Genomic DNA, 57,671 nt, shown 5'->3' with positions numbered 1-57,671 from the left:
TGGACCTCTACTCTTATCCTCAGATGACGGTCACATTGTCGGCGCAGCTCATGCTGGTTGGCGGGGCGCTGTCGGTGGCGTGATCGAAGCGGTAGTCACCGCTATGAAAGCCATTGGTGCTCACAACATTCATGCGGCTGTCGGCCCCTGTATCGGCAAAGATGTCTATGAAACCGGCCCAGATATGTATGACGCCGTTTGCACACAAGACCCAGAGCGTGGCCCTCGTTTCTTTCGCAACGCACCACGTGACGGGCATTTTTTCTTTGATCTATCGGGCTATTGCGTAGATCGACTACACGCAGCCGGCGCCACAACGGTCAACAGTCTTGATGTGGACACTCTCACAGACCAACGCTTCTTCAGTCACCGCCGCAGAACCCTTGCCGGCGGTGGTCATATCGGCCACCAAGTCTCCGCCATTCGCCCGTTGAAGTAGTATCAGACCAGAAGGCCCCACACATCCTACCCCTACAATAACGCTCTTTACCGACACAGACGGAATTGGGACAAATGTCTCAAATAGCCTGCTTATCAATTGCTCACCTTAAATCTTTGCTCATGGTACACCTACACAGGCTCTACATGATACAATCTCCACAGAAATATGAAAAACCGATCAATCTTACCTTTTAAACGGTTTACCCTATTTTGCATCTCCATCACGTTGCCGTTAGGTTTTGATATAGGTCGTTCTTTATCGCGGCCTTAACGCTTAAAGTGTTCATGAGCGCGAAACGCGGTCTTTATTGAAGGAGCACAACAGGGCGATGCTGGTTTACAGCCCCATTACGGAACAATCCCCAATGCTCTTGGACCGTTCTATTCGCGCCCTTCATTTTCAATCCCGCGCAGATGGCGCCGCCAATCCTGACGGCTTGTCGCGCTTCCCCGCCGTGTCGCACACCGAATCATGCACTCCATGCTTTCCGGTCACGCCCGCGCGGTCAATGAGGCACTGAAGATTATGACGTTCACCGTCGGACATTACCTCGCAGAACGCCTGACACAGATCGGGCTCAAGCATCACTTCGCCGTGGCCGGGGACTATAACCTAGTCCTGCTCGACCAACTGATCGAGCACGGCGGTACGGAACAAATCTATAGCTGTAACGAGCTAAACTGCAGCTTCTCTGCTGAAGGCTATGCACGCTCCAACGGTGCAGCCTGCGCCATCGTGACCTTCAGCGTAGGCGCGATTTCCGCCATGAACGGCATCGGTGGCGCTTACGCTGAGAACCTGCCCGTTATCCTTGTTTCCGGCGCGCCAAACACCAATGATCACGGTTCCGGCCACGTTCTTCACCACACAATCGGGCTGACGGATTACTCCTATCAGCGCGAAATGGTGCGGCACGTTACCGTTGCAGCTGAAATCATCGTTTCTCCCGAAAATGCACCGGCACAGATCGACCACGTCATCCGCACGGCCCTGCGCGAGAAGAAACCTGCCTACCTTGAAATTGCCTGCAACATCGCAGCATCCCCTTGCGTACGCCCCGGCCCGATTTCAGCACTCTTCTCTAGCCAACCCGTTGATGACACCAGCCTGAGCGCCGCTCTGGATGCCAGCTTAGCGTTCCTCGAAAAACGCGAGAAAGTGGTCATTCTGGTCGGCAACAAACTCAAATCAGCCGAAGCACTCGAAGAAACCGTCACACTGGCAGAACGCCTCGGCTGTGCCGTCACCGTAATGAGCGCAGCCAAGGGCCTCTTCTCAGAAGCACACCCTCTATACCGAGGCGTTTATTGGGGTGAAGTCAGCAGCAAAGGCACCGAGAAGATTGTTGAAGGCGCTGACGGCGTCATCACACTCGGCCCCGTCTGGAATGACTACGCATCAGTCGGCTGGCGCAAACTGATCCGTGGCGAAAACGTCATCGAAGTGAACCCAGAGAGTGTCACAGTCGATAACCAACAATTCGCCAGCATCCCACTCAAAGCCTTTGTCAGCGCTTTGGCCGCAAAAGCACCGTCCAAGCCCTCTTCAGCCAAAGATTCTTATACACCTCTGACAATTGCCCCTGCCGCACCAGACGCCAAGCTGACCAACGATGAACTGACACGTCAGATCAACGCCTTGGTCGATAGTGACACCACGCTCTTTGCTGAAACAGGCGATTCTTGGTTCAACGCAACACGCATGACCCTGCCAGAAGGCGCACGCGTCGAATCTGAAATGCAATGGGGCCATATCGGCTGGAGTGTTCCATCCGTCTTCGGTAGTGCTGTTGCTGCACCGGAGCGCAAACATGTGCTGATGGTGGGCGATGGTTCTTTCCAACTGACGGCTCAGGAAGTCGCTCAGATGATCCGCTACGAAGTGCCGGTCATCATCTTCCTGATCAATAACTTCGGCTATGTCATTGAAATCAAAATCCATGACGGGCCATATAACTACATCCAAAACTGGAACTACGCGAAGCTGATGGATGCCTTCAATGGCGGCACCGGCGCAGAAGACGGCTCACTACGCGGTGGAAAGGCCCTCGGCCTGACAGCCACAACAGGCGCCGAGCTTAAAGCCGCTATCGCAGAAGCTCAAAAACATACACGCGGCCCAACCCTCATTGAGTGCCGTCTGGACCGTGCCGATTGTTCAAAAGAGCTCGTAGAATGGGGCAAGCAAGTCGCCAAGGCCAACTCCCGGAAACCACAAGCCTAACGCCGTATAAACCGTCTTATTGCGGCTGGTAGGACAACGCCGTTGGTCTTTATGAGACCAGCGGCGTTTTGTCGTCATGACAAAGGGTGGCATCACGCTGAAGGCCATCCAACCGCACATCATCCAGTGTGCTCATATGCACCTGAATTTGATCATAAGTCAGCACCACATTCCCTTGGGCATCATGAACACCGATCGGTACACGCCGCGCCCATCCGCTGACACGAATACGCCGGCCTAAATAACGCTCTTGCACTTGCTCCGGCGTCAAACCCGTACGCTGCACGACCGTATCAGGAATCTCAATAATCAGCGTTTTCTGATCCCGGTAATTCTTGCGGGAATCCAAGAAGACGGCCCCATGTACATGGCCCGTCCTACAAACTGCCATCGTAAACTCCCCCACCACACCATGAGGTTCAATACGCGCCGCAACAGCAGCTTCTTCTGCGGTTAATGACGCGGAGTCCGCCAACACGACAGAAGGTAAAAAGAAAACACTCAGAAAGAATGCACCAGCACGAAGCGCCATCACATCATTCCTCTCCAACACAAAAAAAGCGGGCCCTTTCGGAACCCGCTTTTCGCACAAACACTCCAAGAAAAAGAGTGCTTATTGTGGCCAATGCGCCAATACGCTCTGCTTCACAGATGCTGGCAAACCAACATATTCAAGGCGAACATTATCAGCATCGCCATGTTCAAAACCAAAAGTGAAGAACTTACGAACAGCCGCTGCATTCTCAGCATTCGTCGGGTTCGTAGGAACCAGTACGAATGTTGCCGTCACGATTGGCCATGCACCTGCACCTGCTGTATCCAGAAGGTTCACAGCGTAATTAGAGGCGCCAGTCCAGTCAGCAGATTGCGCTGCTTCAACAAAGCCCTTCAAAGAAGGGGAAACGAACTTGCCCGCATGGTTACGAATTTGCGCAATGTTCAGATGGTTCTGAGCAGCATAAGAGTACTCAACATACCCGATGCCACCTTCTGTCTGCTTCACCATAGCCGCAATGCCATCATTGCCACGTGCGCCTGAACCACCCGGCCATGCGATGGACGTACCAGCCCCCAGCTTTTCTTTCCACGTTGGAGAGACTTGTGACAGGTAGGACGTGAACACAAAGCTCGTACCGGAACCATCAGCACGGTGTACCGGAGCAACATCCGTATCTGGCAGATCCACACCTGGGTTCAGGGCCTTGATACGATCATCATTCCAAGTGCTGATCTCACCATCGAACAATGCCGCAATCGTCGGACCATCGAGGTGCAGTGAACCCGGCTTCACGCCCGGCACATTAGCAACAACAACGATACCACTCATCACCGTTGGGAATTGGAACAGATGTTCCTTCGTCAAGCGTTCCGCATTCATCGGCTTGTCAGATGCACCGAAATCAACGGTACGTGCGATGACCTGATCCTGACCAGCGCTAGAGCCAACGCTCTGGTAATTCACCGTAACACCAATTTGGGTTTTCGCAGCTTGGCCCCATGCACCATAAATCGGCGCAGCAAAGCTAGAACCTGCACCCGTAATATCTGCTGCTTGTGCAGAGAATGCACCAAGCGCCGTCATAGCGGCAAAGCCCAAAAGCGCAATTTTGCTCTTAATCATGGGAAACCCTCTGTCAAGATATTTGAAAACGTGTACCCATCCTAGCCTGCGGGTGTTTCCCACAACAGCCGCAGTTCCATGATAGTTTCGTGACACCCACAAGAAAGAGTGGCAGTTTCGTCACAGTACACGCTAAAGAGAGCGATTTTTGTCATTAATAAAAATAATTTCACACGAAGAATAACGCAGTAATACGCGAAAAACGTAATTTTTGTCACAAAACTGTCATGTATCTGCCATGAAACCTTCGCGGTTCGTCGCCTCCTAAATCCGATAATTCGCCGAGAAGAACACGCACACACACTATTTGATGTGAAGGAAGCATACGCGGCAATGACCCACTCACTCCGCCGGACCAGCGCACTTCTCGCCACTTCTGCTTTGGCTATTTTGGGGAGCTTTGCTCCACCAGCCCATGCAGCAGACCAAATGGAAATCATGGAGCGTCAAATTCGCACCATGCAGGCCCAACTGAACTCAATGAAAAAAGAGCATGCTGAAGAAGTAAAGCGCGCACGCGCAGTGCTGGCACATCAGCGTGAAGATGCTGAAAACAACCCCTACGGCACACGCGCCTCCATGGTCGGACAAAACGGCCAAGGTAGCTGGGCTGTAGCACAGCCAACACTCGCACCGGCACGCACCGCCGGCACGCCTTATGGTGAAATCACCGGCACACCTGCGGCACATTCTAGCCTGTATGGCCCTCTGCGCCGTGGGCAAATCCAAGTTGGCGGCGTACGCATCACATTGGGTGGTTTTGCTGAAGCCGCAGGCATCTGGCGTTCACGCAACACCGGTTCGGATATCTCCACAGGCTACAACGCCATTCCATGGGGCAATAGCCCAACACATAACATGACGGAATTCCACCAAACCGAACGTCAAAGCCGTTTGGCCGCCTTGGTGGAAGGCATGATCACCCCAAAACTTGAAGCCGACGGGTATGTCGAGACCGATTTCCAAGGCGCAGGCTCTGCTTCCAACTCCCGCCAGTCTAACTCCTACGTTCTGCGTGCCCGCGTATTCTACGGTGAGCTGAAAGACAAAGCGGACGACCTGCAAATTCTTGGTGGTCAAAGCTGGTCTCTTATCACGCTGTACAACAAAGGTCTGTCGGCGCGTGATGAACAAATCCCGCTCACCATCGAAGCACAATATGTTCCGGGCTTTAACTGGACCCGTAACAGCCAGCTCCGCATCGTAAAGGGCTTCGATAACAGCCGCTATCACATCGCGCTATCTCTCGAAAATCCATCCTCCGTTCCTGCTGGCACACCTCTTCAAAGCAACGTCACGTACCGCGTAACAGGCACGAATGTGAACAACCCGGACACATGGTACGCCACAGACATCGCACCTGACGTCATTGCTAAGGTCGCGGCTGACCCAGGCTGGGGTCACTACGAACTCACCGGCCTGTTGCGCTTCTTCCATGACCGCGTCAGCACAACCGGCGCAGGCCAAAACCAAACAACCGTTGCTGGTGGTGGCGGTGGTGGCATGATCCTACCAATCATCGACAAGAAGTTGTACTTCCAAGCCTCTGGCTTAGCGGGCGTTGGCTTGGGCCGTTACGGCACATCCAATATCCCCGATTTCACCTTCAGCCCAACAGGTGCACCAAAAGCTCTGCCTGAAGCCAATATCCTGTTCGGCGTTTACGGCAACCCAACCAAAGCCCTTAAGCTTTACGGTTATGCCGGTGCAGAACGCGTGACATCACGTGAAGCCTTCACCTCTGGCGGTAAGGCTTACGGTTATGGCAGCCCACTCGCAAACATGACGGGTTGCAACACCGAGATGTCCACCCTCTGCGCAGCAAGCAGCAACGTTCGCACCGTTGTACAAGCAACCGCAGGCTTCTGGTATGACTACATGAAGGGTGACTACGGTACCGTGCGTATCGGTGGTCAGTACTCTTATACCTATGTCGACTCATTCTCTGGTGTTGGCGGCCGCCCACATACAGACGACAACATGGTTATGATGTCCCTGCGTTACATGCCGTTCAACTAATAACACTCTACGCAGTTCAACCTCTTCTCAAAGGGGTTGGGCTGCTCTCTATCACCACGAAGAGCCGAAACTTCTTATAATTTGAGCTTCTGCGGGTTCTGTGGACAGACCTCCACACTCAAAGACCCATATACAATAAAAAACCATCAGCCAGTCATTCCATTTCACATTTTCAAAAAGCCTTTTCGCTGCTTTTTTTCGAAAAAAGAAGCAGCCCAAAAAAACCTTCACATTACCAATGACTTCCCCCCCATCCCTCCGTCAGCTATGGACTACAGTCAGACTGACGGAGAGATTTCTTTATGCGTATCGCTATGATCGGCGGCGGTTATGTCGGGCTCGTTTCAGGCGCATGCTTCGCCGAATTCGGTACAGATGTCACAATCGTTGAACGAGATGAAAAGAAACTCACGGCCCTGCGTGAAGGCCGTATCCCTATTTTTGAACCCGGCCTAGACACGATCGTCTCCAACAATACCCAAGCAGGGCGCCTTACTTTTGGTCATGACCTCGCTGAGGCTATAGCCGATGCAGATGCCGTCTTCATTGCTGTAGGCACCCCCACCCGCCGGGGCGACGGCCATGCAGACTTAACCTATGTCTATGCTGCCACACGCGAAATCGCATTAGCAGCTCACAAAGATCTGCTCGTCGTCACGAAATCAACCGTCCCTGTTGGGACTGGCCGCGAAGTCGCACGCATCCTCAAAGAAACACGGCCCGACCTTGCTTTTGACGTCGCGTCGAACCCAGAATTCCTACGAGAAGGCAACGCGATTGGCGACTTTATGCGCCCCGACCGTGTGATTATCGGCATCAACCAAGACACACACGACAATGGCGCACGCGCAACCGAACTGATGCGCCGCCTGTATCGTCCCCTCTCCCTTATTGAAGCCCCCATCGTCTTTACGGACCTCGAAACGGCCGAACTCACCAAATATGCGGCCAATGCTTTCTTGGCGATGAAGGTCACATTCATCAATGAGATGGCTGATCTTTGCGAAAAAGTGGGAGGCAATATCCATGATGTGGCACGCGGTATGGGGCTTGATCAACGCATCGGAAAACGCTTCTTGAACCCCGGCCCCGGCTATGGTGGTTCATGCTTCCCAAAAGATACCCGCGCCCTCAGCGCCATTGCTCAAGATGCAGGAGCCCCCGCACAGCTCGTTGATACCACCGTACGTATCAATGAACGCCGCAAAGAGGAAATGGCCGAACGAATCATCACCCGCTCTGGTGGCTCCGTCCAAGGAAAAACCATTGCCGTTCTCGGGCTCACCTTCAAACCCGATACCGATGATATGCGCGAAGCCGCATCTTTACCCATCCTCCAAACCTTACATGAGCAAGGCGCCACCCTGCGCGTCTTTGATCCTGAAGGGATGAGCGCAGCACGCCCACTCCTCCCGGAAGGGCTGCAATACTGCCATAATGCGCTCGACGCAGCTCAAGGTGCCGATACACTGGTCGTTTTAACGGAGTGGAATATGTTCCGTGCATTAGACCCGGAACGCCTAAAAGAGATGATGCGGGGGCGCGTGATTGTTGACCTGCGCAACATCTGGAGCCCCCACATCATGCGCGAAGCTGGCTTCGATTACAGTTCCGTCGGGCGTCCATGATGCATGTGGTCTGTGCTCGTCTTTGGAAGGTGCTTCCGAAGACGGCTCGGATGGCGCGCCCGATCTACCGGAGCAAACGTCCCATTACGCAAACGAGCCTCTAATTCCTCAAGGGAATAACCCTTCGTTTCCGGCACATAACGCAGAACAAACCACACCGCAAACGCATTCACCGCCGCATACAACCAAAATGTCATATCCGCCCCCAATTCACGCACGAGGGTCAGGGTAGTTAACGAGATTAGTAAGTCAGCCCCCCAATGGCTACCTGCCACAAGGCTCATCCCTTTACTCCGGCACGACAATGGATAAACCTCAGCGCCCACAAGCCAAATTGCTACCGACAAACTGCCCGTATTAAACACCGTATAGGCCATCAGCGACAGCACCATGACCCAAGCTCCCCAGCCATGGGTCATATGCAGCGCAAACATCAGCCCCAATATCACTAAAGACAGTGCAGCCCCCGGAAGCATACGCAAAATCAGCGTACGACGTCCCCAACGATCCACAGCCCACCCACCGAAGAAGGTGGCCCCGACCATCGCCAAACCAACGGCCACCGACGTCAAAAGCGCTGTCGATTCACCAAACCCAGCCCCCGCAAAAATGGTCGGTGCATAATACATAATCGCATTAATGCCCGTAAGCTGACACAAAAGCGCAATCCCGACAGAAGCCACCAAAGCAGGACGTACCCAAGGTTTTTTCAACTCAGACCACGGTGCCTGTTTATCTTGATGAGAAACAATATCATGCAGTTCATCATGAGCGACTTCGGCCGAACTCCGCACACGCAGCAACACCTCTAACGCTTCATCATGACGCCCCTGCATGGCAAGCCAGCGCGGGCTATTCGGCAAAAAGGCCATCCCAACAAACAAAATAACCGCCGGAAGCATGCCAATACCGAACATCCAGCGCCAACTGGCATGCTGCAATGCATATCCCGTCAAAAATGAGAAAGTAACACCCATCACCACAGCGAGCTGGAACGCGACAACCAAACGCCCTCGCCGATGGGCCGGAGAAATTTCTGCAATATAAATCGGTACAATCTGAGAGGCTGCACCAATAGCAAGGCCTAGTACAAGACGTGAAGAGGACAAGACCTGAACACTACTGGCCGCCGCCGCGCCAATCGTTCCTACGATAAACAAAGCTGCTGCCAGCATAATTGTTTTACGCCGACCAAACCGGTCAGAAATCGGCCCCGCACCAAGGCACCCCACAAGCGCCCCGAAGATAATCGTCGATGTCACAACTTCAGCACCCAGCGTACTGAGATGAAATTGCGTCCGTATTTGCAACAGAGCAGACGAGATGATGCCGGTATCATACCCGAACAACAAACCGCCCGTTGCTGAAATGGTCGCAATAAACGTACTGAGCGAATCTCCTCTTAATGTCCTGGAGATATCGAGTGCTTTTGTCATGTTTGAACCCTCCGCCGAGTGGCGAATCACTATCTATACTGATATCTTTAACGCTACAGACATAGAAAGCACCTCACATTTTCGCGCGCAGCAGCATCAAAAGACCACCCAGCCTTTCCCTCCACCTCACACTATGATGAACTAGCCCCGCGCCCCCATCAGTGCTGATGTACCCGCCCAAGATCAAAGGACGCGCACACCATGCTCCGCATTTTGCAGCGTTCCCCCTGCAAACAACACGCCCCCCCACAGCAATTTCTGCTTTTCAAACAACGAGATTATGCCCTCTGGGCTGCTGGAACTTTTGTGTCCAATATCGGCACATGGGTACAACGCACAGGGCAAGATTGGTTAGCCCTCACAGAACTCCCCCACCACAGCGCATCCCTCTTGGGGACTGTGATCGCCCTACAATTTATTTCACCCATTCTCTTCCTGCCATGGACCGGCACTTTAGCAGACCGTTACGACAGACGGCGCCTCCTCATCATAACACAAAGCATGATGGCCATTTTGGCCTTACTCATTGGCACCCTTACCATCACCCACCACATTGATCGGTGGGGCTTATATATCCTCACTTTCCTCTTCGGTACGGCAGCCTCTTTTGATGCCCCCGTACGCCAAGTTTTTATCGGAGACCTCGTGGGAGATACCGCCTTGCCTGCGGCCGTTTCCTTTAACTCCATTTCTTTTAATGCTGCCCGTTTTATCGGCCCAGCCGTTGGCGGTGCCATCATCAGCGCCACCAGTACAGGCTGGACCTTTCTCATCAACGGCGCATCCTTTTTTGCCGTCCTCGGATCCTTATTCTTACTTCGTGTAAAACGTAACGCCGTACGACAGCACACTCAAAACCAACGTTTTTTGGACGGCCTGCATTATGCATGGCGCAAGAATGAACTGCGCTCTACGCTCATAATGCTCGCCCTCATCGGGACTTTTGCCCTGAACATGTCCCTCTTTGTCGCCACCATGGCCGTGCACGTATTCCATGCCAATGCAGGGCGTTATGGTTTGCTCTCATCCATCATGGCGGTTGGTTCCGTTATTGGCGCAACCTTAAGTGGCTTTCACCATAAAAACCGCTACCGTAGCCTCCTTTTCGCCGCAGGCTTACTCGGTATTAGTTGTACTGCCGCCGCCCTAGCCCCCACATACTGGCTTTTCGGCGCAACCATTATCAGCATTGGTATCGCTGCATTACTGTTCACCAACACCTCAAACACACTCATGCAACTCGCCACAGAACCCGCCTATCGTGGCCGCGTCATTGCACTTCGGATCGGGGTTGTCCTCGGTGGCACACCTATTGGCGCCCCAATAGCAGGCTGGGTGGCCGACACATTCGGGCCACGTTGGGCCATCGCCTTGGGTGCACTCTCTTGCTACATCGCCGTCACAATCGGCAGTATGACGGGACCTAAAAAGCCCTCTTAGACTTCCCTTTTTTCATACCCGAAAAGACCATTTTCTCTCTATAATTTGCATATACGGGAAGATTTCCCATAAACTCAGCATCCAAACGAGCAACTGGAAAGATTCAATGCATAACGTTGCCGCTCTAGTCGCTGATGCTGCACTATTTGTTCTATTTCCTTGGATTTTATGGCGCATAACAAACCGCGCATTACCGATTGCGGTCTTACCTATATTGGTCGGAATACTCATGGCCGTCTGGCACGTGCCGGTAAAAACGCTCGGTATTCCATCCATCTATGGCAATGATATCGGCTGGGTGGCCGTTCTCGTCCTTGCGTTCACAGCAGGATTAGAAATGTGGCAACAGCCCGCCGGTACGCTTGCCAGCGATGAACTCCCTGCCCCCACTCTTGGGCGCTTGATTGGCGGTGCTTTTGTCGCCTTAGGTGGCCCCTTCATCATTGGTTCCATTTTTGCACTGACCTACCTACTCCCCTTACCGGGCTGGCACCCACCACACGCAACGCCTCTCATTGCAGCCGCATCCATTGGCTTATGTATTGCTGTCAGTGCCTTACCGGTGTTGATCGGTGTAGTCCGTGAATTAAAACCGGCTCAAAAACCCCTCGGCCAATTAGCGCTCAAACTCGCTGTCATTGATGACGCGACGTTATGGGTTGGCCTGGCCGTTCTTCAGTTTGCTGCACGCGGGAGTGCTGCCCTCCATGGCTGGACCGGCCTTGAGGGGCTAGCCGTTCTTTTACTCATTGCGTTAGCAGCAGGTGGAAACTGGGCATCACGGCACCTGCGCAACCCACCCTCATGGCTCATTTGGGTAACCGTTCCCGTATATCTCGCTGCGGGGTCTTGGGCGAGCATGCAGCTCGGGCTGCATGAACTTATCGGGGCTTATTTTGCTGGCGCGATTATGCCGCCCTCATGGGCGCGCCGCCTCCCTATTGCACAGGTCGGCACATTCTCTTTGATCTGGCTTGCACCAATGTTCTTCGGTCATAGCGGCTTGAAGATTGATGGCGATGCCCTGACATGGCCATCCGTCATTGCATCTCTGGCGCTCGTGGCTGTTTCAATCGTGACAAAAATTGCCGCCGTCTGCATTTTCCCACCGACAAAAGGCCTGACCTTGCGTCAGTCCCTGAGCGTCGGCGCACTCCTGCAATGTAAGGGATTAATGGAAATCGTGGCCGCAACCATTCTGCACGCGCAAGGCATGCTGTCAGAATTTGCTTTTGCATCACTCATGATCTTGGCGGTGATTTCCACCACACTCACCGGCCCACTCTTCAAGCTAGTCGCGCCCCGTAAAAAAACAACATAACCCTAGGAGTGTGGCGCAGGCCCTTTTCCCCTGCGCCACACCCAGCCTTACCCACCACGCGCAATCAGTCATCCAAAGACTGATGGTAAATACCCGCTTTCATATTCCGTTCTTGTTCTGGAATACCCGGCACACCTGACATCCGCCGCATATCATCCGTCAACACCGACCGATCATAAGGCTCTTGGGACATTTCCATCTCCGCCGTCGGGTCTTTCGGCACCTTCCCCGATGATTGAGTGCCGTAAATTTGTGCATGCCCGGTAAAAACCAAATAACGATCCAACGTCGCAGCACTGATCCACCGTGCAGGTTTATATCCCAACATTAGCGCGGTTACGGCAAGACAATGCGCCCGCAAATAATCCTCGGGTTTATGCCCATGCTGTTCAATAAAGGCCGCATTATAATAATCACGTCCCGTTTTTAAATCACCAGCCTGCAAGAGCTCAGTCAGCCTAGCGCGGCGTTGCGCATCTTGAACGTTAAGTGCCTTCCAATTGATATCATCAGCATTGCGCGCAGCCTGATCATCATCAAACATTTTTTGTAAGATTTTATTATCGGCCGCATAAACGGCCTGATGAGACAATGCACACATTAATACGATAAGAAAACATCTCTTCAAACGCATCATCATATTCTCCAATAAAAGAGTATTTTTCTTATACGTCTAAATTATTTCGAAAGCGAATATATTGTCTTGCAAACACTCACCGCGTACACACACCCCTTATGAGCACAACGACACCCACCTGCCCACAATGCACCCTTGAAGACAACCACATTCAAGACGCCCAGCATGTCTGTAACATTTGCGGCTATGAATGGCCTGCTAATATCGCTGAAACATCTCCGGATGAAGACGTCATCCGAGATTCCAACGGTACTCCGCTAGCTGATGGAGATACCGTGATGATCATCAAAGACTTGAAGGTGAAAGGTGGATCAAACGCTCTCAAAGTCGGCACAAAGATCAAAAATATCCGCCTGCGTAGCGGTGATCATGATATTGAAGCTGGAAGCTATATGCTTAAATCCGAGTTTTTACGTAAAGTCTCATAAAAGACCAAAACCCAATACATAAATTCTTACGTGAACCTCTTAAGAAAACGTTTTTTGGTTCTTTTTCACAGAAAAAACATGTCAGGGGCGCAGCACATACTGCACCCCTAATGTGATTTTAAGGCTGAACAGCCCGCAATACATACCCCGTCAAACTACCACTGGCTTCTTCTTCATTTAAATCCGCCGCCAAGCGCAATTCCGGCTCCAAAGGTGCTTCATACGGAGCAGAAACCCCCGTGAACTCCGCAATTTTCCCCGAACGTGCGGCCGCATACAACCCCTTCGGATCCCGTGTTTCACACGTCTCCAATGGCGTATCCACAAAGACCTCGTGGAAACCTTCACCGATGATGTGTCGTGCCTGCTCCCGATCTTCCCGCAATGGGGAGACCAGCGCAACCACCACAACCTGACCACTTTCCGCTAAAATCTTCGCAACATGTGCAGCACGGCGGATATTCTCTCGACGATCTTCGGGTGAGAAGCCAAGATCACTGCACAAACCAGCACGCAGCGTATCACCATCCAGCACGGTGGCTTGTACGCCCTGCTCCGTCAAAGCCAACTCAGCAGAACGCGCCACCGTGCTTTTGCCGGAACCGGGCAGACCTGTCAGCCAGAACACAGCACTACGGTGCCCGCGCGCACGCTGTTGTGCCTCAGCAGACACACGGCTGGCCGTCGGATGAATAGCCAAAGCCCCCTCATCCAATTCCGCTTCACCGATCAACGGAGCGCCGCCTACAATACGCTGGAAGCGATCCACCAGAACGCCACGCCCATCACCCAGGCCCGGCGTAAACGCATCAAATAACAGCGCATGTGAGGCCGCGAGTGTGACCTCTGCAAACCCGTCAGGCTGAACCGTATCACCCGGCCCCATGCTCAGATCATCCAGATCCACCACCGCATCAATCGACGCCACAGTGACATCATGCTCTGCCGTAGCCAAACGCAAGGTAAAGCTTTCGCCCACACGCAAAGGCTCACCACGCAGCCAGAACAGACGCGTGCGCAGCCGTGCGGACTTAATCGGCGCATTCGCGCTCTGCCCGGCAGGGAATAATAAATCCCCACGATCAGGCACCAAGTCTGGCTCTAAACGCAGCGCAATGGACTCACCTGCTCCCGCCACAGGATGCTCCGGCGCATGCCAACGGCACACTTCCGCAACGGTTGCCACTTGCCCCTGCACGCCAATCGCCAGCTTATCGCCCTGACGCACCGTCCCGCGCTCAATCCGACCGGCAACATAACGCACACCATCAAAACGATACACATCTTGCACCGGCATACGGAACGGCAAGGCCAAACGTGGTGCGGGTGGCTGCACATTCGACAGCGCCTCCACCAGCGTCGGCCCCTTATACCAAGCAGAGCGCTCGGAGCGGCTGGCAATATTATCACCATCACGCGCGGAAGCAGGCACCACAGCTTCTACAGAAATGTCCAAACGACCTAAAAGCTGACGAACATCACGTTCCGCCTGCGCAATCTGCGCTTCATCAAAACCGAGCATATCCGCTTTGTTCAGCAGCACGATCACATGACGAATACCGATCAAACGCAGCAAAAGCGCATGGCGGCGCGTCTGCTCCTGCGCGCCTTCCTTGGCATCCACAACCAGCACAGCCGCTTCTGCATCTGCCGCACCCGTGATCATGTTGCGCAGAAATTGCCGATGGCCCGGCGCATCCACAATCACAAATTCACGGCTCCCCAAACGGAACGGAATCCGCGTAGAATCAACCGTCACCCCTTGGTCACGCTCAATCTGCAAGGAATCCAGCAGGAAACTCCATTCCACCGCAAGACCACGTTTACGGCTACTCTCCACAATCTGCGCCAGCTTGCCATCTTGCAGGCTATCAGTGTCATAGAGCAAACGGCCAATCAGCGTGGACTTACCATGGTCCACATGCCCCACGATCACAATCGGTGTTGCAGCCGCGCGATAGGCCTGTTCCAGCGTTTGATTCACGATTGTATCACCCATTTTTACAGATACCCCGCCACACGCAGGCGCTCAAACGCATCTTCTGATTCATGATCCATGGCCCGGCCAGCACGTTCGGATGTCTTGCTGTTTTCTAACTCAGCAATCACTTCCGCCACGGTGGACGCATTGCTCTCAACCGGACTGGTAATGTCTTGGTCACCCAATGAACGGTAACGCTTGCCACCCTTGGCGAAATACAAATCAACCAGTGGGATATTTTCGCGCTCAATATAGCGCCAAATGTCAATCTCACGCCATGACAGCAACGGGTGAACACGAATATGCATGCCGTCTTCATACGGCGTCGCGTACTGATCCCAGAACTCCGGCGGCTGATTACGCACATCCCAACGGTGGCCTGCACCACGCGGGCTAAACACACGCTCCTTTGCGCGCGTCGCCTGCTCATCACGACGAATACCCGCGATCACACCGCGCAGCTTGTGCTTATCGATCATTTTGGCCAGACCTGCCGTTTTACGCGCAGCCGAACGCGCAGCCGGTGGCAAAGAGGGATCAATCTCTTCAACAGGCGGGCAATCACCAAGGATCAAATCCAGATCCCACTTCTTGGCGTATTCTTCACGGAATGCATACATTTCCGGGAACTTCTTCCCCGTATCCACATGCATCACCGGAAAAGGCACACGCCCCATAAAGGCTTTCCGCGCCAACCACACCATCACATTGCTGTCTTTACCCAAAGACCACAGCAAGGAAAGCGGCTTTAATTTCCGATACGCCTCACGCAAAACAAAAATGCTTTGCGCTTCCAACTGGTCAAGATCATCCATAACACGAGGCGTTGCCTGAGATATGCCCGAGGTCATTCTGGTCTCCGTCTGCATGACACCTTCATCCCCTTAACTCGGGCGATGAATGCCACATTCCGTTTTTGCCAGACCAGCCCAACGACCGGCCCGCGCATCCTCACCTTCGCCAATCGCACGCGTACAAGGCGCACAACCGATTGACGTATATCCTTGAGCCACAAGTGGATGACGCGGCAAACCACGCGTACGCATCACCGCTTCCACTCGTTCCGGCCCCCAACCTGCCAACGGGTTAATCTTCACCCGCCCATCAGGCTGTACATCCACAACAGGCAAAGCCGCCCGTGTCTTTGCCTGACTGCGCTTACGCCCCGTCAGCCACAAATCAAACTCCGGAAGAACGCTATCCAGCGGTTCCACTTTCCGCAATGCACAACATGCATCAGGATCAAATGCCGCAAGCTGATCCTGCGGGTCCCTCGTCTGTAATTGCAGCGCGGACGGTCCAATCACGCGCACATCTTGCAAAGACAGCGCCTGCGTCAGCGTATGACGATACGCTAATGTCTCAGCAAAATGTCTTTGCGTGTCCAAGAAAAAAACCGGTATCGACGCATCTCTTTGCGCCACCAAGTCCAGCAACACTGCCGACTCAGCACCAAAAGACGAAATCACCGCCACGCGCCCCCGAAACTCAGCCAGAACACGCGCTAAGACATCCTCTTCTGGCGTAGCCAGAAGGGCTTTCAGTTCGGTTGGGGAAAGAGACATAAGCGCCACCCAATCCAACGTCATGCATGGCGAACACCGCAGAGCACGACAATGACTGAGGCAGACATAAGATGTCACACCATCAATTTCAACGATATAATATGGTATTACTTTTTATTTTAGTGATTTTATACAAAAACCTCCCGCCTGACAGCACGGAGCGCTCATGCTAAATTCATTGGACAAAATACTCGGCCACAACCATACCAACTGGCCTCACACGAGCGGTACGCAAGGAGCGTAGGATGACATCCCGCACGACACGCCACATAACAACACACCTGCGGCCTGTTATCCGTCCGCTTATACGCACTTTACTGGTTACAAGCCTCCTCGCCAGCGCTGCATCTTTCCCAGCTTATGCCGCACACATCACCATGTCTGGAGAGGACCTAGACCTTACCGTTCCATGCTCTGGCACCGTGCATATCATTGTGGACCCATCCATGAAGGATGGCGCAACGCTCGACAGCAGCAATGCCACGCAAGTGATGCTCCGAACCGGAAAAGACGAAGCCGAGAGCCGCATCACAGTCTCCACACGCAGTTGTGCTCCTGCTGGCCGCCTGACCATTAGCGTCTCCCCGATTACCGGCATTTCTATCCATGACAGCCACGATACACGCTTCACCATCACTGGAAAGCTTGCATCTTTGGACGCCAGCTTAGATTCCAACGCCTTAACAGCCGACAATATCCAATCACTCGACCTGAGCATGCGTGGCACATCCAGCGTGCATATCGGTACGCTGGACCGTGCTGCCCAAATCGTTGCATCCGGCAATACGAGCTTCACCGCAGACCATGCGAATCTCACGGCCTTTTCCGCACAACTCACAAACAGCGCGACACTCAACGTCGCTCAAGGCACGATTGAAGCCCTTACCCTCGTCACAGCAGATAATGCCTCCGCCGCGTTAGCCAGCAGTGCATCACTCGCCACAATTACCGCTAACGGCACAGGCACCGTCGATGTCGCACAGGTCAACGGCCCTGTCGTACGCTCCGGGACGGGCACCGTGCATGTCGGGGATAGCCCACCCTCACAAACAGCAACGCCACCAGCCGCCACACCTACGCCTACCCCCTCTAAACCACCGCAAACCGCCACCACAATCACAGCTCCGACTCCTTCAGCCCCCATACCACCAACCGCCACAGTTGCGCCGCCGCCAATAATCGTGCCCCCGGCACCACCACAATCAACACCAATCGCTCCGGTAACACCCACGCCAGCCACTCCCTCCGGTATGATCAATACATCACCACGCCTGCCTGTAGCGCCAACAGAGCCCACCATCACACCGCCTCCCTCCTTGCGCCCTCATGCAGATTTACCACTCCCCAACCCTCCCGTTGTCACACCCCCAGCCCCACAAACTGAGCAGCCCACACCCACTCCAAACACATCCGCCACACCGTCACATAATTGATACAGAATTCGTAGAACTTTGACGCAAGTCCAAAGGCAAGGTAGTGGCTGAAGAGTGAACGCCGTTATCGAACTCATCGCGGCCATTGGTCGCGCCGTCCTAGGGTTAATCCGCCATGCTGGCGCTTTGGCCCTTTTCGCCCTTGAAGGTCTGTCGCACCTCGTGCGCCCGCCATTCTATGGCCGCGTCTTTTTGACGAGCCTACTAGAAATCGGATTCTTCTCGCTACCGGTCGTGGCGCTGACAGCTCTGTTCTCTGGTGCTGTGATTGCTCTGCAATCCTATACAGGGTTCGGACAATACCATGTACAAAGCGCTATTGCAGGGATCGTCGTACTAGCCGTCACGCGTGAACTCGGCCCCGTTCTCGCTGGCCTAATGGTGGCAGGGCGCGTGGGCGCTGCCATGTCCGCTGAAATCGGCACGATGCGCGTCACCGATCAGATCGACGCCCTCAGTACACTCTCTACCAACCCCATGAAATATCTGGTCACGCCACGTCTTTTGGCCGGCACATTAGCACTCCCCTGCTTAGTGCTCATCGCCGATATTTTAGGCGTTCTCGGTGGCTTCACAGTTTCTGTCGCCAAGCTCGGATTTTCTCCGTCATCCTATATCCTCGCAACCCTTAGCGCACTGAAGACCATTGATGTGGTCGTCGGCCTCGCTAAAGCTGCGACCTTTGGTTTCCTGATTTCCTTATTGGGCTGCTATCACGGCTATAACAGCCGTGGCGGTGCTGAAGGCGTAGGGTCAGCCACAACGGCGGCCGTTGTCGGAGCCTCTATTCTGCTCTTCTTATTCGACTATCTCCTGACCGACCTCTTCTTTTCACAATGAGTGACCCTGTGAGCCAGAGCCCAAAAATTCGCATCCGGGGCCTCTCCAAAGCCTTTGGTTCTAAGACTGTGCTTGATGGCATTGACCTTGATGTCATGCCGCGCACCTCCATGGTCATTATTGGCGGGTCAGGTTCCGGGAAGTCTGTGCTTCTGCGCTGTATTTTGGGCCTCATTGAACCCGATAGCGGCAGCATCGAAATTGATGGTGAGAACATCCTCACAGCGTCACGTGCGCGACGTGAAGTCCTCCGCCGCCAGATTGGCATGCTCTTCCAAAATGCGGCTCTGTTCGACAGTATGAGCGTTGCCGACAATATCGGATTTGGCCTCCGCGCAAAGCACCATCCGGGCAGTGGGCCTAAGCCCTCCAAATCCCAAGCGCGTACCCTCGCAGAACCTTTGCTGGAACAAGTCGGACTCGCTCCGTCTATTGGTGCACTTACACCGTCTGAACTCTCCGGCGGCATGCAAAAGCGCGTAGGCCTTGCCCGTGCTATCGCAGGGCGCCCCGATATTTTGTTCTTTGATGAACCCACCACGGGACTTGACCCCATTATGGGGGCCGTCATTGACGGATTGATTGTTGATTGCGTCCAAAAACTTGGTTCAACCGCTATTGCCATCACTCATGACATGGCCTCCGCACAGCGCATCGGCACCGATGCCGCCATGCTGTACCAAGGCAAACTCGTCTGGAAAGGCAAAGCGACGGAACTGATGAACTCCGGCAACGCAATGGTTGATCAGTTCACACATGGCCGCCGTGAAGGCCCGATCAATATGGAGCCACGCAAGTGATCCCTCAACGGAACCGTCCCCCACTTTTCACGCGGCCGCTCATCTATCGTATGCTGCTCAGCTATGTGATCGCCATTCCCATGCTATTTTTGCTTTTGCGCTACATGCAAACCCACCCAGGCATTCTCGTACCCGCAGTCGGTATGGTCGTCATTATGATCGTATCGCGCACCTTAGCACGTGCGATTTTGCGTTCAAAAGCCTAACCCTTTACCCCAAAGACCCCCGCAATGGCACGCAAAGCTTCCTCTCGTTACGTTTGCCAATCCTGCGGCAGCGTCACGCCCAAATGGGCTGGTAAATGCGATGCCTGCGGTGAATGGAACTCACTGGTCGAGGAAACAGCCGAACCCACGGCACGCAAAACCGGCAACCTCCGCTCAGGGCGCCTCAATACCGTGCGGTTGGATGGTGAAGTAAAGCCTCCCCCACGCATCAGCACCTCCATTGCAGAACTTGACCGCGTTCTCGGCGGTGGCCTCGTCCCGGCCTCCGTCGTACTCGTAGGCGGTGATCCCGGCATCGGTAAATCCACCCTCATGCTGCAAACAACCTGCGCCCTCGCGCAAAGCGGCCACCGTGTTTTATACGTCTCCGGGGAAGAGGCGGTGGACCAAATCCGCATCCGTGCCCAACGTCTGGGCTTAGATCAAAACCCTAAAACATTGGATTCTCTAGACCTCGCAGCCTCTATAAATGTTGGCGAAATCGTTGGCTCCTTGGAGCACGAACGCAAACATACCGTCGTCGTCATTGATTCCATCCAAACCATGTGGCTGGAAAATATCGAAAGCGCACCCGGCTCCGTCGCCCAAGTCCGCGCCTGCGCTTTTGAACTCATTCGTCTTGCAAAAACACTCGGCTTTGCGCTGATCCTCATCGGCCACGTCACCAAAGAAGGCTCACTCGCAGGCCCTCGCGTGTTAGAGCACATGGTCGACGCCGTCATGTATTTTGAGGGTGATCGCGGGCACCAATTCCGCATCCTCCGCGCCGCCAAAAATCGCTTTGGCGCTACAGATGAGATTGGCGTTTTCGCCATGACGGATACAGGACTCAACGAAGTTCCCAATCCATCCGCCCTCTTCTTGGCCGAACGCCGTGGCAACATCGCCGGGTCAGCCGTTTTTGCTGGCCTCGAAGGCACACGCCCCGTTCTGCTGGAAATTCAGGCTCTTCTTTCTCCAAAAACGGGAGATGGTGCGCCGCGCCGTGCTGTCGTCGGTTGGGATACTGCGCGCTTGAACATGCTCCTCGCCGTCTTGGATGCACGTTGCGGGCTGAAGCTAGCGGCCATGGATGTGCACCTCAATATCGCCGGTGGCATGCGCGTCAATGAACCCGCCGCCGATATGGCCGTCGCCGCCGCACTCATCTCTGCCGCAACCGGCACCCCGACATCACCAACCGCCGCCTATTTTGGAGAAGTCGGCCTCTCCGGAGAAGTGCGGCAAGTCTCTCAAACCGACTTACGCCTCAAAGAGACTGCAAAACTCGGCTTTAATGCCGCAATACTCCCCCGCCGGGTTGCTGCTGGCTCAACCCGTACAAAGCCGCCTACTGGCTTATCTTCCCATGAAATCGGACATTTAACGGATTTAGTAGAATTATTTACCCCTTCTGATAAATAATTCTACCATTAACCATTATTTTATAAACATTTTTTGACGATTTATTAATTAAATAAAATTAGCTTATTAATAATATAGTATCAAAAAAATAATAATAAAAATCTCACGGTTATTTTTAGTAATTATTGGGATACACAAAACCATGACATCGTCTTCAAAATTCATCAGTCCAGAGACTGGCGCACTCTACGCTGTCTCCTCGGGCGGTGTCATAACCGGTACAATAACCGGCAATGCCGGATTACAAAGGGCAGCGCCCGGCTTACAAACTATTTCTTCTGGTAGCGCCACCTCTGGCTCAACCATTAGCGGAACCACTCAAACCGGGTACCCCGATACATCGTTCCAACCCAGCCTTCTGGCAATCAATGCAACACAAAACATTCTCTCCGGCGGCGCTGCGCTCAACACCACCCTCTCCGGAACACATGCAAGCGCACTCAACTCAACAGCCTCCGCCCTCCAAACACTCCAAAGCGGTGCCTATGCCAGTGGCACGACCCTAGACACAAACGCACAATCAATCGTGTTCAACGGCGCAATCAGCGATGCTGTCACCATCAATAACGGCAGCCAAGTCGTATCAAGCGGCGGCCTTGCGAACGCCATCAGCATTTCTGCTGGCACGCTCGACCTTGAACAAGGCTCTGCTTCAAACGTCATGCTCAATACAGGCACCATTATTGATAATGGTGGTTCATTGAACTCCGCCACCATCAACGCGGGCACAATGTTAAGCCTCAACGCCACAGCCAGCAATACAACCGTCACAAGCGGCGCAACGGTTATCCTTGGCTCCGGCGCCTCTCTGCTCGGCAGCACAACAATTGACCCAAGCGCAACACTCTCTCTCACCGGAGCCAGCACGGTTGCCACCCTCAGTGGAACCATCATCCCCGCAGGTGCCGCATTATCCTCCCCACAAGGTGCCTTGGCGCCTCAATCAACACCCGTTCTTGAAATTTTTTCGAACGGAACACTTATCAATGATATTGCCGTTCACTACACTTCAACGCCCTTCCAATTTCTACAAACACCAACTGGAAGTATCGAACTTCTCACGAACTCCATCCAACAAACCACACCAACCTTCACCAATCCAGAAACTGGTGCCGTCTATACACTCTCCTCTGGCGGGGTCATATCCGGTACCTATACTGAAGAACTCAGCCCGCAAGGAACCAACTATATCCCCATCCCGGGGGCACAGGTTATTTCTTCTGGCTCGGCAATTTCCGGCAGCACCATTAGCGGAACAGCATCCGATGCAAGCCCCGGTGAATATATAGCAGCAACCGCCATCCCTTCTTCTCAAACCGTTCTCTCTGGTGGCGCAGCTCTCAACACAACCGTCTCCGGCTCAGTGTTTCAAAACGGCGTCGGGATGAGCAGTGAGCAATACTATTCCAGCAGCACCGCCACCCAGATCCTCCAATCTGGTGCCTATGCCAGCAACACCACTCTCAGTATTTTTGCCAATTCTATCATCCAAAACGGCGCCATATCAGACAACGTCGCCATTACCGGCACCTGGGTATCCACTGGCCAAATAATGACCCCCTCATACGTCACTGAAGCGGGATCCCAAACCGTTCTCAGTGGCGGCACACTCAATACCGCCAGCATCACCTCAGGCGGTGTTTTGGATATCGAAGGCGGAACAGCCAACAACATTACTACCCTTAGTGGGTACGTCTTCGAATCATACCCGCAACCCCCCTATACTTATCAGAGCGTCCACTCTACCCCTCCCCTCGCGAGCATCATTGACAATGGCGGTACGCTCTCAAATGTATCTCTAGTATCAGGAACTCAACTCATCGTCGGTAGCAACACCACCGTCACAAACCTCACCGCAAGCGCCGCCTCTACTATCACCCTCATGCAGAATGCTGATCTCTTAGGCAATGTGACTATTGACCCTAACACCACCATTTTTCTTCAAGGAGCAGGCGCAGCACTCTCAAATATATCTGGTTTTATTAACAGTCAAAATGTAAATACTCTTAGTATACAGAGTGATGATCAAGAAAGTAATACTACTATACTAGATGTTCTATCAAATGGCACCATCATTAATGAAATTGCGCTCCACAATGCAGTAACCTCCTTCTCTTTCGTGAATGCTCCGTCTGGTAACGGTACTGACCTCGTCATCGGTACGCCCTGCTACTGCCCGGGTACATTGATCATGACCCCCACGGGCGAACGCCCGGTGGAGGATCTCGCCATTGGAGATCTGATTGTCACAGCAAACGGCCAACACCGCACGGTCCACTGGATTGGCCGCCGCGCTTATGACCCCATTTTCGCCTTCGGAAACCGTGACATCCTGCCCGTATGCTTCCGAGCAGGCTCCCTTGGGAACAACCTCCCAAAACGAGATCTAACCGTCTCCCCACTCCACGCCATGTTCCTTGATGGTTATCTTATTCCCGCCCTACACTTGGTGAATAACCACACGATCCACCAAATCACACAGCCCGAAACCACCATCGCCTATATTCATATCGAACTTGAGAGCCATGATCTCCTTCTCGCAGAAGGAGCCCCTTCAGAGAGCTTTGTTGATGATGGATCACGTGGCATGTTCCATAATGCTCATCACTATACCGAGCAGTACCCACACGCCGCCCCAAAACCGGCCGCATACTGCGCCCCACGCCTTGAGGGCGGCCCAGAGCTTGCACGCATTCATGCACGCCTTCTCACAGGCGCATACTCCCCAATGCCAAAAACAGCATAATCTCTCCCGACTAAGGTAATATTACTGCGTGGCTGATTTTCTTGCGGGTTCTCTTGACCTCTGCACCCGTGATGCACTGGCTGGTTGGGCTATAAATCCCACCAGACCAGAGCAAGATATTCGTCTCAACATTCTACAAAATGGCACAGTAATAGACGAAATTTCAGCAGATATATTTCGTGCAGACCTCACAACCCAAGGCCGTGAGGGATATTGTGCATTCCATTGGATCTGGTCCGAGCCTCCTCCGCATGAAGGCTGCCAAATCGATATTCAAAGCGCCGAAACACTGCGCCCACTGCCCAATACGCCCTTTATTATCCCCCCCCTACCCAGCGCCTTAGAAGGCTGCATCGATCTCACGAACCGCCATAAGATCGCAGGCTGGGTCCGAGATCGCCTCAATCCAAACCGTACCGTATGGCTCACCCTCTTTATCAATGGCAAAGCCATACAACGCATACCGGCAAACCGTTTCCGCCATGACCTCCGCGAAGCCGGTCTGGATCATGGGCGATACGGTTTTGAGCATAATTTCACACCAATTTTAGAGCCTCTACAGGATTACAGCCTCCAGCTTTGTCACGGCACAACAGCTTTTCTAGATCCTGTGCTCCTTCCGCACACCACCACCTTAACCACCGAGTTACGTCATTACATTGCCAATACGCTCCACAACATTCATGACGAGGCCGAACAACAAAGCGCCCTAACGTTTCTAACAGAGCAATCCAACACCCTGCGCAATCAAGCGGCAGAAAACGTCACAGCACGCGCTGCAAAAGATCTCTCACGCCACGCCAAGCGTCTGTTCCAAAACGCCACAACACACACAGCGCCCAGTATTCTCATCATTGATGACCAAGCCCCAAACCCCGCACGTGATGCCGGGTCAGTCGCGCTACTCTCTCACATTCGGGCCATACAAGCGCTTGGCTATGACTGCTGCTTTATAGCGTCCCGCCTTCCCATGACAGAAGAAGACAACCTACGTCTTGCAACCCTCGGCATTACATGCCTCATGCCACCCATTTTCACCGGCCCAGAAGAAGCCTTAAAGCGCTTGGGAGAAGGGCTCGAAGCCGTTTACCTCCACCGCCTCAATAACGCAGAAAGCTATTCAGCACTCACCCGCGCTTTTGCCCCAACCGCGACACTCATCTGGAGCATCGCAGACCTAGCATCCCGCCGCTTACACCGTCAGTCCACCACCGAAGCACGCCCGGAACTGCTCCGGGCCGCCCAACGTTTAGAAATACGTGAAAATATGTGTGCATGGCTCGCAGACGCCACCATAACACATTCCGATATAGAAACAAAAATCCTACAACACCACGTCCCTACAGCACACCCAACAACCATTCCGTGGGATGTTCCCCTTCACCGTCGCATCAAAACACCGCCTACAAACCGCCCGATCATCGCTTTTGTAGCTCATTTCGCACATGCACCAAATTTAGACGCTGCAAAATGGCTCATTCTCGACATCCTACCACGCTTATTGCAGCATATTCCGCACCTGAGATGCCGCTTGATCGGTAGCGCCATGCCCCATGCCCTGCATATGCTGGCACAGGACCATGTAGACATCGTCGGACACGTCCCCGATATCGGGATAGCCCTTCAAGAGGTCACACTCTGTGTAGCCCCACTCCGTTTTGGTGCCGGCATTAAAGGCAAGGTTTTAGAATCTTGGTCTTTCGGCGTTCCCATCATCATGACTCCCATCGCAGCAGAGGGCATTGTCCCTGAAAATCATGCCATTTTCTCACGCGCCATTGCACATACGGCTGAAGATTTTGCAGAGAGTATTCTAACACATCTCAAACCAAGCATCGCCAAAGCGCATATGACTGCATCACGTCACTTACTGCGCAACACGTTCCACAAAGACGCCATTCAAGAAAAATTCCGCGCCATTCTCCCACCTATAGAGAAAGACCTCAGCACACACGAACAGCCTATTCTACACTAAAATGTACCAGCCAGCCACCACCAACAACCTGTCGGCTCACCCTATCAAGGCACTATAAGCCCGCTCCGACCAATAAACACTACGGCGGACTATCAAGCACTGCATCAAATCCAATAAACGAGCACACGGCTCATGGTACAACCATAACCACACGCAACAATTCACTCATCACAACAAGACAAGACAAGACACTTGGCACTACAAAACGTAGCACGTCATACAAATCACCCTGTCCGCATGCCATTTATATCGATAAAAAACAAAATTTCATCAGCCTAACGCAAATTACAATGGCCGACGTAATACCGTTATCCCATGATTCACATCAGGCTCTTGCGCGTTACGCAACTGATCAACAGACTGATGATAAACACGAATGACCATCTCTTTACGCCCATTAGAACGGCGCCAACGCTCAAACGCCATAACCGTATCCGGCGCGGTACTATCCGGCTGATCAGAAAATGTCCATGACACCCCAAACAACGCCATCATGGCATCTTGATTTGTATCATGCCCAGCCAGCACCACAATACGTGTCTGAGGCGTAACATTCGGAATATCCGGCACCACATGATCAGACAAAAATGCACGAATAGCATCCGCCATACGGCCGTTCCGCGCACGTGCATAAGCTGCCGTACGGCGCAACAAGCTGCTTTCATATTCATGGACGGACACAACACGCTGAAGACCCCGCTCAACATCCTGGCCATTTAAGCCAAAATCTTCCGCAGGAAATCCCTCAGCCTGCATCAAAAGCAAGTCCTCAGCCAAAGTACCTGCTGTCGCCACCCCACCTTTTAAACGCGGCTTACCGCCCTTCCAGTCCAACATGACCGGCACACGAAAACACGCACCTGATTTATGCCCCAAAGTGCAACCACCAGGGGCTACCCACCCCTGCAAATACGCCACCCCCTCAATCACCCCCGCCGGCATTGGGCGCGAGGACACGGTTATAAAATCATGTAAAACCGCCATATGTTCCGCAGATGACAGACTGCTTACAGAACGATCATTAAAAATCGAATTCTGCGCATCATTCGCCCAATGCGCCACAACCCCACATGAGGGGGCAATACGGTCTGCCCAAATTTCCCCTGTACGCTGTGTACGACGGTCCGCCGCATCAGCCCATACGACAACACCCTGCGCAACATCTCCGCAGGCCCCTGCAGAAAGAAGGCCTTGCTCCACATAACGCCCACGCACCGCCGTCACCATAGCAGACAGAGCACGCTCACCATGCGGCGTCATTTCACCCGGCTTCACCGGCCATTCTGGCCAGTGAAACCCCGTCATACCACGCAGATCATCAATAGGTTTCGTCGGGCTGCGCACACCATGCCGCCCAAGAAACACAACCTTCTCTAACACACCATCATGCCGCGCTTCTGCACGCACCACTGAGGCCGATAAAAAAGCCGCCCCAAATATGCAGCCTGCGGCTATAACCCTGTGAAAGATACGCTTCATCATTATGGATATGTCGCTGTCAAATTGAAGAACACGCTACGCCCCGCCAAACGCCAGTACAATGGTGCATTGCCCACATTTTGGTTGCCCGCAAAAGCACTGACTGCATGGCTATTAAACAGGTTGGAAATTTTCAAGCTCGGCGTTACATCCCGCAAATACCCGCCGATATTATGAATACGCCAGCCGAAAGCCAAGTCAGCCGTAGCATTGCTGCTAATCCGATATTGGTTTGCAAATACAGTCGCACCAGAGCTTTTTGCTAAACTATCCAGCCCCCAGCTTGGCCCGACAAATTTCCCCATAAGAGAGAAATACGCACCGCGCGGATCTTCAAACAACAAACCTGCTGACGCCAAAGACGCAGGCGTCGAGGCAACATGAACACGAGTGTTTTTATACGTCGCATCATTCACGCTATAATTCCCATAGAGCGAGAAGCCCCACCCCAAGGCATACTGCCCCTCAGCCTCAAGCCCCTTATAGATCGCACCACTGCTGTTCACATAAGTGGACATCGTCCCGATCTGGCCGGGAACATTAATTTGAGCCTGTGCAATATAATTATCAAAATCAATGTAATAACCATCCACAGACAGCATCCAGTTCCGCCCGTGATACACGGAACCAACCTGATAATTCAGTGTGGTTTCAGGCTTGATACTCCCCAACGATCCAGCTTGGAAAACAGCCATTGGCGGCGCACGGAAACCACGTGCAATCTGCGCGTAAGCACTCCAATTCTTCATCAAACGCTGGTTAATCGCAATTGAAGGCTGCCATGAATGATAGCTCTGCGCGGCATCCAACGGAGCCTTCGTTCCCTTATTCACAGCCGCATCATAATCACGCTGGAACGACGTGTACTTAATCCCCGGCGTAATTGTCGCGCCATGCCAAGGGTGCAAATCCAGCTCAAAATACGGCTGCAACGATGTGTTCAGATCGCTAATATCATAGCTATAAGCAGAACCCGTTTTCCCAATAACGGGAGCAGAATTCTTGCTCAAATTCACCGCATACGTATAGCGACGATCCTTCTGCACATCCGCCCAAATACCTAAAAGCGCATCGCCATAGGCTGTATGTGCTTTGAACCGCAGCGTATCACCGAAAGCACGCATGGCAGCATCGGCATATTTTCCGGGAATATCGTTCGCATAAGTCGCGATTTTTTTACCCGCCGCATTATACAGCGTCACACCATTGGCCACGAGACTACGCTGACTTGGGTCCGTGCTCTCCGTATAAGAATGCTCAAAACCATTCGTGTAGAGTTGGTTTTCAAAGGTTAACCAAGAATTCAAACGGCTCTTAATGCCAATATAGTCAAAATCGGCTGCGTATGTGCTTGGCTGATAGCCAGAATAACACTGCCGTGCAGGGTCATTACAGAGGCCGTAATTATTCCCAAAAGACTGATAATCAGCGAGGGTCGCACCCTGCGTTGTATTCTGCCACTCGCGGTTATAGGTCATCTGCACGGTCAGCGTGGTCTCTGGCGCTAATTCCGCAACATCCTTGAACAGAATATTGCTGCGACGCTCGCCCGACCCCGTCAAATACCCATTCGTATCTTCATGCTGAAGATCCAAAACAGCACGCCCTAAACGCGTCTATCAGGCCACCAGCGCGCGTCGCGAAGCTTCCATAAGTCCCGTACAGCGTCACGCCCGCTTTTTGTGATGGGTCACGCGAACGAAAGCCAATCGTTCCACCAAAGGTCGCATTACCAATGGTTGATGCCGTACCCGGACCACGATCAATCTGCGCCTGATCTAAGAAATGTGCGATAAATAATGACGACGTTGTATGATGAAGGTCAGACGCATTCCCGAACGGAATACCGTCATACGTCATATTATATTGACCATCTTGGAAACCACGAAGACTCATGGTTTCCGCTTTTCCCATACCCGGGCCATTAGGGTTCTGAGAGAAAACACTCGGCTGAAAGCGGATAATGTCATCCACACTGGCTAGCGGCACGATATTATTGCGCAAAAAACCCGCCTGAATCACAGAGGTTGGTTGCGTAATGTTCAAAGGCACAGACGCTGGCGCGATCCGCGCAGCCCGCCCGATCACCGTCATTTTTTCAACGACCGGTTTTTTCTCTTGCGTGGAGGCTGACTTACCAGCTTTCACCTGTTGCACAGTATCCGCGCCATATGCAGAACCGGTAACAGACAGCAAAACCGTCCCTGCAAGACATACCGCACGAAACGCTCCAGAACGCCAACCACAAGACATCAAAAAAAACCCGCCATAATCAGAATGATATTGCGGGTTCTCTAGCGGAAATCAGTTAGACATTAAAATTATTTTAAGCTCTGTCATAAAATCTTCACCTGTACTTACGGCAGTTCACGCTTATCCGCCAATGGATCAATTTTCGGCTCCGTTCCCGGCCCCGAATCAATCACCACAATCACATCTCCCGCGATGGACAAAGGCGCCCGATCCTTCAACAAAAGAGCTGCAAAACGCTTATCGGAGCTCGCTGCCTGCTCATATAAAGCATCAATCAAGCCATCATGATCCATGATCTGATTAAGCGCCGCAGGGATACGGATACATCCCTCAGACGCAGAATGGCCCAAACGCCATTCTAAAAATTGTGGGTCAGTAGCATGAATTTCCAAACGAATTTGACCCGTTTCATGCCTCGGCAGCCAGCCCTTCATCGCCGTATGCCAGCCCAGATCCCATACACGTGAGCCTTTGGCTCCAATTCCACGGATGCCAAACTTATTCTTCGTCCCTTCTGCCCGATACCCCAAACGGTCTGCCGTGTTCTGATACACACCTGTCGGCGTAATATAGTAGTATTTTCGTGCGGTTGTCCCTGTTGAAACCGGCGCTCCGCCGATAGACTCCCATGGTGCATCTGGTAACGCTAAAATAAAATCAGCCCGTTGCACGCTCTCGGCTCGATCCACAACCATAATCACTTGTGGACGATCAATTTTCGTCCCGGACTGCTCAATAGCGTTTTGCGCCATTTGCACAAAAATAGCCCGGCGCGCTGGCGTATAAGGCGTAAACCGCGCAATTTTTTGCCGCATCTCCTTTTGCAAGCCATGCGCTTCCTGCCGCGCCTGCGCATCACTCACCACAGGCAAAGGCGGTAATACAACAGAGGGAGGAGCCGGTTTGCTTGGCGGCGACGGGGGAGATGATGGCATTTCGACAACAGCACCTGAAACACTGCTCTTCTGTCCATCCGACACCGGCTCCGCTTGGCCGCCATAAGCACAGCCAACCAGCACACCAGACATCGCCACCACGACCATGCCACGGCGCATATTTCGAAAAAATGGAGCAAACGTCATCAGAAAAGAATGTCCCCGGGCTTCAACAACAAGGTCCTAAACAACCGAGCCAACACAGAAAAAACGGCGTAACACTCGTCTCACCATACCAACGCTCAGCATCCGGTTAAGATCGCAAAAACCTCAACCGACTGACAACGCACCACCCCCCTCAAAGATCCAAAAGCAAACGCCGAGGATCTTCCACCAACTGCTTCACACGCACCAGAAAACTAACAGCCTCACGGCCATCAACAATCCGGTGGTCGTAAGATAACGCCACATACATCATTGGACGAATAACAACCTGCCCATCACGTGCGACAGGGCGATCCTGAATCGCGTGCATCCCCAAAATGCCTGATTGTGGTGCATTGAGAATAGGCGTGGACAGCAAAGACCCAAAGATACCGCCATTCGTAATAGAGAATGTCCCTTGCGCCAATTCTTCCAGACGCAACCCGCCTTTACGCGCACGCGTGCCATAATCGGCAATGCCGCGCTCAAGCTCTGCAAAGCTCATCGCATCTGCATCGTACAGAACTGGTACGACCAGACCGCGCTCTGTACCCACAGCAATGCCCAGGTTCACAAAATCGCGATAAACGATTTCATCCCCTTCAATCTGCGCGTTAATAGCCGGAAAGTCTTTCAACGCGACAACAACAGCCCGCGCGAAAAAGGACATAAAGCCCAAACGCGTACCATTATGCCGTTTTTCAAAGTCATCTCGATATTGCGCCCGCATCGCTTTGGCTGCCGACATATCAATTTCATTGAAGGTTGTGAGAATCGCAGCGTTATTTTGTGCTGCCTTCAGATTCGTCGCGATGGTCTGGCGCAAACGTGACATCGGCACGCGACGCTCCCGCGCCTGCTGCGCTGGCACTTTAGGTGCGGCAACCTTAGGCTGAACCACAACAGGCTCTGGTGACGTCACTGCACGCTCAAAACGCGGTGCAGCCAGAGCATCTTCAGACACTGTCTGCGCTTCCGCTGCGGGCTGCGCCTTCACCTCAGCAGTCTCCACAGGCACGGGAGCTTCCGCTGTTTCATCCACCAGCCCCAAAAGGCCACCAATCTCCACTTCCGTGCCTTCTGGCAAACACTCCGCCAGCACGCCTGCACTAGGCGCCACGACCTCGACAGACACCTTGTCCGTCTCTAATTCCAAAATCACATCATCAAGCTGAACATAGTCCCCGGCTTTTTTAACCCACCGGGCAACGCTCGCTGTCGTCAAACTTTCACCCAGTGCTGGCACTCTAATCTCGACGGCCATGTTCAACTCCTTACCTGCCATTTCACCTCGAAATGGACGCTTTTCAGTCTGTTCAACGGTTTACACGCTCTGCGTTAAAGACAATATCGCATCTTACGGACCTGCGGAAACTAGGAACCTTCACGTCCGCATGAGTTTTAAAGCAGGACCCAGAGATGAGGCCGTCATGACCACACACGCTGCTACCCCTAAAATTTTACAATCCGACAGGCTTTCCAGCCGCACCCGCAGTATTTTACAAGCACGCCGTACCGCGCCGCAAACACCAACAGAGCGCACTCTCTCGCCCGCAGCTTATGACACACTCACAGCGCTGGTACCGGCTTTATTACCACAAGATGAGTTACTTTCACCTGCTGAGGTGATTGATCTCCCACACGCTATCGACCGCGCCTTAACCGGCCCCCGCGATGGCTGGCGCTTCGCTGAGCTTCCCTCCGATGCGTGCGCTTGGGAATATGCGCTCCTCACAATAGCCGAGCATACCCACAATCAATTCGGTGCATCCCCACACGCACTTTCACTCGATCAACTTGGCCTATTGTTAGACAGCATTACAGCTGGTCAAATTGGTAACGAAGCACCGCAGCGCTTAACGGCTTTCCAAATGCAGCGTTGGTCCAGTGACTTCCGCGCCGACGTCATCGAAGCCTTTCTCGCGCATCCTCATGCCCAACAAGCACTCGGCATTTCAGCCTATCTCAATGGTGACGACGACACGCTCACCGGCTTTCACAACGTTACCCCTGACACGGCTGAAGCTTTTGAACCTATCGCCTCAACACCCCTCACAGCCCCCCAACCCCAAGAGCGCTCATCATGAAGACCTATCCCGTGACCGAAACGGCTGATGTTGTCATCATCGGCAGCGGTGCTGGTGGCGCCCCTCTCGCTGCGCGACTGGCACAAGCGGGAAAGCGCGTCATCGTTCTTGAAGCTGGCCCGCACTTTAATGCCTCTGATTATACACCAGATGAAATCGAGGCTCGGGAACTCTATTGGCTCAATGAACGCCTTTCCGGCGGCATAAATCCACAAGCCTTTGGCGGCAATAATAGCGGCACCGGGGTTGGAGGCTCCCTCCTGCATTATGGCGCGTTCATGCCACGTCCAGACCCTCGTGACATGATGCTCCATACCGAAACCGGCATGAGTGTCGACTGGCCTTTTCAATACAATGAGCTTCTGCCTTACATCGAAAAAGTCGAAGCTTTTATTGGCGTATCAGGCCCCAAACATTACCCTTGGGACCCCACGCGCCACTACCACTACGCTCCCCCACCAGCGAACTCCGCCGCTTTGAAAATGCGTGAAGGATGCGATGCTCTCGGCATCCGTCATGCTGATGGCCCCACCGCTCTCATTACACATACCATCGACCAGCCCCATTTCGGCACACGTGAAGCCTGCGTCAACTGTGGCGCCTGCCATCAAGGCTGCCGCAACGGCGCTAAATCCACCCCAGACAACACATGGCTTCCCCTCGCCGTCGCCCACGGGGCCGAAATCCGTGCCGACTGCGTTGTGCATACTCTCGAAACCGATCAGCGCGGCCATATCACAGGAGTCGTTTATCGCCATAAAGGCCGTGATATCCGTCAAAACTGTGATCAATTAGTACTCTCTGCCGGAGCCGTCGAAACAGCACGCTTGCTGCTGCATAATGGCCTCGCCAATCGCTCTGGTCAGGTTGGCGAAAACTACATGACCCATATTTCAACGCAGGCTTGGGGCGTCTTTGACGAAGATTTGCGCCCGAACCGAGGGTACCCATCCCTCACCATTACCGAAGACATGATGCGCCCTAAAGATGCCGATTTCGCGGGTGGTTACCTCATCCAATCTCTCGGTATGATGCCCGTCACATGGGGAAGCCTCGTCGCACGCGGCACCCCCCGCCGTGGTCCAGAATTGGCGAGAACATTAGCACAATATAATCGTAGCGCAGGCCTTGGTATCCATGGGGATTGTATGCCCAACCCCAATAACCGTGTCGTCCTTTCGGATGAGAAAGATGCGCTCGGTATTCCCAAGCCTTTGATCACGCATAGCTATGGCCCAAATGAACTGGCCATGCACGCACATGCGTCAAAACTTCTCACGTCTCTTTGGCAAGCTGCTGGTGCCAAAGATATTCGCATCCTTGACCGCGCCGCTCATATGATTGGAACAGCTCGTATGGGAACCAACGCAGATCAAGCCGTTGTTTCCCCTTATGGTCAAAGCTTTGATATCCCTAATCTTTGGATTAGTGATCACTCAACCTTCCCAAGCGCAACAGCAGCCAACCCAGCTCTTGCCATTATGGCACTCTCACTACGCACAGCAGAGGCTATGCTACGCCAATAATAAACACTTCCCCCAAGGCCAGCCACGCCTTGGGGGTTGACAGAATATTCTCTCTCCTCATAAAGTCCCCATGACTGATTGAGCGGCCTAGGCCGTACAGTCTCCCTTCTTTTGCGGATGTTCCTCTCTTTTAGGCCCTTTTCTTGTAAAAGCTCCCTGGAAGATACCCCTAGCCGACATAATCGGCCGCAAAACGGCACATCCTTCCCCCCTACGTTACGCCCAGAGGGCCAATCAAGGCGCATCCTGCATGCATCTCGCCGAACTAAAAAAGAAATCACCCGCAGATCTTCTGGACTATGCAGAAGAACTCGAAATCGAAAACGCTTCGTCCATGCGCAAGCAGGACATCATGTTTGCCATCCTCAAATCCTTGGCTGAGCGCGATCAAGCCATTTACGGGGAAGGTACGCTTGAGATCCTAGCCGATGGCTTTGGGTTCCTCCGCAGCCCAGAAGCAAACTACCTGCCGGGCCCAGACGATATTTACATCTCCCCCGCTCAGGTCCGCCGTTTTGGCCTGCGCCCCGGTGATACGGTTGAAGGCCAAATTCGCGCCCCACGCGATGGCGAGCGTTACTTCGCTCTGCTCAAGGTCAACTCCATCAATTTCGAAGACCCTGAGACGGTTCGTACCCGTATCAACTTTGACAATCTGACGCCGCTTTATCCTGAGCGCCGCTTGAAGATGGAAGTCGAACAAGCTGAGGCTGCACCGACAGAAAACCGTGGCCGCGGCAAAAAAGATCAACGCGATTACACACCGCGCGTGATTGACCTCGTCACTCCCATCGGTATGGGCCAACGTGCACTGATCGTTGCACCACCCCGCACGGGTAAAACCGTGATGCTCCAAAGCATCGCAGCATCCATTTCCGCCAATCACCCAGACGTTTTCTTGATCGTTCTTCTCATTGATGAGCGCCCAGAAGAAGTCACGGATATGGCTCGCTCCGTCCGCGGTGAAGTCGTTTCATCCACCTTTGACGAACCAGCAACACGCCACGTCCAAGTCACCGAGATGGTGCTGGAAAAGGCAAAGCGCTTGGTCGAACATAAGCGTGACGTTGTGATCCTTCTGGATTCCATCACCCGCCTTGCTCGTGCATACAACACCGTTGTGCCATCATCCGGTAAGGTCTTAACCGGTGGTGTGGACGCAAATGCCCTGCAACGCCCAAAGCGTTTCTTCGGTGCGGCGCGTAACATTGAAGAAGGCGGCTCCCTGACAATCATCGCAACAGCGCTGATCGACACAGGCTCCCGCATGGATGAAGTCATCTTCGAAGAGTTCAAGGGTACCGGTAACGCCGAGCTTATCCTTGACCGTAAGTTGGCTGACAAGCGTACCTTCCCTGCCATCGACATCACAAAGTCTGGCACACGTAAGGAAGAAATGCTGGTCGACCGTAACGATCTTTCCAAAATGTGGGTCTTGCGCCGTATCCTCGCCCCAATGGGTACGATGGATGCCATGGACTTCTTGCTCGACAAGCTCAAATACAGCAAGTCGAACAATGATTTCTTTGATGCTATGAATAATTAAAGAAAGGGGCGGTCTGTTACAGAACAGACCGCCCTTCTTTACCTTACTGAACGTTTCTCTGCACACTACCTGCGTAACGATACATGATCATCGAAACGCCCCATGCCGTGATAAAAAGCGCAATAATCACAAATCCCAAATCATTAAAATTATCACTTAACCCAGAAATCATACGCCAAAACCAGCCTTGGCCATTACAATAGTCATCAATCAAACGTAGTGCCTCAATACAGCCAATGAATAAGGCAACCACAATAGACACGAGCGTAATCGTCAGATTGTAATATATTTTTCGCATAGGGTGGATAAAGGCCCATCGATAGGCCCCTAACATCAGCACACCATCTGTCGTATCGATCAAAGACATTCCCGCAGCAAACAAAGCCGGAAACACCATCACCGTTCCCAAAGATACACCATGAGAAGCCTGACTAGCTGATAACCCCAGCAAAGAGACTTCCGTTGCCGTATCAAAGCCAAGCCCAAATAAAAAACCCAGCAAAAGCATATGCCAGCTCTGCGTAACCAATTGAAAAAGAGGCCGCAACAACCGTGCTATCAGCCCTCGTCCATTCAAAAGTGCATTAAAATCTTCTTCAACATAGGAGCCACCAGAACGGAATTGACGATATATTCGCCAAATACCACGCAATACAAAAATATTTGTTAGCGCTAATATAAACAAAAAACCCGCTGATACGACTGTACTGATTAAACCACCAATATCACGAAAATGCGCAAAGTGCTTTTGTAGCAAAGATGAAAGAACAACAGCGCCTACGGTCGCAATCACCACAATCGCTGAATGTCCTAACGCAAACCAAAATCCCGTCGTTAATGGCCACTTACCCAACTGCACCAATTTGCGCGTCACATTATCAATAGACGCGATATGGTCTGCATCGACTGCATGTCGTAAACCAAAACCATAAGCGAGCATGGCATTACCCAACATCAAAGGTTGATGTCGAAATACCATAAAAGCCCATACCCATACGGCCACATTAGCACTGATTAAAACACCATAGAGCCCAGTAATGCGGCGCCGCAATCGTGGCTCTCTCATTCGGCCTAACAACATAATTTTTATCCCTCCCCAGCACACCCCGGCTGAGTCCTCATGGCGTTCCATGATGAAGGTAGGTCTCCTGGCTCACAGGTCATCGTAAAACCGCACCTTCCCAGCACTTTACACACCAGTGGCATTATCGCGGTCACTCACCGTTCACAGTTGCGGGGACAGCCGCCGTCTAAACCTTATGGCTCTTCAGCGTTCCCTCTTAGCTTGCTTGCGCAAGACCCTCATCCTTTAAACCAGTCCTACGCAGCTACTCCCACAATGGAAAGAGTGTGACACTCTCAACTGTACCCTTCCCTTAGGGATCACATAATAAAAATAAGAAATGATGCTTTTCTTTAGTTTCTATTTTTAATGGCCAGCAAGCCCGTTATCGTCACGACAACACAACAATACAGCCCCTTAAAAGGAACCAATCACATGAACGCCCTCTTCCCCCGCGATACACTTTTGCTCATCACCCGCCTTGGCCTTGCACTTTTATTTCTTGTCATGGGATGGGGAAAAATATCTGACTTTTCCGGCGCAGTTGGTTACATGATACACGCCGGTGCACCACTCCCCACTCTTTCCGCCATCATAGCAATCGTGGCAGAGTTAGGCGGTGGTCTTGCTCTTGTCTTCGGCGTTCTTGTTGAGCCCGTCGCCATCCTGCTCTCGGTCTATACAATCGCTACCGGCTTCATCGGTCACCATTTTTGGACGATGAGTGGCATGATGCGTTACGATATGATGATTCATTTCTATAAAAATATCAGCATTGCAGGCGGCTTACTGGCAGTCGCAGCAACAGGAGCGGGGCGCTTCAGCCTCACCAAAAAACAAATATCCTAAATCACTATTCAACATGCTTGGGCGTAAAAACCCAAGCATTCGCTTTTCTTTCTGCATCATAGAAGGATCTACGGAGCTTTCTACGCCCCCTCACATAAGGAAATCTATCTATTATTGATTGCACGATGCACAGCGTACCAACTGCCTTCGCCATCATACGCGAATACAATAGCAAACCCCTTAGCTACAACTTGCACGGGCACAAAAAAACTTAGCGCATGCTGCACTGCACTTCGAAGAAGTCAGTTTTATTTTCTTATAGAATTTTTATGGATTTTTAAATGGTGCCCAAGGGCGGGATCGAACCACCGACACTGCGATTTTCAGTCGCATGCTCTACCAACTGAGCTACTTGGGCACCGGCCGTCTGAAGAGTTACTTCAACCGGTGACGGGGTAGTTAGCCCATCCCCGTCAGATGATCAACCCTCTTTACCAAAAGAATTTTCAATTTCTTCATCATTGTCCTGACGAAGGGACGGAACACGGTATTCCCCCGTGAACCAACGCCCCAAATCGACATCAGCACAGTGCTGCGAACAAAACGGACGAAAAGCTTGTTCTGTTGTACGCTTACAAACAGGGCACGCCATTTTATACCAAACTCCACTGGGAAACAGAGCGCTCAGGGTCAACAACCAACTCTAAGGACGCAGCTCGCTGCAAGATACACTCTTCAAGCGCATCAGGGTCACGCTCTAAAGCCCGCACCACCGAAATAGACGCGACCAGTTGTGTACCCTTCCGCCCTTCGCGCAGAATCTGACGCAGTATAGCCAGCGCCTTACCATGTGCAGAGTGCATCACCTCGTGCATTGGCGGGCGCGTACGCTTCCGTACCACCTCTAAAAGTCCAGAAGGCGTCGCACCCAACACTTCTGGCTGTATGATGTCAGTTGCCAGGGCCGTTTTCAGAAAACCTGCCAATGCAGGTCTCTTCCTAGTACGCACCCCAGCGGCATCAATAAGCAAAGTACCGGAGACATTCCGTAGCCGAATTTCACGGGCCAAAGCCGGGAACGCGGCTACATTCCCCGCAAAATCCGGCTGCGCCCCAGCAGGATGTCCTGCGCTGTCTAAATCAATCGCAACAAGGGCTGGCGTGAAGGAAAATAATGCTGTCAAACCACCAATCGAAGCATCGCTACTTCCTAGCGTATCAAAAACAGCCTCTTGCTCGGCATCAAACGCCGCCTGCACATAATGGCAGCGCTTCCGTAACGTCACAGGCAAGCGCACACCCATACTCTGGCTATCAAGAATGATAGGAGCCTCTGGATAACGCTGAGCAAGCTCTTCCAAAGGTGTTGCGCCATAAGACACACGGTGAGGCGCATTCACATCATCAGGCACAGCCTGATCCATCAAACGCAGTCTCAAGCCTTTATTATTTTGTGCCGCCCGTACAACCTGAGCAACGGCCAAACGCCCCTGCTCAATAGGCTTTCGGCACGGCATAAAACCCGTTACGCCCCCTTCAAGAAGGACAAACATCCCCCCCAAAGCAGGCGTAATGGTCTGTACACGCACAACATGCACATCCCCCACACCATCTGGCGCACCCGGCCGCCATATAGCGGCATCTAACCAGCCTGATGTGGTACCATCGTCATCAACACAATCTGTATCAATGACAGCAATACGCATCTCACCTGGTGAACAGGCTGCACGTATCTCAATCATACAATCCAAGTTGCCGCCAAACCCGGTTGGCCACGCAGTAATTGCGCCGTTTCGAACAACGGCAAACCAACAACGCCAGAATAGCTGCCGCCAATTTGGCGAATATGCGCTGCCGCTGCACCTTGAATGGCGTAACCACCGGCTTTACCGCGCCAATCACCTTGCGCAATCAACGCATCAATCTGCTGATCCGTTAAACGATGAAACGCCACCGATGTTTCCACCAAACGTTCACAGGCAACCCCATGCGTATTGGCGGCACTGGGCTTCAACACAACCGCAGTATAAACGCGATGGCTCCGCCCAGAAAGCAACTTCAGGCATGCACGAGCTGTCTTCTCGTCTTCTGCTTTCGGCAGAATCCGTCGTCCCACAGCAACAACCGTATCCGCACCAAGAATGAGAGCAGAATTTGCACATTGCTCAGCAATGCAAAGTGCCTTTGTCTGCGCCAAACGGCGGACGAGTACACGCGGCAACTCCTGCGGGCGTGGTTCTTCATCAATATCTGCCGCCTGCACCCGATCTGGGCACACGCCAATCTGTTTCAACAGATCAAGGCGGCGTGGCGAAGCTGACGCAAGAACCAGTGCCGGGCGCTGCACATCCGCAGTTTCCGGCGCTAAAGAATCGGTCATGCCGCGTCCCGCTATTATTTAAAGCGGAAGGTAATACGACCCTTCGTCAGGTCATATGGCGTCATTTCAACGTTCACACGGTCACCAGCGAGAACACGAATACGGTTCTTACGCATCTTGCCGCTCGTATGCGCCAAAATGGTGTGTTCGTTATCCAGCGTCACACGGAACATCGCGTTCGGCAGCAGCTCCATAACGGTGCCAGTAAATTCGATCAGATCTTCTTTCGACATGTTAGTCCTTGTCTGAGGGTACGGTCCATGATGGAAAATACAGAGCCCCTGCCCTGCAGTTCGGCCCAAAAGCCGAAAAAACCAGTGTGCTATGTGCTTCTTGACGGCCAAAAGGTCAAGCAAAACGCACTTCCAAGCTCAAAACTTCAGAAACGCGTGGCTCTTTTCCAGCAAATCACATGCTCATCTCTTACTTCAAACGCAGTGAAAGACTCAAAGCATGCGCATCCAAACCTTCCGCATGCGCTAAGGCAACACCAGCAGGCCCGATCCGGCCTAGACCATCTGCGTTCGTCTCAATCATCGTTGTGCGCTTGATAAAATCAAAGACGGACAGACCTGATGCAAAACGCGCAGTGCGGCTCGTCGGCAAGACGTGATTCGGGCCACCGACATAATCACCCACAGCTTCTGGGCAATAACGCCCTAGGAAGATAGCCCCAGCATGACGCACCTGCGCGCTAAAACCACGCGGATCATCCAACAGCACTTCCAGATGCTCAGGCGCCAAACGGTTCACGAGTTCCGCCGCTTCATCCAGATCACGCACCACAATCACCGCACCATGATCGTCCCAGCTCCGAGAAGCAATGGCCGCGCGCGGCAAGGTTTCCAGCTCTTTTGCTACAGCCGCAATCACGGCATCACCAAAAGCAGCATCTGTCGTGATCAAAATCGCCTGCGCTTGCTCGTCATGTTCCGCTTGCGCCAGAAGATCAACCGCCGCCAAACGCGGGTCGTTCTGTCCGTCAGCTACCACAACAACTTCTGACGGCCCGGCAATGCTGTCGATCCCCACCTGACCAAAGACCTGCCGCTTCGCTTCCGCCACAAAAGCATTACCCGGCCCAACGATCCGATCCACCGGCGCAATGCTCTGCGTACCATACGCCATAGCCCCAACAGCCTGCGCGCCCCCGATACGATAAATTTCTTCAACACCGCAAAGCTGTGCTGCCGCCAGAACCAACGGATTCAACACGCCATCAGGCGTTGGCACGCACATCGCCAAACGCTTCACACCCGCAACACGCGCAGGCAAAGCATTCATCAATACAGAAGACGGATACGCCGCCTTGCCACCCGGCACATACAGCCCAACGGCATCCAACGCCGTCCAGCGCATACCAAGCCGTACATTCTCTGAATCCGTAAAATCCAGATCTGTTGGTTTTTGTGCCTCATGAAACGCTTCAATACGGCGCGCAGCAACCTTCAAAGCATCCATAAGCTCAGTTGGCACACGTGCGGCCTCTGCCTTGATCGTCTCCGCATCAATGCGCAGTGCCTCAGGCGTTAAAGCCAAGCGGTCAAAACGCTCCGTGTATTCACACACAGCAGCATCACCACGTTCTTTAACATCGGCAAGAATCGCCCGTACCGGCTCAGAAACGCTGCGCTCATCACTGCTGCGACCCTGCAAAAGGGCCGAAAAATCAGCTGAGAAATTCGAATCCACACTGTTCAGATGGCGCATCTCAAACCGCCTTTTCTTCATTCAGTGCAGCACGAAAACGTTCAATCAAAGCGCCAATCTCTTCCGGACGCGTCTTCCACGCCACCCGGTTTACAATCAAGCGGCTACTTACCTGCGCCACCACGTCTGTTTCCACCAAACCATTTGCCCGCAATGTTGAACCCGTATCCACCAAGTCAACAATGACAGACGCCAGATCTAAGGTCGGCGCTAATTCCATAGCACCATTCAGATGCACGATTTCAGCATTAATCGCTTGAGATGCAAAATGACGGCGCGCGATTGACGGATATTTCGTGGCTACACGGAGATGGGAGCACCCTGTCGTCGGGTCTTCTTCCACATCTTTAGGGCGGGCAACGGAAATACGGCACCCACCAATACCCAGATCTAACGGTGCATAAATATCTGGATAATCAAATTCCATCAGCACATCAGAGCCACATACGCCGATCTGCGCACCACCATAGGCCACGAACGTCGCCACATCGAACGAACGCACACGGACAACATCCAAATTCGGGTCTGATGTCCCAAAACGCAGGCGGCGGCTGCTCTCATCCAGACAATCCGCGTCCGGCTCAATCCCGGTATGCTTCAGAACAGGCTTTAAGGCCTTAAGAATACGTCCTTTAGGCAGTGCGAGTATCAGTGGAGCGGCGGTCATAACGTGTCGGTCCTCGTTGCAGCCTCACCAGAAACGCGGTGTGCTCTTTCCAGTGACATGCAGCAGCGCATACCACGAAGCGGCGCTCTTCCCAAATACGCCATACCCATTTATTCCCGCTATTCGCCCTTTTTAAGGCGATTTATCAACACAGCCGACGCACAGAACCCCAACGTATCACGACATTCCGGCACCGTAAGAGGCTGCAATTGCGGCAAACCCTGCTCTCCTAAATTTCGCAAACCTTCCAAAGATTGCGCCTGAAAAAATACCCGATACGCATCCATATTCGTACGTTGATTGTGATACAGCGCCAAAATCAACGCTGACCCAACCGGAATCTCATCTTCCGCTTGTCCCGGTGCCTGCACATGAACACCCAATGCGGTCAAAAGCGGTGCAATTGTATCATCATGCCCAACATAAACCCGCAAAGCCGGTGATTGTGCCGAACTCTCAACCATATCGCGCACAAGCTGCGCCCGCATATCTTGCGATAATAACTTCGCCAGAACCTTGGGCCGATTCACCGTGGCCAACATATCGGCATGCAAAACAGATAACTGTCCCAGCGCTTCCGGGGTCAATTGCCCCCAACCTGTCTCACGGCCATCCACATAAGCCAAAATCAGCGCTTCCGCGAGGGATGCTCCATCAGAAACAGGCCCTGATAACACTAAGCCATGCCCCGTTCTATCGGGAGCCACCGTACTCGGAGCGTCTAGAAACGGACAAACACCAGACGAGCACCGCACCACGCGCCCCAAAAGCTGCAAAGCCGCTTTATCACGCGCATACAAGACTTGCGGGTCCGGCAATTGCGGAACGATCTTCTGCATATCAAAGCGTTGTGGCGCGGCATCTAGAGGCGCAAACCGTACATCCATTTGACCCGGCGCAAAGTGTTCAATGCTCAAGGCACATCCCGGCACCAAGCCTTCACGAAAAGCCTCAGCACTCGCAATCGTCCGCTGAGCCGAGTTCGCAATAATCTGCACACGCCCAGCGTCAGGGCATCCTACCTTAGGCAAAACCCTCACCTGCCCTAACCAAAGCCGGTCATATTGCCCGACTTCTTGCAAAGCTTCCGCACCGTGCTGCGTGAGATTACCAGCAGGAACAGCCCAAACAGGCCAACCACCAATAACGCCAACACCATGCGGAACCTGCCAGGGCAATGGTGAACGAATACCATGCCGCATGACCATCTCAACATGCGTCAAAACCCATGGGGAGTGCTTCACCCCATGAGATACAGTGATTGGATGCGCAGTAGCCGTACCAACAGCTACTGCCATAACGGCGCCTGCCGCAATTTTACGAAAAAACAACGACAGGCCCATCATTAGAACGATCCGTTCAATCCAAAGAGGTACATACGACCGGTCTGCACAAAAGACCCGTTGGCCGATCCATCATACGCCATGAAGGACTTACCCTTCCCTGCCGTTTCCCAGAATGCCGGGGTATTCAGCAGGTTTTGCATCGCAACCGTCGCGGTCATGCCATGACCCAGAGCATATTGTGCGCTCATATCCAAGCGCTGCGTTGGCTGGAGGTAATAATCCGGCAAGCTGCTGTTCAAGCCCAGAAGCTGCGTGCCTACATAATTGTAGTTCAGGTTAAACTTCGCCGGACCACGATTATAAAACACACCTAGATTATACATCATCTCCGGTGCACGCGGCAGCGCGGTGTCTGGATGCCCCTTCAGGCCGCTTTGTGCATTGGAATGCTGCAACGTGATATTCCCGTTTACACCAAAACCAGACAACCAGCCCGGTAGGAACGTCAAACGCTGTTGAGCATTCAATTCCAAGCCTTCCAACGTGGCATTGCCACCATTATTCGGCATAGAAAATTGAGTGTTTCCATCCGTATAGGAGCCTGTTGGCACAACACCGCCAAGTGAGGAGCTATTGCTCGTTCCAGACACCGACATAAAGACGTATTTCTGGATACGCTTATAATACACCGCTGCTGATACGACGCCTTCATGATGATTATAAAGCTCACCACTGAAGTCAAACACCGTTGCGGATGTCGGGCGCAAATTTGGGTTCGGCATAGAAACCGATTGGATCGCGTTGGTTTGTGAATCCAATGAAATCGAGGTCGCACCATTGACCAGACCAAAAGCAGGACGTGTAAAGGCCCGGCGCACACCAAAGCGCAGAACACTCATGGATGTCGGGCGCCAGTTGATATTCAAGTACGGCAATGGTGTGCCGTATGACTGATGCATGCGCACAGCATTACCCGTACCGTTGCCGTTATTCTGCCAGTGCGTACCGCCAAAGTCAGTCCATTCGTAACGGAAGCCCGGATGGATATCGACCGGACCCGCCTGCAAATTCAGCGCAACATAACCCGCATAAATACGCTCCACACCTGTGCTCGTGTTCGCGTTCCAATCATTCTGTGTATAAATACCCGCCCCCTTCGGGTCATTTTGATATTTATACGGGATCGTCGTTGCACGCACCCAATCGCGGCTTAACAAACGCAACGGACCAGCCGCACCGCCGAACACATCCACCTGCTGTCCCGGGATATTGCTAATAGCCGGCCCGCCCGGATTGCTTGATGTATATTTTGGCCCACCAAAGAACGGACCATTATAAACAAAATTATTATCACTATGGAAAAAGGGATGAGCATAGGACTGGCGGTCCGTCTCACTCACCTTCACCCCGAACGCGATAGACTTCAGAATATCACTTTTAAAACGATAATTCGCATCAGCATGGATGCCATACATATCGGCAATGCTCTGTGCATCACGACCCTGCGTCTTATAAAACTTATCAATATCTTGGTTTAAAAGCTGAGACACACCCGCAGCCGGGCCGGACACACGCGGCAACGTCGTGTTGGACACATTGAACTTGAAAGGACCCGTCGCATAGAAAGGCCCGTACATGCTGCCTTCTACCTGATCAGGGCTCGCCAAAACGCTGTAGCTATTGAACAGATCATAATCGACCGTCCAACGATCCAGGCGCGTCTCACCCCCAATTTTTTGCGTGGTCATGAGTTGGTTAGAATCGTTTGTTTCAAAATACTGACCGCGCGTTGCTGTTGGGCTTTGATATTGCCCATCCGCACCATAAAGGCCCGTATTACCACGCAAAGAAACCTGATTATCGTCTTGCTTCGTATTATACGCACCGTATGTCCCAAGCGCGTAAAAATCCTGATGATCCCCTTGGTAATTCAACGAGAGAGAACCACCATAACGGCGTAAACGACTGGTATAGATATCGTATTTCATCTGGGAGGTGGACACCGCAGAAACCTGCGTAAGAGGTAGTCCATTTTCCCCAAGTGCTGTTGCCTTCAAGCTTTTATTCGGCGCGACTGCACTCGCCGCAACGCTTTTATCCGAATAATAACCCGTCATATACACGCCAAAGCGCCCATCATGACCAAAGCGACGCGCTAGCTCGACCTGCCCAGTACCACCACCAAACGGCACCCCAATTTGAGAGGCACGGTCATTAATCTGGCCCTGCAGAGAAATCCGAGTAAGTGAGCCCGTAAAATCAAAAGCCGTTGGTGTACGAATATCAATCGCGCCACCAATCGCATCACCATCCATATCCGCTGAGGTACTTTTTGAAACCTTCACGGATGTGATGCCGTACGGCGCCAACATATCAAAAGACACAGCACGCGTCGCAGGATCAGATGCCGCTACACGCTCACCATTCAACGTGTAAGCGTTATAACTGGAATCCAAACCACGAATGCTCATGTACTGCGTCTCACCCGTCGCAGCCTGACCACCACTCATATTACTATACGCCGAGATCCCCGGCATACGCGTCAAAATATCGGATAAGTTGGTTTGCGGAGCCTGTTCAATCTGCTGACGCGACATCACAGTCGATACGCCAACGCTATGACGCTGCTCATCAAGCGCCGCCGCGCCACTGACTTGCCTCTGAGCGTGCACCTGAATCTGTTCAATTTCAGGGTCAACAGGCTTTACCACTGTACGTGCCATCACAGGAGCGGACGGAACTAGAGCAGCTGGGGCTAGCGGTTGAGTAGGCACAGCACGCACATTTCCAGAAGACAGCGCCGTATGCTGTTTCAAATGCGCCGCTACATGTTTTTTGACAAGACCATCTTGTGGTGCCGTCTGCGCCAAAGCACTGCCCGATACCGTTAATACTGCCATTAAAGGGAAAGAACAGGACCGAATTTTCCGCTTTACGCTTCCATTAAGACAAAAATACATAATACCCCACAAATAATCAAAAAACTTCATTTTCAATTACCAACATTATGTGGTAATTTTTTATCTAAATCGGGGTTTTATGTTTACATATTCGTATTATCAACGGTTATTTATATTAACTTTATAAGTAACACAGAATAAAATGGTCATATTAATGTTTTGTTTCATACGATGAAATTAAATTCATAAAAATGCCATTTCATTATTAATAATGATAATTAATAACAACAATACTTCGCCCTGATAAATATTTCAAATAATAAAATAAAATTAAACACACTTTCTCAAAAACAAATGCATTATCACGTTATTTTTATTTCTCATCGATAAAGAGACATGAAATTTACTCACTCATAAGAACTGAAACACTCACCATCACGCCTCTCTACATGACGTGATACTTCTCAAAACGACGCCTTATTACAAGGAATTCCGTCATGGCTGGCCCAGATTTTCTTAATACTGCCCCCACACTTACACGCCGGCACCTTGCTCTCGCTTCCGGGGCGGCCCTTGTCACAGCCTATGGGTGGGCTGCCATACCCGCCATGGCACAAGACGTCGTCACCACAGATCCGACTAACATCGATACCTTCATGACATTGTCGCGCTTTGTCACGGGGCATAGTGCTTTGAACCTCACAACAGGCGCCGCCCTTTTAAGCGGCCTACAAGCACTGCACCCCACTTTGCATACAGACATAACCACGCTGAATAATCGCATAGCCCAAAGCCAAGCACCTGATATCGAAACCTTCGATGCACAGTTCACCAATGACCCACTACGCCCACTTGTGCTGCAAATCATCAAAGGATGGTACGCTGGAGTGCTCGAAGACGGCACCAATGCCAAAGTATACGCATTTGGTAGCGCCCTGATGTACCAAACCTCACGGGATAACGTGGTGATCCCAACCTACGCGCATAACGGCCCCAATTACTGGCTGGCCGAGCCCAACCCCGTCGACGTTATGCCGAAATTTTAAGCAAGGGCTCACCCAGCATGTTCTCTTTCTCATTCCGCTCCATCGCGCCAGTAGCATTCTGCGCAGCCTTGCTTGCCTCCACGGCCGTTGCATACGCACAGCCCGCAGCCCCGGTACCCGAGTCAGCCAAACATCCTTCCATCAGCCGCGGCCACTATCTCGCCATCGCAGCAGACTGCGCCGCGTGTCATACAAATGGCCGAGATGGAAAATTCCTTGCTGGCGGCTATGCAATCGCCTCACCAATGGGGAATATTTACTCCACCAACATTACCCCATCCAAAAAATACGGCATCGGCAATTATACGCTGGAACAATTCACCACGTTAATGCGCCACGGCGTACGTCCTGATGGCGCCAATGTGTACCCAGCGATGCCCTATGATGCGTATAGCCAACTGACAGATGCAGACATAAAATCTCTTTATTCCTACATCATGACGGAAGTCCCGGCTGTTGATGCTCCCGCGCCAAAAACGCAGCTCCCCTTCCCGTTCAACATACGTGCCTCTCTGAGCCTATGGAAACTGGTCGCCAGCATCAGTGATACGCCCTATGTGTTTAATCATGCACGTAGCGATGACTGGAACCGTGGCCGCTACCTCGTAGATCAACTCGCGCATTGCGGTGAATGTCATACACCCCGCAACATGCTGCTCGTACCCAAGCAATCTCAGTACCTTTCCGGTGCAGATATAGGCCCATGGCGCGCACCCAACATCACCAGTGATCCGTTAAGCGGTATCGGCGGCTGGTCTGATGAAGACCTCTTCACATACCTCAAAACTGGCAAAACCGCTCATGCACGCGCGGCTGGCCCTATGGCTGAAGCCGTTGAGCACAGCTTACAGCATCTGCCTGATAGCGACATCTCAGCAATTATCACCTATCTTCGCTCGGTCCCGCCCATCCATGAAAACGGTGTAACAGCCGCAAACTTCAATCATGGCGGCCACCCATCAGGGTACGACATTACATCAGCCGATGCCCGGCGGAATACCAGCACACTCGCCGGCATTACCGATGGTGCCGTCTTGTATGAATCAACTTGCGCAAGCTGCCACCAAACCAATGGTCGCGGCACACCAGACGGGCAATATCCCTCACTCGTCGGCAACACAACGACAGGTCAACTCAACCCGAATGACCTCGTCGCCAGCATTCTCTTCGGCGTTGACCGCACTATTGATGGCCATGAAGTACTCATGCCAGCCTTCGGCGATAACTCACTCGTCCAACCTCTAACGGATGCTCAAGTGGCGGACATTGCCGACTATGTCCTCAGCCATTTCGGCAACACACAAGCAACCGTCTCTCCAGAGTTCGTCCGTCAGATCCGCTCAGGCGGCAAGCCTGTTCTGGTTGCACAGCTTGCAAACCCGAAAGTGATGATCAGCCTCGCAGCAGCCGGATTAATTGGCTTGATCATTGTTGTCTTCGCCCTGCGCACAATCCTTCGCCGCCGCCGCGTCTGAACGGAACTTAAGGAACTACTACCATGACTGAACAAAACCTTTCCGCAGACGTCGTCATTGCTGGCGCAGGTATTTGCGGCTCCATGCTGGCTCACAAACTGGCTCGTAACGGCCTCTCTGTATTGCTACTTGATGCTGGCCCACGCCGTGACCGTGACCAAATTGTTGAAAACTGGCGCGCTATGCCTCCTGACAACAAATCCCAGTATGATTACGCAACACCATACCCAAGCGTACCATGGGCACCACACACCAACTTCTTCCCGGATAACGGATACCTGATCGTCAAGGGCCCCGATCGTACGGCCTATAAGCAGGGCATCATCAAAGGCGTTGGAGGAACAACATGGCACTGGGCCGCTTCAAGCTGGCGCTACCTGCCTAATGATTTCCGCCTACACAGCCAATTCGGCGTCGGCCGTGATTATGCCTTAAGCTATGACGATCTAGAGCCATATTATTACGCCGCTGAGTGCGAAATGGGCGTCATGGGACCGAATGATCAAACGATCGTTCCCTCCGCCCCTCGTCAGCAACCTTGGCCAATGACCTCCATGCCTTATGGTTATGGGGACCGCACCTTCACGGAAATCGTCAAAAAGCTGGGCTTTGATAACACCCCCGTGCCGCAAGGGCGTAACAGCCGCCCCTATGATGGCCGCCCACAATGCTGTGGTAACAATAACTGTATGCCGATCTGCCCTATTGGGGCCATGTATAACGGCGTCTATGCTGCCATGAAGGCTGAAAAACACGGCGCACGCATCATCCCAAATGCTGTTGTTTATGCCTTTGAAACGGATGCCGCGAACAAGATCACAGCACTACGTTTCTATGACCCAGACAAACACTCCTACCGCGTAACGGCAAAAACATTTGTCATCGCGGCCAATGGTATTGAAACCCCCAAACTTCTCCTGCTGGCCGCCAATAGCCGCAACCCGAACGGTATCGCCAACTCGTCCGACCAAGTTGGCCGGAACATGATGGATCACCCCGGCTTAGGCATGAGCCTGCAAGCGGCTGAACCTATCTGGGCTGGTGGTGGTTCAGTGCAAATGAGCTCCATCACCAACTTCCGAGACGGTGATTTCCGCTCCGAATATGCTGCAACCCAAATCGGCTATAACAATACGGCGCAGAACTCACGTGCGGGTATGAAAGCCCTCTCCATGGGGCTGGTTGGTAAAAAATTGGATGAAGAAATTCGCCGCCGCACCGCGCATGGCGTCGACCTTTACGCCAACCATGAAGTCCTGCCGAACCCAGAAAACCGCCTCGTTCTATCGAAAGACCACCGTGACGCTCTGGGGATTCCACACCCAGAGGTGACCTACGATGTGGGTGAATATGTCCGCAAGTCTGCCGCCATTTCGCGTCAACGCTTGCTCGATATTGCTAAAGCCATGGGCGGCACTGAAATCGAGATTGCGCCTTATTTCACACCCAACAACCACATCACCGGCGGCACCATCATGGGCCATGACCCACGTGATTCCGTCGTCGATTCATGGCTCCGCACCCATGATCACGCCAATCTGTTCCTTGCAACTGGCGCGACTATGGCCGCTTCTGGCACAGTCAACTCAACCCTGACCATGGCTGCGCTCTCCCTGCGCGCTGGCGATGCCATCCTTGCTGATCACAAGAACGGATAATGACGATGACGCTTTCTTTCATCCGCAACCTAACAGCCACTCTTGGACTTGCAGGCGCAACGTTCATCAGCCCACTCGCTATGGCGCAGGAGCCTACCGTGAACCTTCAAGCTGCTCTGAAATTTATCAACCAAGCACATACCGAAGCAACGAACGATCATGCACGCGTTGCCATTGCCGTGGTCGATGAAGGTGGAAACCTCGTTGCTTTCCAGCGTATGGATGGCACACAGCTCGGCAGCACCGAACTCGCTATCCGTAAAGCTAAAACAGCTCTTTCCTTTTCCCGCCCTACGGTAGATATGGAACACGCCCTAAATAAAGGGAACTTCATGATCGCAACGCTGCCAAATGCTTTACCGGCTGGCGGCGGTTACCCGATTACCGTCAACGGTCACATCATCGGCGCCCTCGGCCTCAGTGGCGGCGAAGGAGAAACCGATGCCCGCCTAGCACAAGCAGCAGTACAAGAAGCCCTCAAAACCAAGCCATAACAGGCGTAACGAATGAACAAAAAACTTCAGCACAGACGTTATTCTACGGCCATCATTTCTATGATGGCCCTTGGCTGTGCTTACGCGTTGCCCTCCACAGCACACGCGCAAACAGAAACCGCACATAACCTCTACACCCCCTCCCTCTACCAAGCCCGAGCTTTTGCTATGGACGGGACCGGCACCTATAATGTCGGACCGCTCATCCCGAGCTTATATGGGAACCCTCACCTCTTCGGTGATTGGGGTGGGGCACAACCGTGGATGGTCAAGCACGGTATCTTCACTAGCCTGACTTTCAACCAAGAGTTCATGGGCAATGTCACAGGCGGCCGTACACGCGCGGCCGTACCGTCAGGACAAGTCGCAGGTGAAATCGATATTGATTGGCAGAAACTGGCTGGCATCCCAGGGTTTTGGACACATCTGCTCGTCGTCAATGGTAACGGCCATAGCTTCAGCCACACATTGGGTGATTCTGTCACAAACCCCGAACAAATTTACGGCGCACGCGGTAACGTCATCGCTCACCTTGTTGAGCTCTACGCCGATAAAGCTTTTCTCAACGACCGTATTATTCTTTCTCTGGGTGATATCCCAACAGGCAGCTTCTTCGCGTATGATTACCTTGCCTGTTCTTTCATGAACGTCTCCGTCTGTAGTAACTTTGCCCCTGGAAAATACAATCCGGGCGGCCGTGACTGGCCATCAGGTAACCTCGGTGGAGTACTTCGCGTACGCCCCACAGAGCAAACTTATATTGAAGGCGGCGTTTTTGCCGTTTCTCCCCATAGCTACAATGGCGGCATTTCGGGCTGGGCCATGCTGCAAGATGGAATGGGCTTAAACCACGTCACCTCACAAGTTGAAATCGGGTGGATGCCCGAATTTGGCCCTGACAAGCTGCGCGGCAACTATAAAATTGGTGCATGGTACGATAACTCAACCTACCCCGCACTGTTTGAAGACCGATACGGCAATTCGTTCCAAGCGTCAGGTCTTGCCCCACGCCAATTAGCGGGCATGAAAACAGCATGGTTTATGTTTGACCAAATGCTGGTACGCAACGGCCCCGGCATCGCAAACGGCCTCATTGTCATCGGAGGCGTTGGTTACTCATCTGGTGCCATTACCGCCATGCGTGATCATGAATGGCTTGCTCTCATTGAGAGCGGCACCCCATGGCACCGCCCCGGAGATCAAGTTGGTATCATGATGCAACACATGCAGATGAGCCGGAGTGTGACCCTACAACAAGAATCTTCCCTCGCTCTAAACCGCGCCTTCCTCTCCAACCAATGGGGACAAGTATGGGGCGTACAGAACTGGGAAAACAGCTACGAAGCATTCTACAGCATCCATCTTCACAAAGCTGCTGCGCTTCAAGCTGACCTACAATATTTGGAACATCCCGGCGCGACAACGCGTTTTAAAAATGCACTCGTACTGGGTGGACAATTCACTGTGGGGTTCTAACCCCCAGTGATCCCTCTTCAACACGCAACCTAAAGGACGTCGTTCACATGAGTGATCAAGATTTTCTGAGCATTCTCACGGGCTCTTTCTCTACCCCCTGCGGCGACAACCCTACCGTTGCGATGATTGAAGCCGGATATAAAAAGGCTGGCCTCAACGCACGTTACATCAACTGTGATGTCCCAGCAGAAAACCTCAAAGATGCCATTAAAGGCGCTGTTGCTATGGGCTGGGCAGGATTCAACTGCTCCATCCCACACAAAGTCGCCATTTTAGAGCATTTGGATGAAGTGGCCGAATCCGCCCGCATCATTGGTGCTGTAAACTGTACATCCATCAAAGATGGCCGCCTAACAGGCCATAATACTGATGGTAAAGGCTTTCTTGCATCCCTCAAAACCGTCACGGACCCAAAAGGAAAAAACCTTCTTTTGCTTGGTGCAGGCGGTGCAGCACGTGCTATCGCCGTAGAAACGGCACTTGCTGGTGCAAAAACACTCACCATCATCAATCGTGACCCGAAAAAAGCCGAAACAATCGCTAAAATCGTTAATGAGAACACCGATTGCAAAGCAACGGCAGGCAAGTGGGAGGGTGATTATACAATCGGTAATGATATCGATATCGCCATTAATGCCACCCCGATCGGCCTAGGCGATGCAGAAGCCCTGCCTCCTATCAACCTAGACAGCCTGCGTAAAGAACTGATCGTCGCAGACGTTATTCCTAACCCTCCCAAAACCCACCTCCTGCGTGAAGCCGATAAGAAAGGCTGCACAACGCTGGATGGCCTCGGCATGCTGGTCAATCAAGGGCAAATCGGTGTTGAAATTTGGCTCGGTAAGACACTCGATTTTGACGTTATGACCAAAACGTTGAAAGATATCTTCGAATAAATCACCGCCAACAAAGCACATATACCAAAGTATATGTGCTTATACTTATGCATGATTGATCGAATATCATGAGATGTGGTGTTTCCCTCCCCAAGAGGAGACCACCACATGCTTATCTCATTTACACATCATACATTCTATTCCATCACTCAGAATGCTCTCTCTGCCCTTTCGAGCGCATGGAAGCCTCTCTCTTTTCGAAAACGCCTCTATACACATATCGCGGCATCTCTTGTTCTCTCCGCGCCTGCTATAAACCAACAAGCTCTGGCGGCACATAAAGAGAACCACAACACCAAACATCATGACGTCGTCTCCACCCCTGAGAGCATTGAAGTCAAGCGTTCGGCCAACCGGCCAACCCGCGCAAACGGCACGCTCTTAACATCCGCAAGCTGGAAGAACGTCCTCACCGGCTCCAACCCATTAGCGCTCCTATCCAACACCCCGGGTGTGTCTTACACATCCTCCGATTCCTATGGATTGGACGAATCTGATGCGAGCTTGTTCATGCGTGGCTTTCACATGAACGAACTCGGTATTACTTTTGAAAACATCCCTCTAAATGACACAGGGTTTGGTACCCTCACAGGCACAACCGTTCTGAACATTGGAGTACCCGATAATATAGGCTCCATTTACGTCTCCCCAGGCACATCCCGTGAAAGCACATTCTCCAGCAGCAATAACGGTGGAGAATTGCGTTATATGCTCAGCAACCCCACCGATACGGCGAATGCCGCCATCCACCAATCCTATGGCAGTAACCAAACCTTTGTGACCACCGCAACGGCCAATACAGGACAATTAGGTGAACATGGCCCCGCGATTTTGATGGGCTTTCAGCGCATCTCTAAAGACAAATATGAGGGCGGTGGCTCTCAAAATATGATGCGCGGCAATATCAAAGCAACACAAGACCTCGGTTGGGGCAATATCACCGCATTTTTCTCTGCATCCTCCGCGCAAATCTGGGGCTATAATGACCAGTCTTTCGGAATGCTCAAAAACCTCGGCTGGCGTGCCGATTATATGTATCCTAACTATGCCGCCGCTTACCGTATGGCCTTACCCGACAATGCAAATGCAAATTGTGGCGCCTATAGCTGCGGTGAAATGGCCAACCTTGTCCCTTATGATAGCGGACAAGCGACCCGAGACTTAATTGGCTCCATCCAACATCACTTCCAAGCAACAGACGCACTAAGCGGCACTGTTACATTTTATGGTGCAAGCAGCGATACACATGCTTCGCTCGCAGATCCAACAACACCATCACTAACAGGCGCCCCATTCTCAGAACAAGTATGGCACCCACAAATCCGCCGTTTTGGCGGTACCGCCGAGCTAAACTACCATATTGGACAACACACCCTGTCTGCCGGACTTTGGCAAGAAATGGCGAGCTCCAGCGCCGGCACGTCTTGGTACAATGAACCCGCCCTCGGGCAAGGAGCCCCCCTTAAGACTGTTGGCCCTTACACGCTTTATGGCCCAACCTTTCAAACAGCGAACCTCTCTCGCTGGACCACATCATCACGGCAAATTTTCTTGCATGATGATTGGCACATCCTGCCCACTCTTACCCTTGGCTTTGGTATGAAAGCCGTTAATTTCATGACGTATGGCGGCGGCATTGGCGATGACGATGCGCCTCAAGGTAAACTGCGTGCCCGCAACTGGTTCCTGCCGCATCTCTCCGTTTTCTGGCATCCAGACGCCAATAATGATGTGTTCCTTGATGCTGCAGAAACAGAAAGCGGCTTTCGCGTATCCCCACGCGGCAATATCGGCTACTCAGCCTCTCCTTGGACCGCATCAGATCAAAGCACTTATGATACGGCGACACAAAACATTAAACCAGAGCGTGATGTCACGGTTACCGTCGGTGGACACCACCGTGAAGGCCGCTTCGTACTCTCTCTAGATGCCTATTATAGCCTTATTTTTGACCGCCTTCTCTCAGCATCAGTCGGCACATTGCACAACCCTGAAAATACTGTGGGGGCCGTTTCCCGCTCACATATTGTCGGTGGTGATGCCTCCGTCAGCTTGCCAATTGGACGTTTTTTAACCCTCAGCCAGAGCCTATCCGTCAGCCGCTTTTCTTACGATGCTGACCTCAACGTTGAAGGGACCATTTTCCCCATTAAAGGGAAGGCGCAACCAGGATACCCGGGTATCTCTTTAATCAGTGGTGCCACATTCCATTATAACCGCCTGCAAGCAGGTGCCACGAGCACCGTGTATTTGGAACAGCCCTTCTCTTACACAAACGACGTGATGGGCTTCAATTACTGGAATACCAGCGCCTATATTTCATATGAAACACTCCGTCACGGCCATATCCCCGCTCTTTCCTTCCGATTTGATGTCTATAATCTCCTCAATCGGAAAATGATCGGTACACTGGGTGTTGATGGCTTCCCATTCTCCGGAGACTATCAGACAATGCAGCGTGCAGCACCGCGACAAGCCCTCTTCACCGTCGGCACACGTTTTTAAACCCTAGCCCCAAAGGAGAACGTCTTTGCACCTGCCGCGCCACCACCATACACAACGTAAGGCTCAACATGTGCAAAGACGCTCCACACATCCAACACGAGTGGGGCTCCTCATTATACTTTCAACCCTCATCTTTCTGGCAGATAGCTTCACAAATTTTGAAATTGCCACAGCCGTTTTATATGTCAGTGTCGTCTTAATCGGTGCTCAATTTTTATCATCTCAATACTTATGGTGCATTGCCTGTCTCTGCGCCACCATGACCATAATAAGTTTGTGCATTACCCCTCACGGGAATTTACACTCAGGCATTATCAACTCAGCCCTCAGCATTACTGCCATTTTTGCGACGACCCTAATGGCAACCCGCATGCTCAAAGCCGTAGCCGCAGAGCACGAAGCGCGCTTACAGCTTATTCACCTTGCGCGCGTCAATACACTGGGTGAACTCAGCACGTCCATTGCCCATGAAGTCAAACAACCATTAACCGGAATAGCCTCAAGTACAAGTGCTGCTTTAAACTGGCTGTCTACAACACCACCCAACATTGAACGAGCACGCTCAGCACTTCAACGCATTGCCACTGATGCTACACGCACCGCAGATACTATTGAGCGCATCCGTCACATGTCTCGCCGCTCAACACCTACGTTCAAAGCCATTCAGTTGACCTCCCTCATACAAAAAATCATCGATATTACAGATACTGATTTAACCAAAAACCGCATCACCATTTCCGTTAAAAATATGTATGAAGATGCCATAATAAAAGCCGATGATGTCCAAATACAGCAGGTCTTCATAAACCTTATTATCAATGCCATTGCCGCCATTAACGCGACCAACCGATTAAATGGCCATATTACAATCATAATCGAATCAGAGGATAAACATTATGTTTCTCTCAGTATTTCAGATAATGGCATCGGCATTTCTGAAGACGCTCTGAGCCATATATTTGAACCCTTCCATACAACACGTGAATCTGGCACAGGCTTGGGTCTTGCTATTTGCCGTTCAATTATAGAAGCTCATAGTGGGCATATTGATGCTTTTTGTTCTGAAGAACAAGGAACGACCTTCCGTTTTCTTCTTCCCACCTTCGCAAGAGATCAATAATGCAGAACGATTTACAAAGCATTGTATATGTCATTGATGATGATGCCTCCGTCCGTGCGGCATTATTAGA

General features: G+C 52.4%; 47 protein-coding genes, 1 tRNA gene and 1 riboswitch (1 of these 49 running past the window's edge). Of the genes, 26 read left to right on the top strand and 22 right to left on the bottom strand.

Translation table 11 applies throughout. The features are described 5' to 3' along the window. A protein-coding gene (gene pgeF, locus NTH01S_RS07650) for a peptidoglycan editing factor PgeF (RefSeq protein WP_068171948.1) crosses the window boundary here: on the top strand, window positions 1-439 show its 3' portion. The gene continues 350 nt to the left of window position 1, outside the view; 439 of the gene's 789 nt are visible here — the last part of the coding sequence; its start codon lies off the left edge, out of view; it ends in the stop codon at window positions 437-439. 528 nt (window positions 440-967) lie between these two features. Continuing rightward, window positions 968-2,665: an alpha-keto acid decarboxylase family protein gene (locus NTH01S_RS07645; RefSeq protein WP_068171946.1), complete on the top strand. Its 1,698-nt coding sequence runs from the start codon at window positions 968-970 to the stop codon at window positions 2,663-2,665. Between the two features lie 49 nt (window positions 2,666-2,714). Here the strand turns inward: NTH01S_RS07645 and NTH01S_RS07640 are convergent, their stop codons facing one another. After that, the gene (locus NTH01S_RS07640; protein WP_068171943.1) at window positions 2,715-3,197 is read right to left on the bottom strand and encodes a hypothetical protein; all 483 of its coding nucleotides are present in this window, start codon (window positions 3,195-3,197) and stop codon (window positions 2,715-2,717) included. Between the two features lie 81 nt (window positions 3,198-3,278). Further along, the gene (gene pstS / locus NTH01S_RS07635) at window positions 3,279-4,286 is read right to left on the bottom strand and encodes a phosphate ABC transporter substrate-binding protein PstS (RefSeq protein ID WP_068171940.1); all 1,008 of its coding nucleotides are present in this window, start codon (window positions 4,284-4,286) and stop codon (window positions 3,279-3,281) included. Window positions 4,287-4,619: 333 nt separating this feature from the next. Here pstS and NTH01S_RS07630 point away from each other — a divergent pair, with 333 nt between their 5' ends. Together NTH01S_RS07630 and NTH01S_RS07625 are read left to right on the top strand one after the other, a co-directional pair. Then, window positions 4,620-6,305, top strand: coding sequence for a hypothetical protein (locus NTH01S_RS07630; RefSeq protein WP_068171936.1), 1,686 nt, complete (start codon window positions 4,620-4,622; stop codon window positions 6,303-6,305). Window positions 6,306-6,607: 302 nt separating this feature from the next. Further along, complete coding sequence (locus tag NTH01S_RS07625) at window positions 6,608-7,933, top strand: UDP-glucose dehydrogenase family protein (RefSeq protein WP_174523611.1); 1,326 nt, start codon at window positions 6,608-6,610, stop codon at window positions 7,931-7,933. Here the strand turns inward: NTH01S_RS07625 and NTH01S_RS07620 are convergent. Then, on the bottom strand, window positions 7,909-9,369 hold the full coding sequence (locus NTH01S_RS07620) for a sugar porter family MFS transporter (protein ID WP_068171934.1): 1,461 nt from the start codon (window positions 9,367-9,369) through the stop codon (window positions 7,909-7,911). The two genes, NTH01S_RS07625 and NTH01S_RS07620, sit on opposite strands and share 25 nt — an antisense overlap. 201 nt (window positions 9,370-9,570) lie before the next feature. Here NTH01S_RS07620 and NTH01S_RS07615 point away from each other — a divergent pair, with 201 nt between their 5' ends. After that, the gene (locus NTH01S_RS07615) at window positions 9,571-10,809 is read left to right on the top strand and encodes an MFS transporter (protein WP_084367127.1); all 1,239 of its coding nucleotides are present in this window, start codon (window positions 9,571-9,573) and stop codon (window positions 10,807-10,809) included. Window positions 10,810-10,915: 106 nt separating this feature from the next. Then, window positions 10,916-12,130, top strand: coding sequence for a cation:proton antiporter (locus NTH01S_RS07610; protein ID WP_068171923.1), 1,215 nt, complete (start codon window positions 10,916-10,918; stop codon window positions 12,128-12,130). Between the two features lie 64 nt (window positions 12,131-12,194). Here NTH01S_RS07610 and NTH01S_RS07605 read toward each other — a convergent pair whose 3' ends face one another. Further along, window positions 12,195-12,722, bottom strand: a complete 528-nt coding sequence (locus tag NTH01S_RS07605; RefSeq protein ID WP_157070912.1) for a hypothetical protein — start codon at window positions 12,720-12,722, stop codon at window positions 12,195-12,197. A 143-nt stretch (window positions 12,723-12,865) separates the two neighbouring features. Between NTH01S_RS07605 and NTH01S_RS07600 the strand changes: the two genes are divergently transcribed. Further along, window positions 12,866-13,195 carry a zinc ribbon domain-containing protein YjdM gene (locus NTH01S_RS07600; RefSeq protein ID WP_068171916.1) on the top strand — a complete coding sequence of 110 codons (330 nt, stop codon included), beginning with the start codon at window positions 12,866-12,868 and terminating at the stop codon, window positions 13,193-13,195. A gap of 118 nt (window positions 13,196-13,313) precedes the next feature. On the opposite strand, the gene cysC is transcribed toward NTH01S_RS07600, so the two are convergent. The 3 genes from cysC to NTH01S_RS07585 form a co-directional block, all read right to left on the bottom strand. Then, on the bottom strand, window positions 13,314-15,194 hold the full coding sequence (cysC, locus tag NTH01S_RS07595) for an adenylyl-sulfate kinase (RefSeq protein ID WP_068171914.1): 1,881 nt from the start codon (window positions 15,192-15,194) through the stop codon (window positions 13,314-13,316). A 2-nt stretch (window positions 15,195-15,196) separates the two neighbouring features. Next, window positions 15,197-15,991, bottom strand: coding sequence for a sulfate adenylyltransferase subunit CysD (gene cysD, locus NTH01S_RS07590; RefSeq protein ID WP_068171978.1), 795 nt, complete (start codon window positions 15,989-15,991; stop codon window positions 15,197-15,199). 69 nt (window positions 15,992-16,060) lie between these two features. Further along, complete coding sequence (locus tag NTH01S_RS07585; protein WP_068171911.1) at window positions 16,061-16,741, bottom strand: phosphoadenylyl-sulfate reductase; 681 nt, start codon at window positions 16,739-16,741, stop codon at window positions 16,061-16,063. A gap of 245 nt (window positions 16,742-16,986) precedes the next feature. Here NTH01S_RS07585 and NTH01S_RS07580 point away from each other — a divergent pair, with 245 nt between their 5' ends. The 7 genes from NTH01S_RS07580 to NTH01S_RS07550 all read left to right on the top strand — a co-directional run bounded on the left by NTH01S_RS07580 (window position 16,987) and on the right by NTH01S_RS07550 (window position 26,166). Next, window positions 16,987-18,174 carry a hypothetical protein gene (locus tag NTH01S_RS07580; protein ID WP_068171908.1) on the top strand — a complete coding sequence of 396 codons (1,188 nt, stop codon included), beginning with the start codon at window positions 16,987-16,989 and terminating at the stop codon, window positions 18,172-18,174. Window positions 18,175-18,228: 54 nt separating this feature from the next. Beyond that, entirely contained in the window at window positions 18,229-19,014 is a 786-nt protein-coding gene (locus tag NTH01S_RS07575; RefSeq protein WP_068171905.1) for an MlaE family ABC transporter permease, read from the top strand. Continuing rightward, complete coding sequence (locus NTH01S_RS07570; RefSeq protein ID WP_068171901.1) at window positions 19,011-19,814, top strand: ABC transporter ATP-binding protein; 804 nt, start codon at window positions 19,011-19,013, stop codon at window positions 19,812-19,814. The genes NTH01S_RS07575 and NTH01S_RS07570 overlap by 4 nt, the downstream gene beginning before the upstream one ends. Further along, on the top strand, window positions 19,811-20,020 hold the full coding sequence (locus NTH01S_RS07565; protein ID WP_068171897.1) for a hypothetical protein: 210 nt from the start codon (window positions 19,811-19,813) through the stop codon (window positions 20,018-20,020). The genes NTH01S_RS07570 and NTH01S_RS07565 overlap by 4 nt, the downstream gene beginning before the upstream one ends. Before the next feature lie 24 nt (window positions 20,021-20,044). Next, the gene (gene radA, locus NTH01S_RS07560; protein ID WP_068171895.1) at window positions 20,045-21,445 is read left to right on the top strand and encodes a DNA repair protein RadA; all 1,401 of its coding nucleotides are present in this window, start codon (window positions 20,045-20,047) and stop codon (window positions 21,443-21,445) included. 142 nt (window positions 21,446-21,587) lie between these two features. Continuing rightward, entirely contained in the window at window positions 21,588-24,191 is a 2,604-nt protein-coding gene (locus tag NTH01S_RS07555; protein WP_068171893.1) for a Hint domain-containing protein, read from the top strand. Window positions 24,192-24,219: 28 nt separating this feature from the next. Then, a complete protein-coding gene (locus tag NTH01S_RS07550; RefSeq protein ID WP_068171890.1) occupies window positions 24,220-26,166 on the top strand; it encodes a glycosyltransferase in 1,947 nt (648 codons plus the stop codon). Window positions 26,167-26,451: 285 nt separating this feature from the next. Here NTH01S_RS07550 and NTH01S_RS07545 read toward each other — a convergent pair whose 3' ends face one another. The 5 genes from NTH01S_RS07545 to sucB form a co-directional block, all read right to left on the bottom strand. After that, window positions 26,452-27,648 (bottom strand): histidine-type phosphatase, encoded by a 1,197-nt coding sequence (locus NTH01S_RS07545; protein WP_068171888.1) that lies wholly within the window; start codon window positions 27,646-27,648, stop codon window positions 26,452-26,454. After that, window positions 27,648-29,240, bottom strand: coding sequence for a TonB-dependent receptor (locus NTH01S_RS07540; RefSeq protein ID WP_245642268.1), 1,593 nt, complete (start codon window positions 29,238-29,240; stop codon window positions 27,648-27,650). Before NTH01S_RS07540 ends, NTH01S_RS07545 begins: the two co-directional genes overlap by 1 nt. Then, window positions 29,224-29,898 carry a TonB-dependent receptor plug domain-containing protein gene (locus tag NTH01S_RS12085; RefSeq protein ID WP_245642266.1) on the bottom strand — a complete coding sequence of 225 codons (675 nt, stop codon included), beginning with the start codon at window positions 29,896-29,898 and terminating at the stop codon, window positions 29,224-29,226. Before NTH01S_RS12085 ends, NTH01S_RS07540 begins: the two co-directional genes overlap by 17 nt. 104 nt (window positions 29,899-30,002) lie before the next feature. After that, window positions 30,003-30,980: a L,D-transpeptidase gene (locus NTH01S_RS07535; RefSeq protein ID WP_068171886.1), complete on the bottom strand. Its 978-nt coding sequence runs from the start codon at window positions 30,978-30,980 to the stop codon at window positions 30,003-30,005. A 151-nt stretch (window positions 30,981-31,131) separates the two neighbouring features. Continuing rightward, the gene (gene sucB, locus NTH01S_RS07530; RefSeq protein WP_068171974.1) at window positions 31,132-32,241 is read right to left on the bottom strand and encodes a dihydrolipoyllysine-residue succinyltransferase; all 1,110 of its coding nucleotides are present in this window, start codon (window positions 32,239-32,241) and stop codon (window positions 31,132-31,134) included. 166 nt (window positions 32,242-32,407) lie between these two features. On the opposite strand from sucB, the gene NTH01S_RS07525 reads away from it, so the two are divergent. The 3 genes from NTH01S_RS07525 (at window position 32,408) to rho (ending at window position 36,136) form a co-directional block, all read left to right on the top strand. After that, complete coding sequence (locus NTH01S_RS07525; protein WP_068171882.1) at window positions 32,408-33,064, top strand: gluconate 2-dehydrogenase subunit 3 family protein; 657 nt, start codon at window positions 32,408-32,410, stop codon at window positions 33,062-33,064. Next, window positions 33,061-34,590: a GMC family oxidoreductase gene (locus NTH01S_RS07520; RefSeq protein WP_068171880.1), complete on the top strand. Its 1,530-nt coding sequence runs from the start codon at window positions 33,061-33,063 to the stop codon at window positions 34,588-34,590. Before NTH01S_RS07525 ends, NTH01S_RS07520 begins: the two co-directional genes overlap by 4 nt. Before the next feature lie 250 nt (window positions 34,591-34,840). Next, window positions 34,841-36,136: a transcription termination factor Rho gene (rho, locus tag NTH01S_RS07515; protein ID WP_068171876.1), complete on the top strand. Its 1,296-nt coding sequence runs from the start codon at window positions 34,841-34,843 to the stop codon at window positions 36,134-36,136. A gap of 43 nt (window positions 36,137-36,179) precedes the next feature. Here the strand turns inward: rho and NTH01S_RS07510 are convergent, their stop codons facing one another. Then, a complete protein-coding gene (locus NTH01S_RS07510; RefSeq protein ID WP_245642264.1) occupies window positions 36,180-37,115 on the bottom strand; it encodes a HoxN/HupN/NixA family nickel/cobalt transporter in 936 nt (311 codons plus the stop codon). A 142-nt stretch (window positions 37,116-37,257) separates the two neighbouring features. Next, a riboswitch (cobalamin riboswitch) is annotated at window positions 37,258-37,455 on the bottom strand. Window positions 37,456-37,634: 179 nt separating this feature from the next. On the opposite strand from NTH01S_RS07510, the gene NTH01S_RS07505 reads away from it, so the two are divergent. Further along, window positions 37,635-38,048, top strand: coding sequence for a DoxX family protein (locus NTH01S_RS07505; RefSeq protein WP_068171971.1), 414 nt, complete (start codon window positions 37,635-37,637; stop codon window positions 38,046-38,048). Between the two features lie 282 nt (window positions 38,049-38,330). On the opposite strand, the gene NTH01S_RS07500 is transcribed toward NTH01S_RS07505, so the two are convergent. The 9 genes from NTH01S_RS07500 to NTH01S_RS07460 form a co-directional block, all read right to left on the bottom strand. Beyond that, window positions 38,331-38,406, bottom strand: a tRNA-Phe gene (locus NTH01S_RS07500). A gap of 63 nt (window positions 38,407-38,469) precedes the next feature. Next, window positions 38,470-38,640 carry a DNA gyrase inhibitor YacG gene (locus NTH01S_RS07495; protein ID WP_068171870.1) on the bottom strand — a complete coding sequence of 57 codons (171 nt, stop codon included), beginning with the start codon at window positions 38,638-38,640 and terminating at the stop codon, window positions 38,470-38,472. Between the two features lies 1 nt (window position 38,641). Further along, entirely contained in the window at window positions 38,642-39,730 is a 1,089-nt protein-coding gene (locus tag NTH01S_RS07490) for a ribonuclease E/G (protein WP_068171868.1), read from the bottom strand. Further along, a complete protein-coding gene (locus NTH01S_RS07485) occupies window positions 39,727-40,368 on the bottom strand; it encodes a Maf family protein (protein WP_068171865.1) in 642 nt (213 codons plus the stop codon). Before NTH01S_RS07485 ends, NTH01S_RS07490 begins: the two co-directional genes overlap by 4 nt. Before the next feature lie 14 nt (window positions 40,369-40,382). After that, complete coding sequence (gene infA, locus NTH01S_RS07480) at window positions 40,383-40,601, bottom strand: translation initiation factor IF-1 (RefSeq protein WP_068171861.1); 219 nt, start codon at window positions 40,599-40,601, stop codon at window positions 40,383-40,385. A gap of 190 nt (window positions 40,602-40,791) precedes the next feature. Next, on the bottom strand, window positions 40,792-42,078 hold the full coding sequence (gene hisD / locus NTH01S_RS07475; RefSeq protein WP_068171856.1) for a histidinol dehydrogenase: 1,287 nt from the start codon (window positions 42,076-42,078) through the stop codon (window positions 40,792-40,794). 1 nt (window position 42,079) lies between these two features. After that, on the bottom strand, window positions 42,080-42,745 hold the full coding sequence (hisG, locus tag NTH01S_RS07470) for an ATP phosphoribosyltransferase (RefSeq protein ID WP_068171853.1): 666 nt from the start codon (window positions 42,743-42,745) through the stop codon (window positions 42,080-42,082). A gap of 119 nt (window positions 42,746-42,864) precedes the next feature. Further along, the gene (locus NTH01S_RS07465; RefSeq protein ID WP_068171850.1) at window positions 42,865-44,091 is read right to left on the bottom strand and encodes a histidine-type phosphatase; all 1,227 of its coding nucleotides are present in this window, start codon (window positions 44,089-44,091) and stop codon (window positions 42,865-42,867) included. Further along, window positions 44,091-46,931: a TonB-dependent receptor gene (locus NTH01S_RS07460; protein ID WP_169802060.1), complete on the bottom strand. Its 2,841-nt coding sequence runs from the start codon at window positions 46,929-46,931 to the stop codon at window positions 44,091-44,093. The genes NTH01S_RS07465 and NTH01S_RS07460 overlap by 1 nt, the downstream gene beginning before the upstream one ends. Window positions 46,932-47,428: 497 nt before the next feature. Here NTH01S_RS07460 and NTH01S_RS07455 point away from each other — a divergent pair, with 497 nt between their 5' ends. The 8 genes from NTH01S_RS07455 (at window position 47,429) to NTH01S_RS07420 (ending at window position 57,601) form a co-directional block, all read left to right on the top strand. Further along, on the top strand, window positions 47,429-47,977 hold the full coding sequence (locus NTH01S_RS07455; protein ID WP_068171845.1) for a sugar dehydrogenase complex small subunit: 549 nt from the start codon (window positions 47,429-47,431) through the stop codon (window positions 47,975-47,977). A gap of 17 nt (window positions 47,978-47,994) precedes the next feature. Continuing rightward, on the top strand, window positions 47,995-49,452 hold the full coding sequence (locus tag NTH01S_RS07450; protein WP_068171840.1) for a cytochrome c: 1,458 nt from the start codon (window positions 47,995-47,997) through the stop codon (window positions 49,450-49,452). A 23-nt stretch (window positions 49,453-49,475) separates the two neighbouring features. Further along, window positions 49,476-51,110, top strand: a complete 1,635-nt coding sequence (locus tag NTH01S_RS07445) for a GMC family oxidoreductase (RefSeq protein ID WP_068171836.1) — start codon at window positions 49,476-49,478, stop codon at window positions 51,108-51,110. A gap of 5 nt (window positions 51,111-51,115) precedes the next feature. Further along, window positions 51,116-51,604, top strand: coding sequence for a GlcG/HbpS family heme-binding protein (locus tag NTH01S_RS07440; RefSeq protein WP_245642263.1), 489 nt, complete (start codon window positions 51,116-51,118; stop codon window positions 51,602-51,604). Between the two features lie 60 nt (window positions 51,605-51,664). After that, window positions 51,665-53,080, top strand: a complete 1,416-nt coding sequence (locus NTH01S_RS07435) for a carbohydrate porin (RefSeq protein ID WP_245642272.1) — start codon at window positions 51,665-51,667, stop codon at window positions 53,078-53,080. 47 nt (window positions 53,081-53,127) lie between these two features. Continuing rightward, on the top strand, window positions 53,128-53,976 hold the full coding sequence (gene aroE / locus NTH01S_RS07430; protein ID WP_068171830.1) for a shikimate dehydrogenase: 849 nt from the start codon (window positions 53,128-53,130) through the stop codon (window positions 53,974-53,976). A 108-nt stretch (window positions 53,977-54,084) separates the two neighbouring features. Then, the gene (locus NTH01S_RS07425; RefSeq protein WP_157070910.1) at window positions 54,085-56,481 is read left to right on the top strand and encodes a TonB-dependent receptor; all 2,397 of its coding nucleotides are present in this window, start codon (window positions 54,085-54,087) and stop codon (window positions 56,479-56,481) included. 25 nt (window positions 56,482-56,506) lie between these two features. Beyond that, entirely contained in the window at window positions 56,507-57,601 is a 1,095-nt protein-coding gene (locus NTH01S_RS07420) for a sensor histidine kinase (protein WP_157070909.1), read from the top strand. Window positions 57,602-57,671: the final 70 nt, after the last annotated feature.

Source organism: Neokomagataea thailandica NBRC 106555 (assembly GCF_001598495.1).
Classification (GTDB): domain Bacteria; phylum Pseudomonadota; class Alphaproteobacteria; order Acetobacterales; family Acetobacteraceae; genus Gluconobacter; species Gluconobacter thailandicus_A.
Note: the sequence above shows the minus strand (reverse complement) of the source record. Positions and strands in the feature narration are given on the sequence as shown.

Coding starts and splice junctions, on each gene's coding strand:
- hisG (WP_068171853.1), bottom strand. CDS start 42,745: ATGACCGCCGCTCCACTGATACTCGCACTGCCTAAAGGACGTATTCTT.
- NTH01S_RS07465 (WP_068171850.1), bottom strand. CDS start 44,091: ATGATGGGCCTGTCGTTGTTTTTTCGTAAAATTGCGGCAGGCGCCGTT.
- pstS (WP_068171940.1), bottom strand. CDS start 4,286: ATGATTAAGAGCAAAATTGCGCTTTTGGGCTTTGCCGCTATGACGGCG.
- NTH01S_RS07640 (WP_068171943.1), bottom strand. CDS start 3,197: ATGGCGCTTCGTGCTGGTGCATTCTTTCTGAGTGTTTTCTTTTTACCT.
- NTH01S_RS07520 (WP_068171880.1), top strand. CDS start 33,061: ATGAAGACCTATCCCGTGACCGAAACGGCTGATGTTGTCATCATCGGC.
- NTH01S_RS07630 (WP_068171936.1), top strand. CDS start 4,620: ATGACCCACTCACTCCGCCGGACCAGCGCACTTCTCGCCACTTCTGCT.
- NTH01S_RS07555 (WP_068171893.1), top strand. CDS start 21,588: ATGACATCGTCTTCAAAATTCATCAGTCCAGAGACTGGCGCACTCTAC.
- NTH01S_RS07580 (WP_068171908.1), top strand. CDS start 16,987: ATGACATCCCGCACGACACGCCACATAACAACACACCTGCGGCCTGTT.
- infA (WP_068171861.1), bottom strand. CDS start 40,601: ATGTCGAAAGAAGATCTGATCGAATTTACTGGCACCGTTATGGAGCTG.
- NTH01S_RS07490 (WP_068171868.1), bottom strand. CDS start 39,730: ATGATTGAGATACGTGCAGCCTGTTCACCAGGTGAGATGCGTATTGCT.
- NTH01S_RS07495 (WP_068171870.1), bottom strand. CDS start 38,640: ATGGCGTGCCCTGTTTGTAAGCGTACAACAGAACAAGCTTTTCGTCCG.
- NTH01S_RS07445 (WP_068171836.1), top strand. CDS start 49,476: ATGACTGAACAAAACCTTTCCGCAGACGTCGTCATTGCTGGCGCAGGT.
- hisD (WP_068171856.1), bottom strand. CDS start 42,078: ATGCGCCATCTGAACAGTGTGGATTCGAATTTCTCAGCTGATTTTTCG.
- NTH01S_RS07485 (WP_068171865.1), bottom strand. CDS start 40,368: ATGACCGATTCTTTAGCGCCGGAAACTGCGGATGTGCAGCGCCCGGCA.
- aroE (WP_068171830.1), top strand. CDS start 53,128: ATGAGTGATCAAGATTTTCTGAGCATTCTCACGGGCTCTTTCTCTACC.
- NTH01S_RS07455 (WP_068171845.1), top strand. CDS start 47,429: ATGGCTGGCCCAGATTTTCTTAATACTGCCCCCACACTTACACGCCGG.
- cysC (WP_068171914.1), bottom strand. CDS start 15,194: ATGGGTGATACAATCGTGAATCAAACGCTGGAACAGGCCTATCGCGCG.
- NTH01S_RS07620 (WP_068171934.1), bottom strand. CDS start 9,369: ATGACAAAAGCACTCGATATCTCCAGGACATTAAGAGGAGATTCGCTC.
- rho (WP_068171876.1), top strand. CDS start 34,841: ATGCATCTCGCCGAACTAAAAAAGAAATCACCCGCAGATCTTCTGGAC.
- radA (WP_068171895.1), top strand. CDS start 20,045: ATGGCACGCAAAGCTTCCTCTCGTTACGTTTGCCAATCCTGCGGCAGC.
- NTH01S_RS07610 (WP_068171923.1), top strand. CDS start 10,916: ATGCATAACGTTGCCGCTCTAGTCGCTGATGCTGCACTATTTGTTCTA.
- NTH01S_RS07510 (WP_245642264.1), bottom strand. CDS start 37,115: ATGGTATTTCGACATCAACCTTTGATGTTGGGTAATGCCATGCTCGCT.
- NTH01S_RS07585 (WP_068171911.1), bottom strand. CDS start 16,741: ATGTCTCTTTCCCCAACCGAACTGAAAGCCCTTCTGGCTACGCCAGAA.
- NTH01S_RS07600 (WP_068171916.1), top strand. CDS start 12,866: ATGAGCACAACGACACCCACCTGCCCACAATGCACCCTTGAAGACAAC.
- NTH01S_RS07505 (WP_068171971.1), top strand. CDS start 37,635: ATGAACGCCCTCTTCCCCCGCGATACACTTTTGCTCATCACCCGCCTT.
- NTH01S_RS07645 (WP_068171946.1), top strand. CDS start 968: ATGACGTTCACCGTCGGACATTACCTCGCAGAACGCCTGACACAGATC.
- NTH01S_RS07545 (WP_068171888.1), bottom strand. CDS start 27,648: ATGATGAAGCGTATCTTTCACAGGGTTATAGCCGCAGGCTGCATATTT.
- NTH01S_RS07615 (WP_084367127.1), top strand. CDS start 9,571: ATGCTCCGCATTTTGCAGCGTTCCCCCTGCAAACAACACGCCCCCCCA.
- NTH01S_RS12085 (WP_245642266.1), bottom strand. CDS start 29,898: ATGTCTTGTGGTTGGCGTTCTGGAGCGTTTCGTGCGGTATGTCTTGCA.
- NTH01S_RS07570 (WP_068171901.1), top strand. CDS start 19,011: ATGAGTGACCCTGTGAGCCAGAGCCCAAAAATTCGCATCCGGGGCCTC.
- NTH01S_RS07435 (WP_245642272.1), top strand. CDS start 51,665: ATGATGGCCCTTGGCTGTGCTTACGCGTTGCCCTCCACAGCACACGCG.
- cysD (WP_068171978.1), bottom strand. CDS start 15,991: ATGGATGATCTTGACCAGTTGGAAGCGCAAAGCATTTTTGTTTTGCGT.
- NTH01S_RS07440 (WP_245642263.1), top strand. CDS start 51,116: ATGACGCTTTCTTTCATCCGCAACCTAACAGCCACTCTTGGACTTGCA.
- sucB (WP_068171974.1), bottom strand. CDS start 32,241: ATGGCCGTCGAGATTAGAGTGCCAGCACTGGGTGAAAGTTTGACGACA.
- NTH01S_RS07535 (WP_068171886.1), bottom strand. CDS start 30,980: ATGACGTTTGCTCCATTTTTTCGAAATATGCGCCGTGGCATGGTCGTG.
- NTH01S_RS07625 (WP_174523611.1), top strand. CDS start 6,608: ATGCGTATCGCTATGATCGGCGGCGGTTATGTCGGGCTCGTTTCAGGC.
- NTH01S_RS07460 (WP_169802060.1), bottom strand. CDS start 46,931: ATGGCAGTATTAACGGTATCGGGCAGTGCTTTGGCGCAGACGGCACCA.
- NTH01S_RS07425 (WP_157070910.1), top strand. CDS start 54,085: ATGCTTATCTCATTTACACATCATACATTCTATTCCATCACTCAGAAT.
- NTH01S_RS07450 (WP_068171840.1), top strand. CDS start 47,995: ATGTTCTCTTTCTCATTCCGCTCCATCGCGCCAGTAGCATTCTGCGCA.
- NTH01S_RS07525 (WP_068171882.1), top strand. CDS start 32,408: ATGACCACACACGCTGCTACCCCTAAAATTTTACAATCCGACAGGCTT.